The following is a 57,671-nucleotide window of genomic DNA, read 5'->3' as shown; positions in this document are numbered from 1 at the left end:
TTTTCATCACCCGCTTTCGGACTAAAGTACACGACCAAGACCTTTTGGTCTGGCAACCACTCCAGTCGCTGGCTTGTGAAGGCCTTATCTTCGTGGATTTGGCGAATCATGAATCGCGCCAGCGACTCACGCTCTCGTGCGTCGAGCTGGTCAACTTGGCGTTCGGCCTTCGAGGCCCCTTCAACCGCGACTGACAGTGTCTTGGCTTCGGCCAGCTTGGCGAGGATGGCCGCTTCCGTTGCTTCAACGTCCTCGCGGGAAGAAGTTGCCCGGGCAGGTACGGAGAAATTGCTCGAACCTCCCAGGCCGTAACGTGACTGCGGAGCCGGAATGGCTTTAGAAGCGGGTTTCGCTTCTTTCTGGTTAGCAGTCGCTTGTGAGGACTCGGCAGTTACGCGATCTGCTACGGACGGCCGTTCACGATCCGTATTGTCTTCCGACTTCGTTTCGCCGGGGACCTGAGCCCACGCGACGAGCGAGCCGATCGCGATGACCGAACCACAGACCGTGATTAGTAGAGGCTTCCAAATCATTCTTCGACTCCTCGGGGGTGGATGTTGACGTTCCGTGTCGGTTAGTAACGGCTGTCAGGGGCGTTCGGAATTTGGGACGGCGGATCCAACTCGGTGTCGGGCACCGGCACAAGCAGCAGCCAGTTGGGTGTCGGTGAGGCGAAGGGGGCCTGCGTCTGCTCACTCAACTGGTGCGCTTCGTTAAGCAGCACATCGGGCGAATACTGAATGGGGGTGTCCCAAGACAGATACTCTTCCGGAATCACCTCTTGGCTGTCAGGCGAAACCTGTTGTGGCCGCGACGGAACCGAGAAGTTCGCTTGCTGCTTGTTCTGCGAATCGCGTTTAGCAGTGCTCGGCATTGCCGCTTGCTGGCCGTACGGTAGTTGTCGGGTTGCTTGCGGCACGGCCAGCGGCTGGTTAGGTGTCTGGCCAACGGCGGCTTGCGGCTGAGATAAGGGGACAGCCTGTCCGCTTGCGGCCTCGACTTGCTGAATTGTTGGCTGATTCAGGGCTTCGCTGGGTGGCAATGTTAACTGGTAGATCCCCAGCGAAACCAAGCCAAGTACGGCCAGGCCTGCCATCGCCCCGATAGTGCGACGCGAGAGTTTCCAGGTCGAACGCAGTTCGCGGGGCAGGGGAGAGTTCGGCGTCGTGGCGTGGGCCAGGCATTGCTGTAGAAGCTCGGCGACATGATGAGCAGAGCTAAACCGGGCGGCCGAATTCTTCTGTAGTAACCGGTCGATCAGGTTCGCCAGCCAATGCGGCACGTCGGGGTTAATTTCCCGCAACGGGCGCGGTGATTGATCGGTAATCTTACGGAGGACGCCGAATGTGGTCTCGGCTCGGAAAGGTGGTCGACCGGCACAGGCCGTATACAGCACACTACCGAGGCTAAACAAATCGCTGCGATGATCCACATACTCGCCGCGAGCTTGCTCAGGAGACATGAACTGCGGCGTGCCAGCGATGATGTTGGTGCGGGTGATGGAAGCATCGTCCACGGTGCGAGCCAAGCCGAAGTCGGTGATCGTGACGCGTTCGATCCCATCTTCCAACAAGATGTTCGACGGTTTGATGTCGCGATGGACCAGCCCTTGATCGTGGGCGGCGGCGAGTCCTTCCGAGATTTGCAGGCCAATCCGCAGCACATCGACCACTGGCAACGGACCTTCGCCATCGATCCGCTTTTGCAGGGTCGCCCCACGCACGTACGGCATGACGAGGTAGGGGAGGGGCGAGTCGACCGAGACCGCGTGAATGGCGATCACATTAGGATGTAAAACCGCGGCGGCCGCTTTCGCTTCACGCTCGAAGCGGCGGCGGGCCGCAGCGGTGCTGGCCAAATGCGGGGAAAGCACCTTGATGGCAACCGTGCGATCGAGCGAACGATCGACACCTTTCAGCACAACGCCCATCCCACCGCTGCCGATCACACCGGAAATCTCGTAGACACCGATTCGCCCCAGCATCCCGGGATCGTCGGTCGGGGCGAGCAGTTCCAACGTTTGTTGAATTGGGAGCGCGTTCGGCGAGGTCGCATCGGGCGGATCGCCGACGAACGAACTGCGCCATGGATCGTCCTGCAGGAACTCGGTGGCCTCGCTCCACGTGTCGACATCGGCCGCGGCTTGCTCGAGCTTCCGCTGGCAAACCTGGCAGGTATCGAGATGGGTTTCAATCGCCTGTTCTTCCTGAGCCACGAGTGTTCCGCTGACCAAGGCGAGTAGCTTCTCATCGGAGCAGCAGTTGTTTTGCATTGATTTCATGACAACTGCTCCTGAAGCTGGCGAACCACTTCCTTCATCCGGAACATGACCCGGCTGCGAGCCGTGTAGATAGCGCCGACCGATTTGCCCATCCGTCGAGCCGTGTCTTCCGGACTGAGCCCGTCGATGACGGTATATTGAAACGCTTCCCAGGTTTCGCTGCGGAAGTCGGTCTTCACGATTTCAGCCGAGCGGAGGTAGAGCTCGCGGCGGAGCTCGTGGTCGACCAGCGAACAGGTTTCGTCGATCGCTTTCAACTGATTCAGTTGCAGTTCGCCCGCCGAGCCGCCGATCCCTCGGTCGTGAGGCCGGCGGGATAAGGCATTGATGATCGCGTTTTTCGTGACCCGGCTAAGCCAATGACTGAACTTCGAGTTCGCGTCTTTCCGCTGCCAGCGTTCAACTGAGCCAGCCACCGAGATCAAAACCTGCTGAACCAGGTCTAATGCGTCGGCATGCTGCAGGCCGCGGGCGAGGGCTATTCGGAAGATCACCGGCTGATAGACAGCAACAAACCGGTCCCACGCCTCGCGGTTGGCCGGATCTTGCACCTGTAAAAGCAGGCTATCTCGGGTTTCTGGGAAATCGCTGACCATATCTCCTCCTTACCGGGACTAACACAGCCCCCACCCCATTCTGTCAGAAATCTGCCAATTTTTATGCACGTTGCCGGGTGAAGCGGGAAAATGCGGGGCAAAACCATCAGGAGGGCTCGCTTCTTACGTCGAAAACCGTGGCCAGGTTGGCGGAACCAGCGGGAATTCCGTTGCCAATTTCGTCAGACAAACGAATGCCCCTGGTAAGATAGAGGAATACCAGGCAAGCCAAATCGAGGAGATCGAAACATGGGCACCCGAGTCACTACCAAAATGTCGCTGCTCGTCGGCTTGATCGCCGCTCTCTGCTTTGCTCCATCGTCGATGGACTTGCCACCGAGAGAAGCTCATGCGGAAGAGAAACCAGAAGAGAAAGATCGCTGGGTCGGTACCTACCACCAGTTCGACTTTTACCAGCGAAACAAAGTAGAGGCAGGCCAACAGGTACCCACCCGCAAGATCACCAAAGACGAGCGAGGGTATCACCTGGAAGGCTACCCTCATTTCACCTTCATCGAAGTGGAAAAGGGTATCCTGCAAGACGGTAAAGAGGCCAGCCTCGGACGCATCTACCTCGGCGAAACGAAGTACGCCGATGGCCGCACCGCACGCACCTTAGAAGTTTCGTTCTGCTACGAAAGCTACCTCCTCTACGAACCCATCCAACGCGGCACCGCTCACTCGCCGCAGGGCGAGAAGTAGCCCTAGAGACGTTGATCTCGCCTTAGCCGACCGTCAACCGCCTGAGGTGGAAGCCTCGGGAACGATGCGAAACAACTCGTTTGGCATCGAGGTTGCACGCCTATTCTTATCTAATTTGTTGGGTGCAATGAGTTGGATTTGTTTGCTTGCTAACTTGAGAGAGAGAAACGTTGATTCCTACCTGGCTTCATGTTTTGTCGATTGCCATGCTGGTTCTGGGCGTGGTGTGTGCTTTGATTATTGTGGTCGACTTACTGCGCGGGCATGCGCAGCAGATGTGGATCATGAATGTGGTGTGGCCGGTTTGCGCGCTATTTGCCACGGGGTTCGCGCTGTGGGCCTATTTCCAATATGGTCGTCTGGCGACCAAGAAGAAGATGCAAGCCGCGATGGAGAATGACGAAGAGCCCCCCAGTAAGAAGCACACACCGTTTCCGGCAATGGTCATGAAAGGGGCCGCCCACTGTGGTAGTGGATGCACGCTGGGAGACATCTGCGCGGAGTTTCTCGCGATGGCGTTTCCTGTTGTCGCGATTTGGTTCGGCTGGAAGACAATCTTCCCCGACACACACGCCGGCAAGATGTTTGCCGTCTGGATTCTCGACTTCGTCTTCGCGTTTGGGATCGGCGTGGCGTTTCAATATTTTACCATTGTGCCGATGCGGAATCTTTCGCCTGGTCGAGGCATCGTCGAGGCGGTCAAGGCCGACACACTCTCGCTGATCTCGTGGCAGGTGGGGATGTACGGTTTCATGGCGTTTGCTCAATTCGTCATCTTTCGTCACGTATGGGAATACGACTTGGAACCGAGTCAGCCGGTGTTTTGGTTTGTGATGCAACTTGCCATGCTGGCTGGGTTTGTGACTGCTTATCCGGTAAATTGGTGGCTGATTCGGGCTGGCATCAAGGAAGCCATGTGATGCCGGGTGGGCCGGCACGAGCCATTTTTCGAGCAGCAAACACGCCGTTGAACATCCATCAACGGTCTTCAATCTGCGAAATTCTTGGCGACACCGCCTCTGCGGAAGTTGCTCGAATCGGGGTGTGACATACCTTTTAGATGACCCCTGTACGCGGAGTTTCCGCGCGCGGCACGCCCCTTGAACTTCATGACCGGACCACCTGAGATGAGCGACAACCCTGAGAACCTGGTTCTGTTTACAGCGGATAGTCCCGATCGCGAGTTATGGATTGATACGCTGTTCGGGCTGATGACTCCACCCAGCGAATGCATTCCTGACTATGCGAAAGAAGGGATCGTACAGCAGTTCGTATTTAACCGTGACAACTGCGAAGTTGCTTGCGACTTGTACGGTACCAAATTCTCGCCGATGGATGTCTTCACGCAGTGGGACGAACTCTCTTATCCGATTCATCTGAATCAGATCCATCGCATGCGCGACTTTGTCGACTTGATCGACACCAGCGAATTCACAGAGGAAGAACTCCGCGCGCATCAGAAGACGATCGACATCATGCGGCACGTGGTCGACTGCGCCGAGAACGGTCCAGAGAACTGCGAAGAACCACCCTGGCTGAAAGACGAAGACTCGCCGGAATAACGAACACAGCGTGTCTTCATTTCAACCTGGACTTCAATTGAGCACAGCCTACGAGCCCAGCCGACTAGCTGAGTTCGGACTTCTCGGTCGAGCTTGATTGTGGTGGGGGCTCGAACTTGGGAGCCGAGGCTTCCTCGAAGTCGTCGTAGTCGTCGAACTTGGCTGGAGCACTCTTCGAGCTATAGCCGTTGTTGACCGAGCTTTCGACATCGCGAGTTGCGCTGTTGAATTCGCTTTGGATGTCGGACAGGCCCTTCTTGAAGTCGCCGTAGGTCTTGCCCAAGGTCTTGGCGACGCCAGGCAGGTTCTTGCCGAACAGTAAGATGGCAACCACGCCAATCACGGCCAGCTCTTGCATGCCGATTCCGGGCAGGAAGCCAAGGATCAGCGGCGATGTTCCTAGATCATGCAACATGGTGGCGATATTTCACTCCTCGAAGACAGCCCTTACAGATGGGCTGCCTGATTCTGCTTCGTGAATGAGATGAACGCGCGAAACCTACAAGGTTTAGACCTTGGGGGATTCGCTTTCGTGATCGCCGTCGTCCGACGTATCGTTCATGCCACGTTTGAATTCGTTGACGCTTTGCCCCATGCTACGCATCAGGCTCGGAAGCTTCGTCGAACCGAACAGCAGAAGAAGGATGACCAGGAAGATGATCATCTCCTGCATCCCGATACCGCCAATAAAACCAAACAGTGCTAAATCGTTCATACCGATCATGCTATATCCTCACACTCAACGAAGTTGGAGCATTGAAAATACACGCAAACAAGTCGGCGAAAGCGAGTCAGCACCCGGGTGGGTCTAACTAGAACCAAACTCGTGCGGTCCCAAGATAAAAAAACGCGGAAGGTCGTAGATTGAATTCCGACACTTCATTCTATGCAGACCGGCCGATCTGTCAAAGGGTTTCAGAGGGGTGAAGCGGGCTGCTCAGCGGGGAATTGTGATCGAACGTACCGGTTTTTCCGCTACATGAGGCTCTTCCGGCAGCACATCGCGATAAATGGGCAAGTAGCGAAAATAGACTTCCAGCGACAACGTGGCCATCGCCGTCGAGTAGATTCGCCCCCCGTAACCGCCCCAATGGCAGTCAGGATTCCAGCTTCCGGCTAGTTCTCCCCCCTTAATCTGGGCGGAAAGCAGCCGTGGGTGGAGCGTATCGGCCCACTTCTTCCAGGAATCATCCTGCATTTGATACATCGCGAGGGTGCCGTAGTAGGCGTAGTAAAGGTCGACGCAGCCTTCGCTGGGCTGATTGAGCATCAGGAAATCGGTCGCCTCGCCAATTTGCTCCGGCTGGTCTTCAATTCCTAAAAAGAAGCGGCAAGTGAGCGCTTCGGCAGTCATGGTCGGGGTCGCCTTCTCGCCGGGACGGTAAGCCGCGAGTCCCTTGCTTCCGCCAGCAGACGACTCGTCGAGGAAGCGGGTCATCAGCTGACGGGTGTTTTGATCGATCTCGATGCCTGATAACGCCGCGCTATGCAGGGCGAGCACCTGCCAGCCAAACTGGCTCATGTCGCCGCGGTCGCCAGGATGATACCGCCAACCGCCCATCCGTGGATGTTGCGCGGTGACCGTGTAAGCCAGGCCGCGATCGAGAAAGGGTCGAATGCGTTCGTCCTTAGTCATCGCGTACGCTTCGCTGATTGCCAGCAAGGCCATCGCGTGGCAGTACATTCGTGCGTACAAACCCGCTTGCCCACTGAGCGAGCCATCTTGTGCTTGATGATTCACCAGGAATTCAAGCGCCTTCTGCACGGTCACTCGGTGTTTGCCTTCCAGGTGCGTGTGCCCTTTGGCCAGAAAGGCCAGCACAGCCAGGCCGGTGATGCCCATGTCGGCGTTGTTGCCAGCCCCTTGGCGATCGTGACCGGCGACTTTGTTCTCTTGGCCTGCCCCATGCTTCGTAGCGTTCCAGCGACCATCGTCCTCTTGCTGAGTCGCCATCCAATCGAGTGCCGCGTTGACCGCCGGATCAATCTCCGGTGAACCGCCGAGCATCTCAACCCATGCCTTGGAATCGTCCACCACGCGGGCCTGCATGATCAAAGGAAGCGGCTGCGCATCCATGCGGGTCCGGGTTGCCCGCGGCAGGGGCAAGTTGCGGGCGGCCATCCGGCTGGCCCACAGTTCCTGCATGGTGCTTCCTTTGAGGGAAGCCAGCGTCGCGTCGAGCGCCATGTGGGGGCCACCACTGGTCAGCGGAGCGCTGGTGGGCGAAGTCGTTCCAACCCCGCGCGACATGGCTTCCAACTGATTGGTAGAAGCGGTCAGCTGATCGCGTTCGCCTTGCAGAAGATCGGATTGATCGGCACGCGGCAGCGAATCACGCAGCATGTGCAAGTCTTGCGAAGGATCGTTCTGCGCGGCCGTGGCCATGGGGGGCGGCGTAACCTGCGGCATGTCACGCATCATCCGATCAAGCTGCGGCATCGCAGTCGGGGCTGGCTTGTTTTCAACCACACTGGGCTGAGGTGTCGGTCCCGGTGGTGTGATCGTCTTGGCTTCGATCGGTGTCGGTGGCATCTGTAACTCAGGCTGGGGACCGGTCGGCGAGATGCTAGGCTCGGTGTCCAAGGTCGGCAGAGGTGGATCGCTCAGCTGTGGTAAGTTCCAGTTTCGCTGCGAAGGATTCGGAATGGCGGGCTCCGGCATCGTGGCCCCGGGGAGCATCGGTGTCGGCATGTCGAGGCGATCGAGCGGTTTCATCAAGCCGTCGACCGGGGCTGGCGCCATGGCCAGTTGATCCCACGGTTTAACTTCGCGGGGTGAGTGCTTTTGGTTGTCTTCTTCGAATTCAACCTGGCTCAAACGAATGTTGACCGGAGCCGAGTTCTGCGCAATGGGGGGCTGAAACAAACTGGTCACCTGGGCATAGGTCATCAACAGCAGGTGAGCAAAGATCGAGAGGATCACGCACTTGGAAACGGGTCGAGCTTGTCCCCAACGCGTTTGCATGAGGATCAACAGCGAGAGCGTGATCAGCGCGAGGCCACCCCACAAGATGCCCCAGACGATCTTGGACGTCGCCTGGCTCATGTCGGCAATCAGCGTGAGATCTGCCCCAATCACGGCTTACCTCCGCTCGTTCGAGAGACGAACCGAGATGGCCATCTCGGCGATGCCGGCCTGACGCACGGTGGTCAGCACGGTCGCAACCTGCTGAAAGGGAACATCGCTATCGCCACGCACCAGCACCCCTAGATCTTGATACTCTGCCAACGAGGCGGCCAATTCGGCTTGCAGGTCGGTCAGATCGACTTCCCGCGTGCCGAGCATAACGCGTCCATCGCGGAAGATGTTAATCACCTTCTTCTCAGGTGCCGTGGTCAGCGCGCCCATGTCGCTCACTTGCGGCACGTCAAGGTCGACCGACTTTTCGATTTCGGTGAACTTCGAGCCGACCATGAAGAAGATGATCAGCAGGAACAAAATATCGATCATCGGCGTCAAGTTCAGCGCCGGTGCCTCTTCGTGGTGCGTTTTCAGCGGCATGTCACGACCTTTCGCTTGGCGTGGTTAAGCCGCTTTCGCGGTAGAGCGAGACGCACGGCGCGACGGAGACTTCTTCTTTTCCTTCCAACCATCCGAGGCGATCGCATTGACCACTTCCTGGCTATGGGCGTCGATCTCGATGATCAAGCGATCGACACGCCCCGAAAAGAACAAGTAAGCGATCAGTGCCGGCAAGGCGACCGTCAGACCAGCCGCCGTGGTAAGCAGTGCCTGGCTGATACCGCTGGCCAACAGTTCGCGTTGGCTGGCTGCTTCGCCGTTGGCCGCAATCGCATTGAACGCGCTGATCATACCCAGCACCGTACCCAGCAGCCCCAGCAAAGGACTGATCGTGCTGATTCCATTGAACAATCGCAGATACTGACGTAGTCGTGAAGTGACTCGTTCGCCGGAGTCGAGAATCGCTTGCTCGACTTCCACACAGCTTCGTCCCCACTTCTTCACCGCTGCGGCGAAGACTTCCGCTACGGGGCTTTGGTTCTCTTCGCACAGGGCGAGGGCCTGATCCTGATCGATGCGGCCATCTTTGACCTGCTCGATGAAACGCTTCACGAACGGGCGCGGAATGACTCGGCCTCGGCGGAGGCTGATTGCTCGCTCAAAGACGAAGACCAACAAGATGAACGAGCAAAGCCCGATCGGGTACATCAATAGGCCACCATCCCGAAAGACCTGCAACAGGTTCTTGGTGGGGATCGGATCCCCTTCGGCAACCTCTTGCAAGTTCGGCAGCGGTGCGGGCTGAGCCGCGGCGGGCGCGGCCTCCACAATTTGCGGAGCTTGAGCCGCGGTTGTACTGATCAAGGAAAACAACGCCAACGCACAAAACACGCTCGACAGAAGCGAGCGGCAAAAGCGTGAGGGTCGAATCCTTTCTACCCCATTGTCAGTCATCTTATTTCCTCGTCGTTTCCAGTTGAGCCTGCTGGGTTCGTTGACGAACAACACTCAGCCGCGTTTCCGCCTCTGGGGCAAAGGGCGAATCGACATGATCGGCTTTGACCTCGGAATAGTACTGGGTGGCTTTTTCCCAGTCTTCTTGAATCTCGTGACACTTCCCAATCTGCAAGAGGGCCGCGGCCTTCCATTTGGGGAAGTTGTTGGGGGATGTGGCGACCTTGACGTACGAGCGAATCGCTGCGTCGTAGTTCTTCTGATGGAAGTAGGTCTCACCGATCATCCACTGGGCCATCGAAGCCGTTTCGCTGTTGGCGGCCACCGGCGATTGAACCACTTTCATGTAAGCTGCGCGGGCCGCTTGGAATTCGCCCCGACGAGCCAGGCAACGACCAAGCAGGTAATCGAGCTCGTGAGCTTGGGCAAAGTTCGGATACTTGCGACCGATCTCTTGGGCTTGCTCGTACGCTTTATCCCAATCCCCTTGGTGAGCGTAGATCTGAGCAAGACGCATTTCGGCAACCGGCAAGCTCTCTTGCTGACGGCCAAGATTCTCGGTCAGAAGCTGGTCGAATTTGGTCTGGGCGTCCGCAAACTTGTCGCTGCGGAATCGGGCTTCACCGCTCCAGAAGACAGCCATGCTATGCAGTGGTTCCGTCTTTGCTTCCTCCGCTACCTGATCCATCAGCGGAATGGCTTCGTTCCATTTGCCAGCTTGAATCTCGACCTGACCCAGCATGTAGCGACCAAACAGTGCGACCTTCGACTTTACATCGGCCGGCTTGGCGTTGTCTTCCAGTAACTGCTTGAGGTACTCGCGAGCCTTTTCGGTGTTGCCTGCTTTCAGAGCAGCTTCGGCCAGACGATAGGTCGAGTCTTCCCACAGATCGCTCTCGCGGAAGTGGCGATGAATCTGCTCGAACGCGTCGAGTGCTTCGTCGGTCTTTTGCTGGTCTAAGCGAACCCAGGCGAGGCGATACCAGATGTCTTCGGTTGGTAGCACCGAGGTTGGATCGGTGGTCAGCTTCAGCAGAATCGCTTCCGCTTCGGCATCGCGATCGAGACGGTCCAGGATGGTGGCCGTTCGCAAACGGGCATGAGCCGCCAGGCGATCGCTGGGGTGATGTTCGATCAGTTGTCCATAGCGAGCCAACGCCAGGTCGAGGTCGGTCGCTTCCAACTGTTGGGCTTGCTGGTAAAGCGCTCCGACTGCCAGCGGACTGCTGGGGTTCTTGGCCATCAAGTTGTCGAGTGTCGCCGAAGCGGATGCGGCATCAGAAGACGCCAACTGACACCAGGCCAAACCGGCGAGTCCTTGTTCGACGAACTGTGGTGGGTTGCCTTCAGCGGCCATCTGCTGGTACAGCTGACGGGCCCAATCATTGTCGCCGGCACGATACACGCCGTTGGCAATCTGGGCGACTTCGCCCAAGTACTGATCGTTGGGAATCACGTTCCGATCGACCTGGCTCCAAACCTGCTTCGCTTCTTCCAGCTTTTCAGCGTGCACCAAGGCCGTTGTGCGACGGAGTTGAGCAATGTTGCGATGCTCGGTCGATTCCAATTGTTTCAGCGACTTGGCATACGCATCGGCGGCTTCCGCCCACTGTTGTTGTTGACTGTGGATCATCCCCAGCAGCAGCAGCGATAAGCCGGCGTAGCTTCCCTGGCTGTTGGCCGAGATCTGACCGAGCACTTCGCGAGCTTCGTGGGTACGCTGCGTAGCGAAGAGAGAAACGGCCGTCAGATAGTTGTGGCGTTGTTCGTTTTCGGCCCCCGCTTCGACGGTCGGAAACTCGGACGCCAGAACCTGCAATGCCTGATCGTGGCTGCTGTGTCGCTGCAGTGCGGAAGCCAAGGTGAGCTGAGCTCGCACGGTCAGTTCGCTGGCCGTCGGTAACTTGGCCAGTTTCGACCAGGTTTCCACCGCGGCGTTCATGTCGTCTTTTTCAAGCGAAATCGTCAGCAATTGATAAAGGGCTTCGTCGGCCCAGGTCGATTCCGGCCAGGCGGTCAGTTGCTCGTTGAACATCGCGACCGCTTCACTCTTCTTACCTTCTTCCAGGTAGATCTTACCAATGAGATAGTGGATCTCGTCTTGGAATTCCGGCAATGCTTTGTCGGTCTTCAGCTGATTGAGCCGCTCGAGGGCGTTCTTCCAATCGCGAACTTGGTAGTAGGTTTTGGCGATCCAGAAGTTGGCCTGATTGGACAGATCGTTCTGGTTCTTTGCAGCAAGTTCAAACCGGCTGACACCGCGGCGATAGTTGCCGCCACGATATTCGGCGATGCCAGCTTCCAGAGCGATCGAACCGGTGGGGTATTGTTCGGTCTTCTCTTTGAGGTCGACCAGCAATTGTTCGTAAGCGAGGCCGGCTTCCTTCCACATGTGCAACTTCGAGTAAGCTCGCGCCAAGCCAAGCCGCGATTCGATCACGACGTTCGGCGAAGCGGCCGCTTTGACAGCCTTGTTGTACATCAGGATGGCGTCGTCCCAATTCTTTTTGTCGGCGGCGATTTCCGCCAGGTAGGGATACGCATGGGGAGCCAGCTTGCTGGTCGGATACTTACTGAGGAAGAGGTCGAACGCGTTGGCCGCGGCTTCCTTCTGACCACTTAAGTAGTAACACTCGGCGATGCGGAACTCGGAATGCTCGGTGAACGGATGTCCGGCCGCTTTGCTAAGAAACAGCGTGTGGGCCCGCAGTGATTCGTCGTAACGCCCCAACTGCAAAAGACATTCGCCACGGTAAAAGTGGACAGAACCAACTTGTGGATGGTCTGGATTGTCGGCTAAGAACTGATCGAACGCTTCGATGGCCGGTTTCCATTCGCCACGCGAATAGTGGAACGACGACACGCGGTACTGCTCAGACGCACGATCCGCCAGGACGGTGCGGGCTTCCATGCCGCAGACCAACAAAACGATTATCAGCAAGCCATGTTGGATAAGGGGTTTCATTCCTTGAACCCGAGTAGCTTTCTCGATCCTTGAGAAATTTAGAGCGCTTCGTGGCAGATGATAGCCACGATGGCTGGGTCAGGTGAATAGCGGTCCCCCGACAATCGAAGAGACCAACCTGCCTCATTGGTAGAATTCGTCCTGCCTGAACCCCGGAGTTTACCTGAATTGTCCCAGCCCCGGATGATTTGCGAGGAACCCCATAAAAAGGGCATGTCCGCTAGCAGCATTGAGCCCTATTCCGCCCACGAAAGCCCCCCAAACTCCCGCCACGGCGCAAGCGATAGCGGTGCCAGCGAAGACGCGGCAGTAGCGGCGACCGTGGTCACCAGCATCGAAGACGCCACCAACGAGCCCGCCCCCAAGGGGCTAACCAGGTGGAAGGCGAGTCGACGGAGCCAAGTATTAACTCGGCGCAATAAAAAAGCCCTCGCGGGTGTGGAGGGCTTTTGTGATCCATGGTTGTTGATGGCTGACCGTGGTGACGGTGCCGGGGATCCGCTTATTTGGCGGGGAGTTCTTTGATTCGCAGGTTGCGGAATTCGACTTTGGCGCCGTGGCCGAGGAAGCCGATGTGGCCTTTCTTGCTGTTGAGGCCTGGGTGTTCCTGGTGATCGAGGGTTGGTTTGCTGCGAATTTCTTCCAGGTCGGCATCCAAGATCACGGTACCGTTGAGCGTGACTTTAATGTGGTCGCCGTCGGCGATCACTTCCTGGGTGTTCCATTCACCGACTGGCTTTTGGAAACCACGCTTGGCGGCGGCCAGACCGTAGAGCGAACCGTGATACTGGTAAGGAGCCAGCTTGGCGTAAACTTCGGCCGAGTTGTCCAGGATTTGCAGTTCGTAACCGACGTAAGCGGCGTTACCTTCCAGCGGGGCACGAATGCCCAGGCCATTGTTGGCACCGGCTGGCAATTTGAAATCGAAACGCAGGATGAAGTTGTCGTATTCCTTTTCGGTAAACAGGTTACCGCCGGAGTGCGGATCGCAGACGATACAGCCATCTTCGACCTTATAGCCCTTAGTCGCACCGACCCAGCCATCGAGTGTCTTACCATCGAAGATCGGGGTGAACCCTTCTTCGGTTTCCGCAGCCGAAACTACGGCGGTCGAGCAGATCAAAAGCGAGCCAACAAAAAGGGAAGCCAACAACGTTCGCATAGTCACGTTCTCTAATCAGGTGTGAGAAATCAGAAAGGTAGGCAAGCGGGGAAAACCTATTGTGCGCGAGATATCACCCGACGTCAAAGCGGTTCTGGGGGGTATTTTTGAACTAGGAAGCAACGTTTTTGCCTGACACTTGCCGGGCGTTAGCCAACCACCCGGGGATCGAGCCACCCCCACGTTCGAACTGCCATAAGGATTAGCGAACCGATCGCAAATGGATCGCCAGAATGGCAATGGCCAGACCCACCATACAAGTAATCCCGATCGCAGGGGTCCAGCGGTACTCGCCAGGATCGTCCGTCATCGACGCGTGCAGGCTGAGCATTTCGGCATCTGGAAAGTCGATCACCGGCGTATCGTCCACGGTTAAATCGGACGCATCAATTCGACTCGGATCGGCGAACGGCAATCCTTGAAAGCGATCGGCGTTGGTAATGCCAACAACCTTGGTCTTGGGCAAGATCGGCACGAAGAAATCGGAGTCGGCTGCCGGCGAAACCACGTTCGAGGCGGTCCACTCTTGCGCGATCCAAGATGCCGGTCGATCTTGTCCTGGCCGCATGGTATTGGAGGTGAAGTTGATTTTCGTGGCGATCATCAGTTCGCCACACGTGACGAACTCACTGGCTGCCATTTCCGACACCGTGCCCATCCCAACCGCGTAGTTCGCTTCGGAGTTATCAATCCGATCAACCACCGCCGGCGAGAAGTCGGTACGGAAGTGCAAGACCGACGTCATCAACAGATCTGGTCCGGGCTCCCAGGAAAAGACCAACGCAATATGATCTTCGTCGCGAACGACTCGCTTTAGCCGTTTGGAGATGGTTTCCAGGTCATCGCCGATGCCTTTGAACGGATTCATCGCCATCGAAAAGCCATGTGGGATGCCATGAATCATGATCGGCCTCAACGGTGAATCTTCCTCCGAGATTCTTCTGGTCACTATCAACAAGGGGCCCAGCGGTTCTGGTGCGGGTTGGTGGATCATATGAATGATCTCGTTAGCCGATTCGTCTTGCCAAGCGGGCAAGGTAACGTGAACCTCTTCATCGATCTCAATCGTTTCTGGCTCTCCTTCGAGATGCCGACTGAAACGAATCTGGCTGAGCCGGCGAGCAATCGTACCGGTGCACACTTCCTCGTCTGTCGGCGGATTGGCCTGGCTACCGAACTTCCCGGCAAGCCCGGCATCCTTCGAGTCGCATGAACCGTCCCGGAAGTGATATTGCAGACTCGCGTCAATCTGCCGGCTCCACTGCTGCGTCGCCTCATACAAATCCTCCAACGTCTGCCGATCCGCTTGATCGTCGGCAGCGCATACCGTGCCGAGTGGCATGGCACCAAGGAGCAAGCCAAGAATCAGCCATGTGGCTGGCGATTGAAATCGGAATCGTTCGGATTTGCAGTTCATATCCCTTGGATACACCGAAGATGCCAGGCGATCAATCACATGGTGACCAATGCCTGCGAAATTTCATCACCTACGGTGACGTTCAAGGTAGGACCCGCGGAGTCGGCGACGGAACATGTCCCGCTGATCGGCGGCCGGGGCCTGGGTTCTGATCGTCTCCCAGATCGGCGTGTGCCGCGGCGGCGAAAGTCAGCATCCGCTGAACGATCTCCGGGTTCTGCTGGGCGACGTCGGTGGTTTCCTGCAAGTCGGTCACCAAGTTAAAAAGTCGCACCTTCGCAAAAGCCTTTTTGTCGTCTTGCCAACCACCTTTGACCTGATCGAGCGGGAGGTACAACTTCCATGGCCCGCTGCGTACGGCTTGCAGTTGGTCGAACATGTAATAGAAGAACGCATCGTGCGGCGACTTCGCATTCGGCTGACCGGTAAGCAGCGGCGTGATGTCTTTGCCATCGATGGTGCGATCGCCGGGAAGTTTCGCTCCGGCTAATTTGGCAATCGTCGGGTAAAGATCCATCAGCGAGGCCAACTCGTGACACTCGGTACCTGCCGGCACCGTGCCAGGCCACCAGGCGATGGTCGGTACCCGCATGCCACCTTCGGCCGTGGTGTAACCCCAACCTTTCAGCGGCAAGTTAGAACCTTGCACCGGATTGCGGCGTGGGGCTCCGTTGTCGCTTGTCCAGACAACGAGTGTCTGCTGGTCGAGCTTGAGCTGTTTGAGCGTCTTCAAGATCTCGCTCATCGACCAATCAAGTTCTTCGATTGAGTCTCCCCATGGTCCATTCTGGCTTTGCCCACGAAACGCTTCGCTGGCATACGGTGCTCGGGTGCTGCCAGGCATCGCTTGCGGCAGGTAAAGGAAGAAGGGACGCTCGCGGTTGGCAGTAATGAAACGGATTGCTTCTTCCGTGTACAGCTTCGTGGCATCATTCAAATCAACCGGCGCATCGACCACCACCTCGTCTCGCATCAGAGGAAGATCGGGCCATGGTTTGCCAGGGCGGGGCGTCATGTCGTCGCTGTAAGGAATACCGTAGAAGGAGTCGAAGCCTTGCCGCGTCGGCAGCAGCGGAAGTTGATCCCCCAGATGCCACTTGCCAATGATCGTCGTGGCGTATCCCTTCGTCTTCAACAATTCGGCGATGGTGATCTCTTCCGGGGCAAGCCCCTTCGGCGAAACCGGCTGCAGTACCGCTCCGCCGGTATCGCTGACGTGAAGATTTACTCGAGGTGGATAACAACCGGTTAGCAGCGCAGCCCGCGACGGCGTGCAAACACCACTCGCCGCATATAGGTCCGTGAACTTCATTCCCTCCGCCGCCATCTGATCTAAATACGGCGTGCGATGCCGCTTCGAGCCAAAGCATCCAACGTCACCGTAACCCAGGTTATCGCACAGTACGACGATTACATTCGGGGGATGAATGTCCTCGGCGGAAAGTGAGCGACATGCAACGAGCGTAACAAAAACCAATCCAATCGTTCGAGCAAGCAAAAGCATCAGGCCGGCGGGATCCAAGGAGGAGGAGTCGCGACCAGAGCGGTCGCAGGAGGGCATCAACGACTGGGCAATTCACGAATCCGCAGGTCGCGGAACATGACCTTTCCGGTATGCAGTTGTAAGCCGATTCGCGTGCCAGGTCGAGTATTTCGAGGAAGTTTTCCGTCGACGATCTTCTGATCGTTACTCCAGACTTGGAGTTGATCCCCCTGAGCCCGGATGGTCATCCGATGCCATTGTTTGGGTGGCAATCGCAAACCAGGACTGGCTGGCAGTGCTTTCCACAACGCGCCATTGAGATGGGTAGTAGGGTCTTTCGCATACTTGGGCGCGGTATCGTCCAACAGTTGAACCTCATAAAAATCTCCGGTCACCGATAGCGCTGCATCGCGAACCGCCCGTATGAAGACACCGCTGTTTCCGCCAGGTTCCAGTTGATACTCAAACTGCAATTCGAAGTTTTCGTAACTACCGGTGTTCATGAGCCAGCGTTTGAATCGTGGTTGGTTCGGTGGAGGATTGCCGATGAGAATTCCGTTGCGAACGCTCCACCCGTCGCTGCCAAGCTGCGCCCATCCGGAGAGGTCTTTGCCGATGAGCGAGGTGAATTCCGCCTCTGTGGGCACGTTCGATGTCGCAGGCAATGCGCCGAGTGGCTTGATCGCGATCTCGGCGAACGAAACGTTCCCATTGCTGACCGGAGGTATAACAAGCTCGATCGGGCCTGGGTTCTTGTTGCCTTTGACTTCCGCCACCAGCACCTTTTGATTATCCACTACAACACTTAACGTATCGTTGACCAAGGAAATTTGGACATCGAACCACTCACCAGGTCCAAGCGATGGATTGTTAAAGTCTGTCACGACCGAATCCTCTCGCTGCTTCATCGCTATCTTCGACCAAAATTTGACCATAGTCTTCGTCTCTCGATCCGGCCTGAAACTGACTTCAATTGCTTCCTGTTCCTGCCGCCGTAGAACAACGCCGCAGTAGCCCCCCGACGCGATGCGCATTCGCAGCCGCAGTTCGAAGTCGCGAAAGTTGGACTGCGTGGTTTTCATCTGGACCAGCAGATCTTCGGTGAACGAGGGCCAATCGGGATATGCTTTATTTGCTTGCAGCAGTCCATCCTGTACCGACCATAATCCCGACACGCGTCCGTCGTATTGCCAGCCAGAGAGATCTCGATGATTGAATAGGGAAAGGAATCCAGGTTCGGACTCGGTGATAGAAGGCTTACTGGGTCGTGCAGGCGTGGTTGCTCCTAACTTCCGAACCTGGATGTTGCGGAAGCGGACCTCACTGCTCATGAGTTGCAACCCAATTTTCTTTCCGATCGATTTTTCGGAGGGAAGCTTGCCGGCAGTCACTTTCACGTCGTTGCTCCAGATCTGGATTCCATCGCCTTGCACGCGGATGGCAAGGCGATGCCATTGGTTGGGAGGAAGCTTCAGCGATGGACTTGCTGGCCAGACCTTCCAGAGAGCGGCGTTTCGCATATTCGGTCGCACATCGTCATAGCGGAGCGAGGTATCGTCGAGCAACTGAACCTCATTCATGTCGAATTCGTTAATTTCGCTCGGGTTGGGTACGGCCCGGATGTACACACCGCTGTTGCCCCCGGGGGGCAGACGATATTCCAAGCGAAGCTCGAAGTCTTCGAAGTCGCCCCGATTCATGAGCCAGCCGTGAACCTTATTTTGATCATTCGGCGCGGTGCCGACCAACTCTCCGTTCTGCACACTCCAACCGGAATGACCAAATACGTCCCAGCCGTCGAGGTTCTTTCCGTTGAATAACGGATCGAATCCTGGGGCAGGGAACGGAGCAACCACGTCCCCCGTGGGAAATGCCGCCGGCAACATCGGCGAACTCGAAGCATCGGCTGCTGCCGGCGAAGCGGTGGAAGGTGTTTTGGAACTTGATGCGACCTTCGGTTCGTCACTGGGAAGCAGTTGGAGTTTGAGGAGGGTCACTCCATTTCTGGCGACGGTCAGCTTATCGCTGGTTAGCGTTCCTCCCTCGACTTGAACCGAGATGCGTCGCTCTGGTCCGTTGCCGTTGAGCACGAACGCGTTACTTCCGGGAGCCAGGGCCAGCGTTGCTTCGCCTAGCTTGAGTTGCAATTGATGCTCGGTCGCGGAGGTCGAGTTTGGCTCGTTCAGGCGGACGACGTTGCCATCAACGAGAACTTCGAGGTTAGGCAGGTCGCCAATCGTTTCGATTCGTAACGTTCCGTACGGTGTCTTCAGCAGCATGACGGCCGCCAGAATCAGTAATCCACCGCACAAGCTTGCTCCTACGATCCAAGGCCAAATCGGTTTTGCTCTTCGTCCGGAAAAACGTTGCGAGGTTTTCTGGGGAGCAACGTCTAACTGCGCCGCCACGTTGTGAAGCGACGGCTGCTCAGACGGAATAGGCTTAGCTGCGGGAACAGGTTGGGCAACAGGAATCGGTTGCGAGGTTGGAACAGGCGAGGGCATGTCGGCTTGTGTTGCCCGCGACGGCGTTTCATTTTCGATTGCGGTCGCCGAGGACAGATACTGGCGAATTGTCTGAGCGACCTCTTCCATCGATTGATAACGTTCGGCTGCCTCGCGGGCCATCATCTTCTCGACAATTGCTGCGAGCGTTGGATCGACATCGGCTCGCAAGGTCGACAACTTCGGGGGATCGGTCGAGATGATCTTGTAAGCCAGTTCCCCCAGCGAGCTCGCCTGAAACGGTAGCTCCCCGGTTAGCAGTTCGTAGAAGATGACTCCCAACGCATAAATATCGGTCGTGGGTCCGACTTGGCTGTGCTTACCTTGAATCTGTTCCGGTGACATGTAAGCAGGCGAACCGAGCAAGGAACCTTCGTGTGTCATCCGCGACTGCGAATCGGTTTGCAGGGCGAGGCCGAAGTCCATAATGACCGGCTCTTGCTTCTGATCGACCATCACGTTGCCCGGCTTCAAGTCGCGATGTACGACGTTGTGTCGATGGGCTTCCGACAGACCGTTGGCCAATCGCAATACGAGAATACAGCAAGAGCGAATCGCTGATTGTTTTCCCGACGCGATGTAGTCGGCCAGACAGCGGCCGTCGATAAAGGCCATAGAGATGAAGTGACGCCCGTCGATTTCGCCGACATCGTACACCTGGCAGATGTTGCGGTGCTGAAGCTTGGCGGCCGATCGTGCTTCGCGATAGAAACGCGTGATCAGTTCTTCGTTGCGATTGCTACGAAACTGTGGCGTCTTTAAGGCAACCTGGCGATCGAGTTGGGTGTCGTGGGCCAAATAAACTTTGCCCATCGCCCCCGTGCCCAGTTGTTTCAGAATCCGATACCTTCCGAATTCGACCGGCAAGTTCGTGAAATCGTCGGGCTGCTGAGGGTGCGTATCGCTGGCGGCCTGGTTGTTGGTGGCCAACGCGGCCGAGGCCTGTTGACGGTTTTGCTTTACAATGGCGACAAACTGCGGGAAGCAATTCGCGAATCGCTCGCGATACTGGCTCTCCTTTTGTTGATTACCAGTTGCCGAGCGGGCCTCGTATTCGCTGGCCAGCAAATGCGGGGGAATCTGCGGATCAGTAGAAAGATCGGGGAACTGCTGTAAATAGAACTCGACCTGACGCCCTTTGCCAGCTTCCCACGAACGATGCAGATCGATCTGAGCCAGCTCGAATAAGGCCGCCAGACGAGCAGTTGGGCTGAATTGGGCCGAGACCATTTCACCGACCTGCAAGATTTGCTCGGGGGTCCACGTTTCCTCGAAGGTCATCAGCAGCTGTTCCAGCTGGTTTCGCTCGGTGTCGGAAACGGCAGAGAGAAGTTGCGGACTGGTCATCAGAAATCCCGTGGGTGGAGCAATTCATTCGGCCAACGAGAGACTTGCCAAGTATCCCTCTGCCATACTCATCGCAATCGGGTAGGCGAAGTGTCACATCGAATTCAAAGATTTTCCGGATCAGGCTCGATCTCGTACTCCTGGAAGCGGTTCGCGAGGCGTTGTTTCAGCAGATCGCAGAGGCGATGAACCGTCTGGCGTGACACACCTAACTGCTTGGCAATGTCTGACTTAGGGTGTCCCTCCAGCCGCAGGGCCAGGATATCCCAGGCCTTGTCTGGCAGACCGACCAGGGCGACTTCGATCTCTTCCCACAGGGCTAAGGCATCTTCCGGTGTTGGCTGCTGATCGAGAAAATCGAAGCTTTCTGGGAGGGCTTGTTCCGCCGCCGCGTTCCGCTTTTCCGCCGTGTGTCGCCGGGCATGCGTGCGAGTCTTGAGAATGGTGATCGTGACCAACAGCTTCCAAAGCTGCTCGCGATGCTGAACCGCCAACTTGCCTTGTTCGTGGCGGCGAAAGAATGTCCGAAAGACAGACTGCACGACATCCTCGCCATCGAATCGCCGTAACAAGCCAGGGCTGATATTCCGAGCCGCCATGTGCGCGAGACGATCGGAATAAGCGGCGAACAATTGCCCGATCGCATCGTCGTCTCCTTGTTGGAGCCGATCGATCAGCGACCTACCGATCTGGCTGTGGTTGGACCAGACTTCCGTCATCGGGTTCGTAATTACTATTGAAGCGTGCCATGAAGATATTGCCATTCGACTGGCCCTATCATAACCGGCATTCGTACGAAATTCACACGTGAAATGCGGAAAACTGTGCTACGTGAAGACGTTCCGTAGCAATTGCTGGCTAGTCTCGGCATACTGCAAATGAATCAGCGGATAGGGGCGGCCTTGGCCGTCGACTTCGGAGCGGCCAGTGGGTATGAAGCCGAGATGTTGATAGAACGCGGCGGCGGCTTGATTTTGCTCGTTGACGTCGGTGGTGAGGTGTGGATGCTGTTGAAGCGCGGTGGCGACCAGGTGCTTGCCGATGCCTTGCCCGTGATAGCTGGGATCGATGAATAAGGCGTCCATGTTGCCATCTTGCACCAACATGAAGCCGAGCGGTTTGTCTTGAGCGTCGACTGCCAACGTTAGCGGTGCTGTGGCAAAGAAGCTGCGGACTTCCTGTTCGAGTGCGATTCGATCGTCCGGTCGAAGAAAGTCGTGCGTGGCATCGACGGCCAGGCACCAGATTTCAACGACGCGCTCGACATCGCGCGGCAGGGAGGGACGGAGAGTAAACATGCGAAGAAGTCTGCGCCGATTTGAAGGGCGATTTAGTTTCTTAGGCTTGCGAAATGGCTTACCATCGTAACACGGTGATGGTGTTCGTCAGGTCGTGTTGTGGATGGTGATTGATGACCAGCTTAATTCCAATGCTCAGCAACAGTGCCGGTGCTCTGGTGGCGCTCGCGGGATTGGGGGACGCGCTGATCGATTTTGCGCTGACACTGATGTGGCTTGGACTTTACGTACTTTGGCTGATGGTCTTCTTGACGACCATTCTTCAGTCGCGGTTCCTGTTTTTCGTCACGTTCGGCTATCTCATTTTGTACTCAATTTTGTTCAGGCCTTGGAATGCTGTCTCAGTACAGCCCGATATGCAGATGTATTATTCGGAAGAAGTGGAGAGTTTCCAGCTTGTGCGCAGTTGGTGGCTCGGCACGATCGTTCTTTGGTTTCTATCAGGCATTAGCTGTTGGGTGGACTGGCACCGCTGGATTTGGCCGCCGCTGGAAGACAAAGACGATTCGCCCGTCGAACCGCACTCAGAGTTCCTACTGGATGCTGACGGTTACGTCTATCAGCACGTGGGCGATCCAGGAGATTTCTTTCTGAAGATTGCTTTGCGATACGAGCACGCCGACGACATCCTCGTCACGCGACTTGCCCAGGAGCATTTTCGCGAGTTCGCTCCGTTGCCCAGGGAAGCGGTGCGACTGGCCGTGCAGAATGGGGTTACCAAGGCGAACAAGCAATTCGAAACCACCTATCAAGTGGCCCGCATCTGGTATCGCGAAGCAGACACGCCCTTCTTAGCGTTATATCAGCATGCGGCGGAGATGATTATCGAGCAACTGAGTCTGGATACCGATTCATTTCAACGATCGGCGACCGTTTCTTGATATCCTTGCATGGCTAACACACCTCGACAGACGGCGTACACCAGAAGGCCGTAACCTGCCAGGACGCAGTTGAGCAAAACGCCTTGAACGAGTGTCGTAACGAGTGTGGATACAAATTGCAGATTGGATTCCGTGGTTTGAAAGACGAATCCCGTTGCTGAGACAGCGATGATGCCGCAAAACATATCGACAAAGAATCCAATTGGAAACAGCAGCGAAATGGCAATTCTGGTTCCGTAGGTGATCGCCAAAGTTATTTTCACATCACGTCGCTGTCGTAATGGATGATTCCGGGTCCACACATCGAATATTGTGTAGCCGACGATGAACAGGAATACGCCCGTTGCCATCCCTGCAATGGCAGCCGACGTCGCTCCAGCAGCGATATACCAACTCGGGGCGGCGCTAATCGAGCATATCAAGAACCACCGAAGTGCCGCTTTGCCGGTCGCCCAAGCAAGATCGTTCTGCGTGTGCTGGTGCTCGACATCCGCGACATGCGAAACCGTTTCCGGCGACTGGAACGGGTTCTCGGGCTCTTGCGTCAACATAGCAGTTTCGAGTTTCTCTCGATTGGTGCGAATGATTTCCGGGAAGGATCGATGCCCTTCACATTGGTTTGAAGGACTTGCTATGTTGAAAGTCTCGTCGATAACCCGAGAGGTCGCAAGCCAATTTTGGCGAGGCGTTGTTGTTAACGGTCGATACGAACGACAAGGGCTCACCCCACGATGATGGACGAACTCGACAACATTCCCTGGCATCAGCTAACCCATGCGTACGGTTCGGCCGAGGATGTGCCGGAGTTGTTGCGCGAGTTGCGGACCGCTTCACCTGACTTGCAGGGGGAGGATTCGCCGCTGTGGCACTTGTTTGGCAACATCTGGCATCAAGGGACCGTTTACGAGGCGACCTCTTATGCAGTTCCTTTTTTGATTGAAGCGGCCGTCGATCCGACGACGCCTGATCGGGCAGGCATCTTGCAGCTGTTGACCGAGATCGCCAACGGCAGTTCTTATCGCGCCGTTCATGGCAATCTTCAGCAGGAACAGGACTTCACCGAAAAGCGAGCCCAAGAATCCGACTGGGCCGCAAGAGCCCGGCACGCGGTCGTGGCGGGTTACGAAAAGTTTGTGGCAATTACCAGCGAGCCAGGCGATGTCCGTTACGCGGCCGCCAATTTGCTGGCTCGCTTACCGGTGCGCAAGGAAGCGACCAGCCAAATCTTACGAACGATGCTGGCCACCGAAACGCGAGACACCTACCGGGCGGGTTTGCTGTTGCTGCTTGGCGTGACGGGCGATTCGTCGGAAGAAACGCGGGACGTGTTGTTGGCAGCGTTGGATGCCGAAAATGAAAACGAGCGACACGCCGCCGCGTTTGCAATTGGACACTTGAAAGTCACGGCCCTCCCTCCCAAGGCCTTCCAAGTGATGATGGACGCTGTGGTAGAAAACCATTTGGAAGAGTCACTCGAAGGGGAACTACCGTGGCAACTTGACGATGAAATCTTTGTGGAGGACTTGTTTGCCAAGCTGAGCCCTGGCAACCAGAAACAGGTGGTGATGCGATTGATCGCCGCGTTGGAAGCAGGCCGTCGCAAGGAAACCGAGGTCGGGCGACTTGTGATGCTGGCCTTCCCGCTCGTCAGCAATGTTGACAACAAGGTCACAGTTGGCTCGGCGAGCCGTTTGCAGATGCGCGCAATCCGCGCCTTGTACAACGCCATGAAGGGAGGCAAGCGGATCTTCTCGGGTCACTTTCCCAGTTGGGGTCTGCCCGATAGCATGCGTGACTGGCGAGCCCTGGCCAGCGGCCGCGACCCCACGCCACCGGACGAATGTCAACCTGTGATCGCCAGCGAGCACGCGCCTGGCATATCGATTTCGCCAGCCGATCTCTACGTGGGGCAACGCATCCTATCCCGCTACTTCGGCGCCGGCACCGTCCTGCAATTGGAACCGGAAGAGGATTTCATCGAAGTCACGGTGGATTTCGATGAGGAAGGAATCACCCACCTAGGATTGGCCCGCTAAGTCATGACTCGCCTTACTTCGGCGTCATTCGCATCGCCTGGCCTTCATTTGGCGCTAACGTGATCGTTAGCGTTTCCTCGGCGTCGACCGTTTGCTCGTCGATGGCGACTTGCGTGCGAGTCTTCAGCGTTGAGTCGTCGCGGTAGATGCGAGCCTGGTAGCTTTTGCCGGAATCGAGAAAGTTGAGCGGGACGGTGAGCTCTCGCTTTTCGTTGGCGTTGATCGCGCCCACGAACCAGTCGCTGCCGCTGCGGCGGGCGATGACAACGTACTCGCCAATGTCGCCTTGCAGGACGCGGGTTTCATCCCAGACAGTGGGAACCTGAGCGAAGAATTCGAGCTCAGGAGAAGGCAAAATCCGGTTACGCGTCGTCTTGCCATCTTGCAGCGGCGTCAGCGGGGTATCGTACCAATAGATGAACTGCCACGGCGAGTAAGTGCAAACCGCTTTCGCGAGTTGTTGAGCGTGCGACCAGTTCTTCTTCACACGCGGATCGTAGTAGCAGATCGTATGATCGGCCGCCCCAGCCAGGTTGCGGGTGAATAGGGTTGTCACCGCCAAGCTGGTCGATGGGGTCGCTTCGTCACCGCGAACACCTTCCTGGGTCATCAAGTTCGGATAAGTTCGGCTGTAACCGGTAGGGCGATACTCGTCGTGGATGTCGACCATCAGTTCATATTCGGCCGCTTTGCGAACCGCATCGTGCAACCAACTCGTCCACTTCTGCGAACCCGTATTTACAAAGCCATACTTCACACCGGCGATGCCCCACTTCTTGTAAAGGGGCAAGATCTCATCAAGTTGTTTCTCCAACGCGCGACGATTAACATAGACCAGAATGCCAATGTCGCGCTGCTTGCCGTACTGAATGATTTCCTGCAAATCGAGCGGACCAGGCGAACGCTTGGCATCGACCGTGATGGTAGTCGCGTCGGAGGCATCGTCGTATTCGTGCCCATACCAGCCGGCATCGAATTCGACGTATTGGAAGTTGTTCTTCACAGCGAAATCAATCGCCGCTTTGCCGCCGAGAGTGGTCAAGCTGATTTCACGCAGCACCTTGCCAGGCTTGATCCACGAAGTGTCAGCGATCGCGCAAGGATCGTTCAGATTAAGAAACAGGTCGTTGCTTTCCAGCAGTTGCCCAGGCGAGTACGCAATTAAGATAACTCGCCACGGTGTCGTCAGTGGTGCGGTCGCGGTCACCTCGCTTAGAAGTTGGCTGACCACGCCGGGTGCATCTCCCGCTGCCGAACGGAGTCGCATGACGGCGTAGTCGACCAGCTTTGCTTCACCAATAGCCACGTAATGTTGGCCAGCCTCGACGACCAACGGGCGTTCCACGTTTTTGCCGAGTTGATTGAGCGGAACCTTGTCGTACGTTCCTTGGGCGCTCGTCGTTCGCCAGGCAGGGTAATCACTCGTGAAGCGAAATTCGGTTCGCTCTTCCTTCAACTTCAGTTCGGTATTTTCTTTTCCCAGCGTCGTGCAGAATGCTACGCCGGTGTCGTAGCAGCGGAACTGCACCGCAAGTGGACAATTCGCTTGCGTGTCTTCCAGGTGAAACGTTCGCGAACGGTAATGATCGCGAATGCTACTGCGTTCGCCATAAACTGGTTTCCAGGTTTCGTCATGCGTGGTCGTTTCGCTGGTCGAAGCCAGCGTCACATGTTCACCGATCATCGCATCATCGCTACGCAGAAACGAGATCGGCGAATCCTTGATGACCACTTCGCCGGCAACTTTCACCTGATAAACAAGTCGGCTGTGCTGATCGGTCTGGTCGATTTCAACGGAAACCTCGATGCGTCCGTCAGGGGATGTTAACGACTCAGCATTTGCTGCAGCACTCACCATCAGGCAGGCAGTAATCGCCAGCAGACAGATCAGGCCATGTGCGACCGTGGTGAAGGAAGACGAGGAAAACTTACGAGAAAAGCAGAAAGGCATGACAACTTCAGCGGGAAAGGGTGGAGGGATAGGCAGCCCACTGGCCCCGTGGACTGCCCGAATGAACGGAAGGCAGGGGAAGCTTACAGCGGTTATTTTTCGAGGACGATCTGGCCAAGATCATTGCCATCGCTATCCGCTACTTCGACCGTGAGGCCCGACTTCTCAAAGGTACCATATTTCTTAGGGAGGAAGTCCTTTTCCACGGCGCTGCCAGGTTCGCGGATCTCAGTAACGACCTGACCTGCTTTGTCGACGAACAACGTTTTCTTAATCGCAACTTTGTGCGTACCGGCCGTCAGTCCATCCCCAGGCTCGTAGGTTTGCGCCTCGAAGAAACCTTCGGCATCGGTAACCGCCGACCCGCCGCGACCTTCAGGATCGACAGGCTGGAAAGTGACCGTCGCCTTTTCAACCGGCTGACCGTCGAGGATGACTTGCCCTTTCGCCGTGAAGACAGGCGGGCGTCCGTCGTTCCATTGAGTTTTTCCTTTTGAACAACCGACAACCGCAGCAACGAGCAATAACAAGAGCAGTGCGTGAGCACTGTTTCGTAGTGGGACCAGCATGGAGTAAACCTTTCAGAATAGAAGTAGCAAGCACGGGCAAACTGGCTGCATGCCCGTGCCTTTGCGGCAAGTTGTGGGAGAAAGCGGAAACTACAGCGATTGAACTTCGCCACCGCTCTTGGTGCCGATTGCTCCCCAGACGCCAAACGGGCTTTGTCCGGTTGAAACGGCCGAGAGAGAAAGGTTGCCGGTATCAATCGTTTCAGTCACAAAACGAACAGATCCGTCCATGAACATCGAAAGCACACCGCCTGGATGTCGGCTGGCCGACGAGTAGATGCCGTTACTAACCTGCGAACTGCACGTCGCGCTGTTCGGAGGCAGAATCGTGGTGACCGCACAGTAACCAGGTCGACCATCTTGCCAGCGCTGGCCATGGCAACGGAACTGGGCGATAAGCGAACCAGACGTGTACTGGTTGCGAACCATGTAAGCCCGACAAGCGAGCGGATCGGTAGTCGAGTTGCCAACAGCGCGCCCCAGCATATCACCGCTCGGGGCGACGATGATTTCCGACATTCCGACCGTATTGCTGAGCCCGTCGGTGATTTCGTTGAATCGCGTGTAAGTCAGGTAGCCGAAGATACCACGGATGTTTTGATCGGGGCGCGACGAATCGAAGTTGATCGCGTAGTTGTCTCCCATGTTCAACCCGTAATTCAGCGGAGAATACTGCGCGTTACGATCGGGCCCAGTTCCCGAAAACAATCCGTCGGAAGGACAGACGAACGAAGGGATTTCGCCAACGTAGCCTGAGTTCGCGTTGCCATGCCAGGCATGAAAGCCGCCTGCTTGAATCTGGTCGAATCGCGAGCCACCTTCGATGAACGGCAGCAAGCCAACAAAGGCACTCCAGCGGGGATAAGCCGTCGCGCTGCCGCCTGACCAGTTGGTTCCCCCTTGGCGAGCTGGCAATGCCAAGTAGGTGTCGTGGTAGTTATGCACGGCCAGGCCCAGCTGCTTCATGTTATTCGAGCAGCTCATTCGACGGGCCGCCTCACGAGCTTGTTGTACCGCAGGCAGAAGAAGGGCAATCAAGACGCCAATAATGGCGATCACCACCAGTAGCTCAACGAGCGTAAATGCATTTCGTTTCATAGAAGGGGTTCCCGTGCAATGAGGATGGCATGATGAAAATAAAGGGAGTCCGGCGATATCCCGTGATACGAAAAAGGGAAAAACTAGTTCCTACGGGTGCCGGTCGACCGGGAGTATAGAAAGGAAAACAAGCCGACGCAAACAAAGGATTAAAAGAAAGCAGAGAGTTTTAACTGCGCATAGCTATGTAAAAATGACGTCGCTAACGAATATTCTTGACAAACACCCCGCCTTCTTGTGTCCATCGCCGTCGACCTAAAGGGTAGCCAATGATTAGCTTAGGAGCATTACGGGCTGCTTGAGATCCATTGCCACCGATATTGTTTTTCTTTGCTATAGTTGATTAGAAAACCATTGCGAATCACCACGAGGTGACGAAAATGGGAAACTCGATGACGAAAATAGGGAATAACAACAACCCTTTAACCACCCGATTGAAGTGCGATGTGGCGAAACAAACCAACGATTCTGCTGCTGATCGAATCATCGCGCGGATATGGGCGTGGTTGTCTGCGTGGTGTTGCCGATTTCAACCGCATCTATGGCAACTGGCAGTTCATTCATGTCGAGCGCACCATGAACGAGCGACTGCCCCGCGGCATTCGTGATTGGAAGCTCGATGGCATTCTTTCGCGGGCCGAGTTGGCTTCGATTTCCGAGGAGATTGACGCCTTAGAAGTCCCGACGGTCGACCTGCGAGGCTCGTACGTGCCAGCGCATGGGGTCTCGCTGGACACCGATCCGGTGGCTTGTGCGCAGATGGCGATCGAACACTTCCGAGAACGGGGGCTGTCCGATATCGCCTTCTGCGGCTACGACGGCGTCGACTTCTCGGACGCACGCGGTAAAGCGTTTACCGAGATTGCCTCGAAGAAGGGTCTTCGCTCGTACTATTTTGCCAGCGTGGAAGACAACTTCTCGAATGTCCCTCGCGAACTGCTCGCCGAAGGGGACAATCCAGAGTTGCTTTCCTGGCTGAAATCGTTGCCGGTACCTTGTGGGGTATTCGCTTGCAACGACGTTCGGGGTCGCCAGGTTCTGCGGGCATGCAGCGAAGCCGGGATCGCAGTGCCGCAACAGCTGGCCTTGCTGGGGGTGGATAACGACAGCGATATCTGCGACCTGACCATTCCAAGTATGAGCAGCATCGAACCGGATACGCACCAAATTGGTTTCCTCGGCGCGACTTACCTGGCGGAACTGATAGCCGGTGAAAAGATCAGCCGCAAGACGTTTATCCTACCCAAAGGGGTCGTCGTGCGGGCTTCTTCCGATATGGTTCCGATTGCGGATCGCGAGATCGCTGGGATCTTGAACTTTATTGAACGGCGTGCCTGCGATGGTTTGACGGTCGCGATGATCTGCGAAGAGTTTCGCCTCAGCCGTTCGTCACTCGAGCGTCGCCTACAGAAAGCGATTGGACGCAACGCCAAGGCAGAGATCGACCGGGTTCGGATCGAGCGAGCGAAGTTAATGCTGCGCGAGACCGATCGAAAAGTTCTGGCAATTGCCAACCACGTCGCCTATTCATCCGCGGCGAAGTTCTCGGTCGCTTTCAAGCGAATTACTGGGATGACGCCCGGCGAGTTTCGTAGTCATCGTTCGTGACGTCAGCATACGTAGAGCGAACATCGACAGTCCGCTTCAAGGATCATGCGAGGCAGAATCAGATGGCGGGTGCATTCCCTTTAAGACCTTAAACTCAACCGAAGCTTGGCAACGGGTCGAACCGTTCTGGCTTTCTCTTACTTCGGCTGCGATAATCGCGATCGCACACACTTGGCCGAGCCGTCTTAAGTTTCGGCATGTGTTGTCGGTTTGCTCTTCATCCAAGTTAGAAAGCCTGCTCGAACCTGTGAACATTCCTGTCATTTACTACGACGCCGACTACATCCCCAATCCCAACCCCAACGGCGAGACACCTTTTGAAGAGTTCTGGCAGGTGCGTCAGGCAATTCTGGTCGCTTCGTAGCGGCACGGCGAAACAGGCCCAGAGTCGGATACGAAGTCGCCGTGTTATTGGTTAGTCGAAGATCAGTACAACGACGATTTGTATCAGATTATGGAAGTCTACCGGCCAGAAGGCTGGAACGTTCGGTGGCTGACCGATTTGATTGGCGAGCTAGAAAAGTACGATGGCTGGGGAATCAGCATTGGCAACATCGAACAGGGCCATCTCTTGATCTACGCCGATCGCTTAATGGCCTCTGGCCCGACCTTCGCAAATTGCCAAGACCTGGACGCCGTTGTCCAGGCCGCGAAATATGCGGTGCCAGATCGAGAAACCTAGGCGCCCTGACTTGCTCGCGACTTGCTAGAGCACCACACCTCCGGTAACAACGGGCTTCGGAGGTATTTCCTTCTCGCCGAGCATCTCTTTCAAGTTGCCTTCGATGGTGACGCTGATCGAGGTGAGGGGAGTGTCGCTGGGGCGGTTCTCGAAGGGGTCTTCGGTCATCTCGCCGATCTGGTCGAGGCTGAGGAAGATGAAGTTGATCAGCAATGCCAAGGGAATGTTGAACAAGCCCAACTCTTCCACAAATGCGAGTGGAACCAGTGTGCCGTGCAGGTAAACGAAGACCCTTGAGAAAAAGCTGTAAGGGCGAGGGAAGGGCGTGTTCTTAATTCGCTCGCTTTTCCCCTGATGGTTGTTGAACTCGGTGAGCGTTTCCCCCATTTGCACAAAACGAAAATCAGACAGCCAACCACGCTGATACGCCTCTTGCAGCTCTTGCCCTTGGATCAGCAGCAATTGGTTGGGTGGGTTGTGCTTGCTGAGCACTTCGTCCGCTTCTTCCTGAGAAAGAAATGGGCGGATGTCCGCATAGTCGTTCGGTGCTTCGATCAGGTCTTCACCGTTTTCGTTGTAATCGTGGGGATGACGCAGGAACACCCGCAGCGCGTGGACGAAGGCAATGTGTCGATAGATCAGTCGCTCGCGCCAAGCGGTGAGTTCTTCGCTGGGGATGCCGTCCGGCTCTTGACTTAGAGTCAGCACTTCACGACCCCAAGCCCGACTGTAGTTGACCAGCAATCCCCAGATCTTGCGTGCTTCCCACCAACGGTCGTAAGCGCTGTTGTTCTTAAAACCAAGAAAGATGGCCAATGCCGTGCTGAGCAGTGCGATCACGTTGAACGGCACCGTCAACTTCTCCATGTCGAACTCGTGATGCAACGTATAAACGATCACCGAGAGAATGAAGAAGTAGAGCAGGCTCTTCCAGGTATAAAAGAGAATGTGCCGCCAGTTGAGGTTCCTATTGACGATCATGGGGTGCGTTTCACCGACGGGTTCGAGTCAATTCAAATTCCATTTCAAGTAGGAACCTTGCCGCCCCCAAGGGGCGGAGGCTTCGTCCTACACGCAGTTAGGACGCAATTCGCGTACCGTAAGACTTCAGCATAGAACGAATCTTACTTAGGCATAGAAATAATCACAGCCCACGAATTTGCTCTGGCAGTCCTGTCGCTAAACCACGGGAAGCAACTTAAAGTGCGTGGAACCCACATCAATTCGAACGATTTCCCAACTGTTTTGACAGAAAAATCATGGCAGGACCTGCTGCATCCGTGATCGCTTGCTTACCAGAATGCTTGCCGACTTGGCGTGCGTTGATGTCTCCTTACGCATAGCTCTGGGAAGTTCACGACGAATGCGGCATCGCAGATACAAGTTTCTTCGGTGGGTCGTATCAAGGCGATCCGCTAGAGTACCCTGAAGACGCCGCGTTTGCGGAGGCACTGCGTCGTTTCACGCGTCAGGAACAGAGCCACGCGGTGGTAGTCGCCGCGATGTCGAATCAGCCGCAAGATCACCAGATCCAGTGCGAAGTCGTGATCGATTTGGCGGAACGCTTAGATGGATGGATCGACTTCGATTGTCTCGAGGTACCGACTAGCGCTGGCATGCATCGCATTGATTGGCCCAGCGATTCCCCATCGAACTGGACGACCCTTGCCACCGCCGAAGCAGCCCGGCATTGGCTACGGCACCCGCTATTTCGCATGCTGAAGTAAGGAAGATGGAGACATTTAACCACGGATCACACGGAAGTCACGGATCAACGACAACCTCCCTTTACCAAATCGGCATTGATGTCTTATCCATGCCCATTGGTGGAATCCGTGGTTGATCTTATTCTTCGCCGCGAATCGAATTAGAACGACCAGATGTCGACCTCGCTGTCAGGCTCTGGCTGCTCCAGAGAGTACGTTTTATCGTACAGACGCTTGTTGTAGCCAGCCCAAGTCGGGGCAGAGATAAACAGCGGGTTACGTTCCAGCGAGGTTTCCCAGGCCACCATCTTCTCGAGCAGACGCTTGGCGATTTCTGGATGTTGGGCAATCAGGTTGTTAGTTTCGCCGATGTCGTCGGCCAAGTTGTATAACTGAGGCAACTGCGATTCTGGCCGCAACAGTTTCCAGTCTCGTTCACGCACGGCCGCACCGCGGATTGCCATCCGCCAGTACAACGTCTCGTGCGGATCAGACTTCGTTTCACCCAGGAAGAACGGCACCAGGTCGACTCCGTCATAAATGGGTTGGTTATTTTTACGACGACCAGCACGCGGCTCGGTAGCGCCGTCGGCCGGTGGTTTGCCTCCAGCGGCGGTCACTATGGTTGGCATGATATCGAGCGCGATCACAGGCTTCTCGAAAACAACGCCTGGGGGCAGCTTCGCTGGCCAATGATAGATGGTCGGTACACGGATGCCACCTTCCAGGAAGGTTCCTTTCGTCCCTCGTAGCGGTGCATTGACCGCGTGCGATACCTCGACCGAGCCGCCGTTATCTGAGATGAAAACGATCAGTGTGTTATCGAGTTGGCCGGTCGTTTCCAGCTTGTCGAGAATCTTGCCGATGTTCACGTCCATGCAGTGCTGCATCGCGCAGTAGATGCGGCGCGTTTTATCGTGGATGTGAGCGAACTTGGCGATGTCTTCCTCTTTGGCCTGCATCGGCCCGTGGGGCGTATTGTACGAAAGATACAAAAACCACGGCTGTGTCACTTCGTCCGCCGGTACATCTTGCTGGGGCTTAATAAAATCGAGCGCCTCGAGCGTGAACCAATCGGTCAGGTAAGGGGTGCGAATCTCGGTCGGTTTGTCATGATTCCGCAGCAGTTGGTTCTTCTTCACCGTGGGGAAGTACGCATGACTGCCGCCTAGCATGCCGAAGAAGTAGTCGTAGCCACGCTCGCACGGATGATGCCCTGCAACCGCTTCCCCCAGGTGCCACTTGCCGACGATGCCAGTCCGGTAGCCAAGCTCCTTCAGCCGCTGCGGCAACAGGACTTCGTCGAGCGGAATGCCGGCAAACTCGTCTCGCAAGCTTTCGGGATGACTCAGGTTATGTTCGAAACCAAACCGCGAACCGTACCGTCCCGTCATCAGCCCGGCCCGCGAAGGAGCACATACGGGTCCCGACACATACCCATCCGTGCACCGCACGCCACCGGCCGCCAAGCGATCGAGATTGGACGTAGCAACCTGCTTCGATCCATAACAAGACAGGTCGCCATAGCCCATGTCGTCAGCGACAATCAACAACAAATTAGGCTGCGCCGCCGACACCAGCGAAGTTGCCGTGAGCCACAGAATCAGAGGGAAGCCCGCGCGTAGCATGGCAAAGATCTCCCGGGATATCTTATTTAAAACGGTGATTCTAGTTGTTTGCATGGGGGATGGCGATAGTGCTCGTCGCGATCCCGGAGGACTAAGAATGAGGCGGACTGATTCCGACGCATTGCACAAAATCACGCTTTCAACTCAAGCTGTAAAATCCACTATGAGAACCTAGAAACGCAATACGTCTTCCTTACAAGTCAATTGTCTTGATTCAGTTATACTGCAAATTTGAAAACTCGAAATTTGCATTTTAAGTTGCGATGTCTCTTACCGCGAAACAAAAAGAATTCGATAGACTTCAGCAAAGCCTAGTTCATTCGGGCTTGCAAACTGTACGTTCGAACGAACTTATTTGTCCACTCTGTTGGCAGAGTACGCCATTTGATGATTTATCGCTGGAACACATTGTCCCCAGTTCTGTGGGCGGTCGACAAACGACGCTGACATGCCGAACGTGCAATAACGATCATGGGCGCAAACTAGACTCTCATCTCGCGAACTTCCAACAAGTCCATGACGCATTTCGTGGTCACGGACATCTCAGGACCAAATTGAACATCAATGGGAACGAGATGGTTGCCAACCTGCAATGGAAAGAGGGGCAGAAGAGCTTTCACATAGTTGGCAAAGCATCAAACCCTATCGCACTCACTACGTCTGAAGCAGACTTCCACTCGGGCAATGTTGACGAATTTACATTTACGATTTTGTACAACTACGCTCGAAATAACTTCAAGACGTCTTTATTACGCTCCGCTTACCTGGTCCTATTCAAACACTTCGGCTACGAATACGCAAAACACAGCATTGCGAATGAGATACGCAAACGAGTGATGGACCTTTCGCTAGAACAACCAAATATTGATTCGCTTATCGTAGAAGCTCGTGGTTTTCGTCCGCCGTTCGATGATCAACAATATGTCATCCCAGGAAGCATAAATGACGCTGAATTCTGTTTGGTCATACTACGAATTCGGCGAGCGACTACAAAATACATGGGTGTCTATTTACCTTTGCCGTGCGATGATTGCGGTAAGTTCTTCAAGCTCATGAATTCTTTCGCAAAGGAACAAAATGGCTTGAAGATGTCGATTCCTGCGGAAGCGATATTGAAGAGCAAGCAGTCCGAATAAGGGTACTCTCAAAGAATCACCTCTACGTATTCCTATCCTACAGACGCATTGGTTGCGTCCAAGGTCACTCCCGCAGCGAGCCGAATTCCTCTTCCGAGATCGGCACCAGCGTCTTATCTTCCCCTTGCTCGTAATAACGACGACCGAGTGGCGTGTCTTCGAAGACGTAGGCTCCAACGGGAAAGTCGATCGTGAACTTCTCAGCAACTGGCTGATTGACCGTTGCCTTGCTTAGTCGGGCGTTCGTGGTGGACGAGCGGCTTCCGTCCGCTTCGTCGATTTTGTCGTTCCAACCGGCGACGTAGTTTTCGCCTGAATCGGTTTTACGGAAACGAAGGTAGAGATCGCGGATGGGTTTTCCTTGATATTCGACAAGCCAACGCACCGGCAGAAAGTCTTCGTCGGGAAGCAACAGCAGGGTGGTACGGCGATCGGGAAGGCCATCGTCGAGCGTGACGACCAGATAGCGTCTCTTGCCCGATACCCCTTGCCGCTCGATCGTCATGCGTGAAGTTATGTCCCCATCGGGATGAAGAAACGCCGCCGGGGCGTGGCAGAGGTAGAACGGCACGAGCTTGCTGCTGCGTGTCAGGTGGCTGCTGATCTGGCCGCGGGAATCGATCTCGCCCATAGGTTGAGGCTTAGCAATCCCTTCGATCTCACCACTTACGCACTGCCGATACGTTTGCCCGTCGAAGACTGCCTGGAACGCTTGCTGATAGATCCCTTTAAATCCCTGCTTGTCGCCGGAATAGCGATAGGCCCGCTTGGCGCCGTCGAAGCAGTAAGTGAGTTCATTCTGCAGCTTCGCCCCCGTGGCTGGCGGCTCGCCAAAGGGATCGCTCGAATTTCCCCGGCCGACCACGTCCATCGTCGTCTCGAGGGCGTAGGTCGCTTCGAACTGTGTGATCTTCTGACCACTTTGCTTCCAGGCCGCAACGATTTGCTCTGCCGTGTAGGCATCGTCCGCCGACACGCTGCCGGCGCATAAAATCAGGATAACCAACACTCTGATTCGAAAAATGGCCGACATCTGCTTGCTCCTGACGATTGCCCTAGTCATCCATTCGCTTACGTCCCTTTGTAAAAGAGAGACGCAGTGGTGGCAAAGTATTTGTTTACGCATCGATTGGAGTAAGCCGTGGAATCGCCTACGGCCATGGCGCCCACTGAGGAGCACCTACTCGGCCAACGACTGCTCTCGTTTTTCAATCAACGCTCGCAGCGGTTCCAACGGCAAGGCTTCGACCTTGCGGCCGTCGCGGCCTTGCATGGGGGTCGCTTTTAGCAAGGCGTTGTAGACCGCTTCTTCGGTTGTTTCAAGTGCGGCTTGAAACAGGGGAGAGACGGCGTCGTTGGGGAGCGTCGGTTGCGTCTGAATTTTCTCTTCCCCATAAGCGACGCGGAGATCAGGGTTCGTCGAGAAGGCGATCGCGAAGTCACCGCTGCCGTTGGTATAGGAAGAACCCGTTCGCGCAAGGCCAAATAAGGCACGTGCGGCGAGTCGTTTTAAGTTTCTCGGATCGAGCGGAGCATCGGTGGCAACGACGATCATGCACGAACCGTCGCCCGGCTTTAGCGGGGCAGGGGGGCTGACCGGCGGCGTCTCGGCGAAAGTATGCTTGCCTAACACTTTGCCAACGGGAAGGCCGTCGACTTGTAGCACTCCGCCAAAGTTGGCTTGGACCAGCACACCCACGGTGTAGCCGCCATAACGTTGCGGTAGGGTACGGCTCGATGTGCCGATGCCTCCCTTCCAACCGAAGGCAATGCAGCCGGTGCCGGCGCCGACGCAGCCTTCTTCCACGATGCCTGATTGGGCGGCCTCGATCGCCTGGACGACATGCGGCCCGCGAACGTGCTGGCCACGAATATCGTTCAGGCCGCCATCATTGGTTTCGCCGACCAGGGCGTTGACGCTACGGACGTTCTCATTCCCTGGCTGCGTGAGCGACCACTTCACGACCGCCTCGACCGCGGTGCCGACCGAAAGGGTATTGGTCAGAATGATAGGGGTTTCGAGATTGCCTAGCTCCTCGACCTGAGTCGAGCCGGCCAACTTGCCAAACGCGTTGCCAATGAACACGGCGGCCGGGGTCTTCTGTTGAAACAGGTTTCCTTCATGCGGAAGAATCGCGGTCACTCCGGTACGGATGTCTTTCCCGTCAATCAGCGTGACCTGACCGACCTTCACTCCAGCCACATCGGTGATCGCATTAGATTTGCCAGGCTTGAACACGCCAGGAGCAATTCCGAGATCACGCGTCCGCGGCCGAGCATCGGGTTCGTCAGCGGATATGGAGTTAAGCGAACTGACCATCATGGATAACAGGAGAACGAGAACACGCAGATGCATGGGTGACCTATCGTACGGCGTGCAGACGCGAGTGAACTGGGTGCCAGGTGATAATGCAGCCTAGTCGACATCGCCTCGACCTGCCATCTACGAAATGCGCAAATGGCTAGTTACCTTCCATGATCGTCAGCAAACGCTTAGCACGATCAGCGTCGGATAACTTGAGAAGTTCGATCCTCCGTTCTCTTGGCATTTGAACGTGATGGATCAGAAGGTTTAGCAATCCCGCCGTTTGATTCATCGCTTCGATCCGTTCGGCTTCGAAATCGGGATTTTCGATCTTAGCGCGATAGTCGCTGTTTGCTTTGGCGTAAGCCGCGAAGGCATCTTTTAGCTGTTTGACTTGAGACAGATCGACCTCGGCTGGGGCTCTTTCGAGAAACTCGACTTGCCCGTGGGACCATTCCGAGTCGCCCGCTTCCATGGTGTTAACGGTGACTAAACGCTTCACATCGAATGACATCACCCACGGATTGCGACCCTCGCGACTGGCCCCCGACGGCTTCACAATCGCGCCGAGACAGGGAGGCTGATCACTGGTGGCGATCACCAACGAAGTGATCCGATCGGGCAACGCTTGATTGCCCGAGGCCCCAAAAACCGCCTTGTAAAACTCGCTCGATACTTCCAAGTTCACTTGAAACCCCGGCACGGGCACGTTCAGTGGATCGACCAGCATCACGTAACGATCGGCCAGTTCGACTTCTGCCTCGTCGAATGGATCCGCGAAGTCATAACCTTCACTTGGGGGACATTCTCGCGAACACTCAAGCTGCGGCATGAGCGTCGAGGATGGAATGGTCCGTAGATCATCGACCATAGTGAACTGGACTACGTAGTTCGTCAACGCGGATTCGGTGGCATTGCCTTCGTCATCCAAGGCACCCGGCTCGCTGGACCACTCGATCGCATGGACCGTAACCTTGTAGTTGCCGTTGGGCAATTCAATCCACGACTCGGGGTAGTCCTCCCAATCGGCGCGATAGTCGTCACTCGGCACCGAGTAGCCGCCGTCGAAATAGACTCGTCCGTGCAAAACAGCCAAGCGAAAATCCCACGAACCGCACAGCCACTTTCTTTCGCGTTCGGAAAGCGGATCGCTAGTCGCTCGAATCGCATAACCTCCATCGCTACCGGTGCTGAAAGCGACCAATCGCCCGGCGGCGAATTCGCGGCCGCAAGCGAAGTGATAGTTCGGCCAGTCGATGGGGCTTGTTTCGCGATGCTTGAGATCGTTGGGATGATACAAATAGATACTCGCGATATCCGTACCGATCATCATCCGCTGATCGAGTTTGAACTGCGATGCGTCCGCCATCGGTGAATCCTGTTCCTTAGAGACATTTCGAGAATGATGTTCCGACGCGTCCTTCGCCTCCGGCTGCTGCTGGCACCCGGCAATGGTTATGGCAATTACCAAAGCACTGAGAATCGCGGGGTTTGAATTCATTGCCCTCATGGTAAACCGCCGGTTAGTCCGATAGACGCGTCAACTTGTCGAACGGCATGATGATAACGGCTGCACGTGAGAGAAGCACGTCGTTTTAGGGACAAAGAGTGAAGCGTTGCCGCCAGAGATACTAAGGTGAAGCGTACTTCGCACGGGTTGCGGTATTGAACGCTGCGAGATCTTCATCACAAGTATGGCTTTCGAACTCGTAGTTCCAAGGCTCGATGTAACGCATTCCGAGTTCTTGGGCTAGCTTGAAGACGCTTGTGTAGTCGCCGTTGGGGAAACGGTACTCTTGGTCCGAGCGGCCGATGACTTGACCGTAGAGGTCGCCGTCGTACTTCTTGAGCAGCGTGATCAGGTTGCCTTGGTAGTTGGTCTTGCCGGAGATCCACCACATGCCGATGCCAACGCGATTATCGTAGCTTGGCTTTTGAAACTCGGCGATCAGGCGAGCAGGAATTTCGGTGCTCTGAAAGAGTTCGTGCACCTCGAATGCGACCGCTTTGCCAGGAAATGCTTGCAGCACGCTTTGCGTCGCTTGGGCGGATGCTTGGAGCCAGAGATCGCCGAACTTCCTTTCGGCGTTGCGCTCGCGCGGGTTGATGCCGGCGGCTTGCAATAGCGTTTCATGCGGGACTCCGTTGAAATGCCCTTCGGTGCCGTTGCTCGTCATTTGCGGGACATAGATCAGCTTCAAACGATCGTCTTTTCCAAAACGATTACCCACCGCCGTCAGCATGGCTTTCAGGCGTTTCTGCACGAGCGGGTCCCAGTACTTCGGCATCTGAACCGGATTGCCGCGGAAGCTCATCGCGAAGGTTTCGACACGCAGCTTCAAGACCAACCACTCTGGCGAGAGCGATTGACGTCGCCGCCAAGCGGGCGAGTCGTTGGCCGAACTCTCAGTGGAAGTCCAGCCGCCGTGGACGGCGAGCGTCCAGTTCATGTTCGGTTTGAGAAGTTCGACCTGACGCATGATCGGGGCGAAATCGAACTTGCTTGGCTGCGGCTCGATTTCTGCCCAGGTCACACGGACGAGCCCTCCTTGCATGTGCTGATTCTGGACCGCACGCGGCGTGATCTTACTGGCATACGTTCCGGTCGGCTTGTCGACTTCTTGACCGAAGGTCGGGGAAGCGAGCAGCAGGAAACCGATCAACAGCGAGGTGGTGGCTTGAGTTTTCATGCTCATTGAACCGCAGCAGTCGCCGGAAAGTTTCGCTGCGGGATGTTCAAGAGCAGACACTGCCCCGTTTTCGATGTGCATTCGGGCAGGATAGGGGGGAAGCAATCGCCGTGTGATCGCTTTTAGTCCACCTTCGCACGTCGCCAGGCACTGGGCGTCACGTCGCGCATTTTGCGGAAGGCGCGGTAGAAGGTTGAGAGTTCGGCGAAACCACATTCGAAAGCGATCGACGTGATCGGGCGGTCGGTGTTCTCAAGCAGGCGACAAGCATGGTCAACGCGGAGTTCCTGGACGTAGTTCAACCAGGTTTGCCCGGTGATACCGCGGAACAGCTGCGTAAAGCGGCGCCGCGGGATGCCAATGCTGTTGGAAGCTTCGTCAATCGTCGTTGCCTCGAAGAAGTGGGTGTCGAGGTGACGGATGTAGGCCGCCATTTCGTCGACGCCTGGCTCTTGCGACAGATCGGTGATCCCATCCGACTTCGCGACCTGATGACAGGCGATCAGCGAGAGGATCTCTAAACCGTTGGAAACCATCGCCAACGGCGTCAGAGGGTTATTCTGCAGTTGCTGGAACAACAATCGACGGAGGCGACGTTCGATCCGCTGGGCAAAATGAGCCTGACGTGGCAGGAGGCCAAGCGGCAGGGAGGCAACGGCCTCGCTATCGAAGGTCAGTAAGGACCGGTGAATGCACAGGACGTAGCAAGAGATTGGCGAGTTCGGCGAGTCTTCCACCCGGTTACGGCGCCCAGGCAACACCATGACAATGTCGCGCGGTGCGAGCTCGTAAACTTCTTCCCCAACATGCGAACGGCCGTTACCGGCAATCACGTACAAGACTTTGACGAAGTCGTGAACCCGAAATTCCATCTCGAACTCGGGACCATGGTGACTTTCCAGAATCAACACCCCCCATGAAGGCAGGGTTTCATCTAGCGCGCGGTTTGTAAGTGACGGGGACAAATTCACCGTAGGCCCTGTTCGGGTCGAAGGGGAGAAACGCTCCCTAACTGAACTGAAATCGGCCTTACTATAACCCAGATTCGGTGATTAATGAAACATCTGGGTCAAGATTCCGCCAAGAGAAATCGCCTAGAAACGCAAAAAAAGCGTCGTATCCGCGGGGGATACGACGCTTTCGCTGATTTCGCTTTTCGTCCGAGGCGGCTTACAGGGCCGTCGGGGTCGGACCGACTGGGCCTGGCAGGTCTTCCTGGACGTTGCCAGCACGATGCAAGTGGTTATGGTCGATGTAGATCACTTCGCGGCAATCTTCGTCCCGGATGGTGTGCGGGAACGGCCAGCCAACTCGCGTGACCTCGGTGTAGTAGACCGTGCACTTGTAGTGAGCGTGGTGCAGTTGAACTGGGCCAACCAGCGGCATCACGCGAGGAGGATCGACGTAGTCAGCGATCTTTTCCTTGGTGATACGAACGTTGTTGCGTTGGACCTCGTGCAGGAACGGCATGCCGCCTTGAACCGGGTGCGAGCGTTCCAGCGAACGCATGACTTCGTCGTCGCTAGGCGGATCCAAAGCCACGTGCGGAGCACCTGGGGCGAGCGGGCCCAGAACCGGAGCACGATCATAACGCTCGTGGTTGTGGAACTGGTCCTCTTTCATCTGCTGGTAGTACGGGGTAACCGGAATGGGAAACAGCAGCGGGCCAAGGTAAGGTCCCTGGGTCGTACAGCCAGTGCTGCCGAGAGCAGCCAATCCCACACCCAAGATCAAGCTGAGCTTCAGAATGCTTCGTTTCATCGTTTTCCTCAATGCCTTCCAGGGCGTTTATAGGGCTGGGCCCCTATTCGTTCGACCCGCCGGAGATCCACTTCACTCCACGAAGTGGGCACTTATCTGTTGTTTAGTTATCGTGTGAAGCTGTAACAAACTTGCGGCTTTTTCCGCCTGGCACGAAATTTCCAGCAATACCGTCGCTAGCACGACAGCAGTCTCTGCCGGCTGGCCCACAAGTGGCCTGTGACAACGGCGAAACCAGGTAAACGGCACAAAAAAGCCTTCGCCAAAACGGCGAAGGCTTGAGGAAGCTTCCTAGGAGGGTGCCTCGCTCGCAGCTTGTTCGCGAGGCACGTTTCCTCTGCTTAGAAGGCGTTGTGACGACGAGCTTTGAAGTCGAGCGTCCACCAGCCATCTTTCCATTCCATTTCGACCTTACGCCATCCCAGTGGGACTTGTGGGTAAGGGTAGAACGGGCCAATGTATGGCCAAGCCTGCGGCGAGTACTGACGTGGGTACGTCACCGCAGCGTAGTTCGGGTAGGCCGCATAGGCTGGCCAAGCGTAGCCAGGCATGTGCGGGTGATCGTACCGAACTGGGCGGTAGTAGTTGTAGCCGTACTGAGCTGGGTAGTACGCTGGCGGAGCAACGACCTGCTGCTGAGCCATGTTGGCACGAGCATTGGTGTTGGCAGCGACCTGGTAAGCTGGCTGAGCAGCTGGGATCGGGCGAGCCTGTTCGGCAGCCGGAACCGGGCGAAGCTGACGCAGTGGGGCAGCCGGAGTAGGCTGATTGACCAACACGCTTTCGTCAGCGGCAGGACGTTCAGCACTGGCAGGCTTCACTGGCGAGAAGCTGAAATCACCTTGAGGTGCTTCCAACACAACTTCTTCCATCGCTGGCATCGCAGCCGGAACTCGCTGAGGAGCAGCCAATTCCAGTTCCGGAGCTTCTTCGGTCAGATCGGCGGCAGCCAGATCGCGAGGAGCCGAAACAGGTTGAGCTGGCACTTCTTGTTCGGCCGAAGCAACCACGTTGCCTTCGATACGAATGCCGTCCACAACGCGTTGGACGCCAGACACGCGGCGAGCGATATCGACCGCGGCGTCATGCTGAGCCGGATTCGAGACGTGACCTTCCAGCCAAACGACTCCTTCTTCGACTCGCAAACCAATGTTAAAGCCCTTCAAGCTTCCTTCAGACTTCTTTGCTTGAAGTTGTTTCACGATGGACTGGGCAATTTCTGCATCCCCACCCATAGCGATCGCGGGCAGGGCCATCATGGCCGCAATCATCGCGAATTGAAATAGACGTGACATCGTCCCCCCTCCTAGGAATATTCTCTTCACGCGTTACGTACTGCGATCCGATCGGCCCGATTGTTACTGGAAAACAGCCGGGACCAAAATCTGTTTGCAATCTGCTGGATCGTCCAGCAATGGCGCAGATACCGATCACAACGGTCCTGCCTTCCCTTAATTCGGCTAACGATTGGTCCGGAAGGCAGTGTTTTTTCGATTTTGCGACCTAAAAGGGACGAATCGACAACGGCTTAACCAGCAGTCAATAGCAATCAGCGCATAAAAAAAGGCCTCCGCACCAAGTGGGGAGGCCTTTGAATTGGCAGCATTCACCGGTTTAGTGATGCTTTGGCTTACGGGCCGACTTGAAGTCGAGGTACCAGTAACCGTCGTCCCATTCCAGGGCAACCTTTTTCCATCCCGGTGGGATCTGCGGATAAGGATGGAACGGACCCGAGTAGGGCCAAGCGGCCGGAGCGTGTGTCTTGGGGTAATCCATCGCACCGAAGTTGGGGTGCGGAGCGTACGCTGGGTAAGCGTAGCCAGGCAAGTTGGATTGGTGGTGGTGCTGGAACATGCCATGGTGGCCTTGCGGTGGGCAGTAAGCACCGCCGTAGGCTTGAGCTGGCATCGCAGCGTTGTAATTCACCAGAACGGACTGGGAAGGAACGCCTTGCGGCATGCCTTCTTGCGACAGCCCCGTCGCTGGCACAGCGAAGGAGCATAGCACCAACGCGAAATAAAGGACTGACAAACGCATCGCATTCTCCCGAAATTGCGCGGCAAAGTATTGCGCTGTTCCGAGCACTTCCAGGCAGACGCTTGCCAACTGAGGCACGCGCGATCCACCATCGCTCGGGTCATGGATATAAGTTGACCTAGCATGGTGTTTCGGCAGATCGCCCCGTCCGACCAAAGCAAATTTTCCAATTCTGCCAGTCGTAACACAAATTCGGGCCAGCCAGTTAGCAGGGCAACTGCCGCACGCCCATCAAGAATCGGCAAAAAGCGGGCACAAACTCGCCATCTTCACATTTGTGAGTAAAGCCGGGGAGTAGATCGAAGTCTTGGGCTATGCCAGCATGAAGTTGACAGGTGGATCTTTTCGCGTGCCCAATTGGGGCTGAGGACGACCGGCCTGGCCAACTTCCCGAGACTTTGCTGGAAAAACAACCGCCCCTACGAGAACATAGTGGCCCAACCCACTCCTCGTTTCATTCTTCCTGGAGCCCTCAATGGCAATTTCTTTCCCGCCACGTGTCTCACTCAGGGCACTCATCGTCGCGATCACCCTGGTATCGGCCTTCGCTGCCTATTGTGTTTGGCAGGCGCCCAAGTTGTACTCTCGTTACGCGGCCCCCCATTACGTTCTTGAGATGATGGAAGAGGTTAGAGTTGAATGGGACCTCGACACCCCAGGGCTCTGTGCGGGAAGAATGATCATTGACTACCCGCGCGATCCAGACCACAACTATTTTGAGGTGCTGTCCTTCAAGTCTCCCCGTCACAAACTCTTAACATCCGCAGGTCCTTTGCAACCATTCGGATATCCACATAAAGGGATCGGGCAAGCCATCACGGGAATTTCGCAAACTAAGTTCGATCAATACGACTTCAACAAAGACCGCACGACGATCTGAGGCGAGATCATCATCGAAGACCAATACGGCAAAGTCATCTTCCACGGTGTCAAAGAATCAATCCCCTACGAAGAAGCCCTGGCAGAACGAATGCGAAACGGAGGCCCAAAGAAACCATCCTCTCAATAGGCTCCATCCGCGAGGGAAAAAAAACTAGGGGAAAGGTGCCAGAACTCATTGTTCCTTTGGCAGCTTTGCCTTCCGCACGGTTTGAGGATGGAATGCAAATTCAGGCGGCGGGCTGCTTAGAAGAGAGAAAGATTCCTTAGACTTATACTCAGTTAATACTACTTCCGCTCAGTGTCTTTATTCATTCCAATCGATTTCACGACAACGGGAATATCATCCGCACACTTTGCACCTGTGTGATTGTCGGTTACCTCGACTCGAAGTGCGAAGTTGCCGGGGCGGTTCGGACTAAAGATCTGCCGAAAGCTTGCTGTTGTTGAGAGCTCGCCGTATCTCGACTGTTTCATTTCATACTTGGATGAAAGCACCAATTCCGATAACTCCTCTCCCGTTGCACTAACGCCCCGGACGCTCAGTCCCAGGCTGACGGCTCGCTCTTTCCAAGAGAATCCGACTATCTTTCCGTGCAAATAATAGATTCGTCCAGCGTCTAATACTGGTCCAGCTGGCACAAGACCTTCTTCGTCAAGTGTTATTGAGTGTGCGGTGGTATGAAGCGCCGCGTCGGGATTGAATTCAATCGGCAATTTAGCCGTACGACTGGTCCCTGATACGAGATCGGTAGCGTTCAGGCTAAGCTCTAGCTCATGTGGCATCCCGCCCACGAAATTTGTCTCTAGCAGAAACGGAAATTCTCGCGAGTCTCCACCGAAGAACTCCTCGAATTCTACGGGCCCAACTTCTTTTTCGTAGAGAACAGTACCATCGGTTTTGGCGAGCCGAACACGACCGGCCATCTTCCTGGCACCTTTTTCGCTCTTCTTCAATCCAGAGACGCGTGCTGCAAAAAAGACTGTTTCATTCTCAAAGTACATGTTGTCGCGTCGAACAGGGCCATGAGATCCCTGTGATAGAGCAAGATCGACTCTCAATTCTCCGCTGTTTTTCGCCAGGTCTGTTGCCTTGGCGGAATCAAACAGGCTGGTCACGGTTATTGGGAAGTTACGCCTAGTCGTTTTGCCGTTCGTCAGGTCCTCAACCGTCACGCCTAATTCAAAAACACCGGCACGCGGAATTTGAAACGGGCAATTGATAAACGTGCTTAGACTTTGTTCTGTACCGTCACCTACATCGATCTCGGCGTCCTTGGAATTCATCACTCCTGGAAATGGTTTCCCCGATTCATCGCACCCTAACACGGTGACTCGACATCGAACTTTTCCGTCGGTGATCGCCAAGTTTCGGACTTCGAGGTAGAGCGAATAGTCCCTGCCTGCTCGCAACAGAGTTCCGACATCATACCGACTATCAGAAGAGTTGCGGATTCGGTACTTCGTGATAGTTAGCGTGTCCGCCGATTTCCAGCGAATGGTACGTGATGCCTTAAATCTTTGACCTGTCTCTAGGCATCTAGCTTCAACCTCCAAAGTGATGGGGCCACCTGCGGCTTTCCGGCCAGGGATCACGGACCTCATTCTCATCGCGAGTGAACCTGGCCCTAAGAGCTCTCGAAATGGAATGTTTACAAACCCTAAATCCGAAATGATCGCTCCATCTTGCTCACGCAAACGAATAGCACCGGTAAGATGACCAACACCGCTATCTTCAGCTCTTGCCCGAAGTCCATTGATCCATAGCAGATAATCTGGATCTTCATTGAAGAAGAACTTATCTCCATGAAGATCGCCAGACTTTCCATCGGTAAACAAGATTCTCGCTTCGATATCCCGAGCTTCGTCCTGGCCATAGCTTGTGTCAAATGACAACAAGAGAAGGATTGCCATCGCAACCCATTTCAAACAACGGAAATCCGTTAAGAAGCTCATTTACATACTCCGTTCGATGTTTTTCGGGATTCGACCTGGGAGGAAACGTTGGGAGGACTCATTATTCACTTAGGAGCTTGCCTTATTAGGCCTAACGAGTGGGCGAAGCGCTCAACCCACATTCAGGCGCCGGACTGCTTAGAAGAGGGAAAGAATCCTAACAGCTTTACTTCCCTCTGGGAGTTTCGGCTGGGAACGATGGAATTGGGATACAAGCAGTTGTCGGAAAAAGTGGCCTAGACTGGAAAACAACCGTCAAATACACAGTACCAAACAGCCTTTTCTGCTCAGGGTTCGTTACGGCACATTTGGAAGGTACGAATGGGAAACTCAAAGACGGTCACGTCTCAGGAAGCACTCGATATGTCTTAGATAACAAAGTGCCCTTTCTAGCTTCGCCGTTTGGATCTCATGGAGACTTGATGTTGACGGCAGCTTGTTTGGACAAGTTTCTAATGTTTCAGTAACGATTTCAGGTGACCATAGTCTTACCGACAAGAAGTACCAATTGGGCGCCCAAGCCCTTATACACGTCGGGGACAAGGTCCGAGTGTTTGACGTAGGCATGATAGCGAATACCAGTCCAACTGGTAGTGATGCCGCAGTCGCAATGCAAATAAAACTTGCCAAGCACGTGAAGGCTGCAATGACTGCAAGTGCCACTGAAGGATTAAAGATTTACGGAGAAGTGACATGGTAAGATGTGCTGCAGTGCTTGCAGTCTTTGTGATTCTGCTGGCGGACACATCCACCGGAAAGTTCCACGCGCTCGGCCAAGAGCTTTCAGGCGAAAACGTTCAGGATGCACCGACCGCATTCCAAAAGGAATATTATAACGCGTTTCTATCGGTCGATATTCCTAAGCAACGAGAGATAATTGGCAAACTCCGTGCATTCATGGAACGAAACGAGTCGGCAAGAATCGCTCTCTCAAGCAATGAGATCTCGTTTCTACTTGAAGATTTGGACAGGGCAATTTCGGGTTCGAACGAGATTCAGAATCGCGCCAAGCTTCAACAACAACAGGTAGTGGAAGGAACCAGACAAGAGCTTCTTGGCAACTTGCCAAAAGCACTCCAACACTACAGAGACTCTTTAACCCAAGCAACTTTGCTGTACGGCGAAGACTCGTTTCACGCCATAGCAGTGCGAATTAACATCGCAGATGCTTACTATGAAAGCGGTCGCAATTTGGATGATGCGATCGCGATATACAAGGAAGTTCAGACCTCGCTCGAAACGAAAGAGCTGACTTCAAGTGATTTATATTGTCAGGCGATCACGGGGCTTTTCGGTTGCTACTATGAAAAAGAAGACAGACCGAATGCCATAGCGTTCGGACGACTAGTTTTCGAGACGCATCAACAACGACGATCAACAGACTCAAATCAATTCTTTAATGCTGCCTCCGTTCTCATTAGGGAATTGAACACGGCAAAAAAACATCAAGAAGCCGTGCAACTAGCCAAACAGATTCTGGACGGGCCTCACCCAATGACGGGCTTAGAAGCGTTCTATTCGCTTAATATCTACCAAGATTATGCCGTCGCGCAGATGCGATTGGGCAATGGCCAGGGAGTCTCCACCGCATTTGATCAAGCACTATTGCTTGCAAACCAGCTCCCAAACTATCCAGATGACTCCAAGCTGATTCTGCTGAAACAGTACCAGGAATTTGCAGAGAATTCGCATGACAAGGAACTGTCGAAAATCCTTTCAAGCAAGATCGCGGAAATTGAACGGCGTCACGCGCAGCCACGAAGTCGCTATACGTCGTCGAATTAGAAAGTACTGTACAATTTCGCGTGCATGCTGCACTGGATGGTTTGGCGTGTTCCACAAGTCTTGGGCATCCATTTGGCAGACGGCAATTTCGCTTGCTTTAGGACTGGAAACGTTGTCAGGACTCATTATTCACTTAGGAGCTTGCCTTATTGGGCCTTCCATGTGGTCGGAGGGTTGAGCTCAAATGCAGGCGGCGGGCTGCTTAGAAGTGGGAAAGAATCTTGACAGCTTTGCTTGCCCCAATGCAGCGTAATGCGTAGCCGACGACTTTCGGACTGTGCTCACGGCGGTATAATTCGGTTTGAGGCTTTGCGTTTTACATAGGCAACACAAGCGTGTTATATATCACGCAGGAGACACATGCATATGTCACGTAACAGCGGAGGCAGTTGTGCGTAACCCAGCAAGGTCACTCATGGCGGCCGTAGCCGTGCTTGCATTGGCCGCGATCTCCTGTGAGCATCAAGCGGCTCACACAGGAATGGTTTCAATCGAACACAAGGGAAGCACCCACCAAGTTCCCTCCATTATTTCGTTTGACGGTGATGAATGGACTTTCTCCCGCGTTACGCCAAACACACTATCGGATGGAATGACTTGTACATACGAGAGTAGTACGTACAGCAATGAATCACTTACGCTGTCTGTGGGAGGAGTCAATTCCATGAGCAAATGGAGTATTCGTAAGTATCGTTGTGACGATCGTCATTCGGACGAAAGAACACTGCTAAAGACATTGCGCCGTTCAAACGCCGGCTTTGGACACTTGGTTGATTGCGAAAACGGCACACTGGACGGTCCAACAAAACGTTTCTATGCGAATGGCAGTGTGAAATTCATTGGCTATATGGCAGATTACGCTATGGATGGTGACTGCCGTGGCTTCTACCCAAATGGTAACGTGTGGTGGATAGGTGAATACAGGATGAGGACTCCGTTGATTGACAAGGCTGTGTTCTATAATGAAGACGGTAGTGTTAACACAGAGATTGATACGATTGACGAGAGGCTAAAGGAACACACTCGGTGGCATCAATTTCAAACCAGCGATTCCTGTGACTCCATTCAGGAATTCATCCAAAGGGTGGAATCTGGGCTTTAAGTTGCCATTCGTGTCAGGACTCTTTGTTTGTGGACAAGAACAAGTTTCGAGGCACCTTTTCCTACCTTTTCACAACAAGCCGTCGGCCTGTTTCGAAGCCTTGTTATGAAGCTGCTCGACTTCGTCCACGATTTCTAACAAGCGTTGGCCAAAGGTAGTTAGGCGATATTCCACACGCGGCGGGATTTCGGGAAAGGCTGTTTTCTCGACGATTCGATATTCGACCAACCGCTTGAGTCGCTCGGAAAGGACCTTTGCGGAAATGTCTTCCAGGGCCCGCTCTAACTGGCCAGGCCGCGCAGTACCTTCTCCGATACGGCGCATCAGCGCGACCATATAACGGCAGCCAAGGCATTTTTCAAATAGGTCGGTGGTTTCCATTGCCTTATGTTCGCACAGTCGGCCCTGAAAGTAAGTACCCCACAAATTTGTTCCCGCTTGTTCGACCACGACCAGCGGCGGAGTATGGAAGCAGACGATTGAGGTCTGCGTCACGAATCGGCCCGTTTCCATGGTGGATTACGGGAGCAGGCATCAACCAACACTCACGCTGGAGGTTCACCGATGCAACTATTGCACATTGATTCAAGCCCACGCCGAGCCCGATCTCACACGCGGCAACTTTCATCCTCGTTCGTCAATGAGTGGCAGATACGTAACCCGCATGACACGATCGCCCGTCGAGATCTAGGAGCCGATCCGCTGCCGCATGTCACCGAAGAGTGGATCGCAGCCGCGTTCACACCTCCGAACGAGAGGACAGAAACGATGCAAACGGCATTACGAATAAGCGATGAATTGATCGACGAACTCCTGAAAGCAGACCTGATTGTGGCCGGAATCCCCTTTTACAATTTCGGCATGCCTAGCGGCTTTAAAGCCTACGTTGACCAAATCGTTAGGATTGGCCGCACGTTTGCCTTTGATCCGAACTTGCCTGAGTCTCCCTACACGCCCCTTGTAAAGGGCAAGCGAATGATTGCTTTGATCTCAAGAGGAGACGGCGGCTACGAAGCAGGCGGGCCGAACGAATCAATGAACCATCTCGATCCTCATTTACGCACCGTCTTCGGTTTCATCGGCATTACCGACATCGAGATCATCGCGGCTGAAAATGACGAATGGGGCGGACAGGCACTACAAGACTCCCTGCAAAACGCCTTGCAGAGAGCCCAGCAAATCGCTGTCCAAGAAACCTCGACTTGCTAGGTGCGAGGGAAAGAAAAAAAGGGCAGGGGGTGGTGCGTCCAGCCGGCAAACTCCGGAACGACAATCGACGCATAAGGAGTAAGCCCAAAGGGGCAATCATTTCTGGCTGCCTAAGGCGGAGAAAAAAGAGCCCTGACACGAATGGCACCTTTTCTTCCTCCCATTCAGTCCTGCCCCCTTTTCTTTCCCATTCGGGCCTGAGGTCATCAAGCGTCGCTTGGTTTTGTCTGCAGCTCGAGATCAGGCTTTCGCTCCAGCAGCGTTTGAAAGAAGGCTTTGAGGTCTTCTTCCTGGAAGTAGGCCAGTGCGCCGATCCAGTGGATCTGTTTGCCATCCTGTTTGGTCAGGGTCAGGCTGCAGTCTCGTAGTTTTTGTCTGCCAGCTTGGGCCCCTTTGATTTTATGCGAGGCCGTTATCGGGTTTGCAGCGATGACGGCCGCCTTCTCTAGGGTCGAAAAGTTGCGTTCCATGAAACCTTGAAACTGTCCCGTTGAAATACTCTTTAAATCGGTCAGTCTGACGCTGGAGCTACCAAAACAAACCTCCTCTTGATCTATCGACAGTCGCTTGCCGCGGTGTCGCTTACTCAAGTACCACTCTAAAAGAATCGGCGGTCCCAAGGTCATCAAGGGGGCCATCACCCACCAAACCGGATCTTTGAACAAGGGGGCTGGGCGGCCCAGCACCACCGCGCAGAGGACTACCGACAAAATCAGCCCGCCGAAGAGCAGGCCAACCATCAAGAAGCCTGCGAACGTCGCCCCGGCCGATGCAAGTCGAGGACATTGGCTGCGCGGGAGCGGTTCCCACATGGTTTTGTTACGGTCGCCGTGAAAATCCGATTCTGTCAACATACGGCGTTCCTCTGGATGGGGTATCGGGAATAAAACGGGACGGGGAGGCTCTGGAGAAAACTCAAGCCCACCAGAGAATCATAACATTGCCGGAAAAGAAAGCGTGCCACGGGAAAGAAAGCGTGTCAGGACTGAATGGCACGAGTTTAATCTCTAACTCATTGTAGCCTCCCGGGTTTTGATTGACTTTCGGGCTGACTGCAGGAGCTTGTACGGTTTCGGGCGGCCTTTGATCTGGCGGGGTTCTTTGCGATTGGGGCGGTTGCCTACCGTTAACTTGGCGATCGTTCGCAGCACGCATTCCCACTGTTCAAGTTAGCGGCCAGTGTATCGGCGGAGAAAAAAAGAGTCCTGACACCTTTTCTTGCTCGGCCCTGCCTTTATCTCATTAACTATCTCAAGCCACCGTCGTCGACATAGAAGAAGTTTACGACCTCCTTTTGCGTCAAGGTACGAGCTAATCGTTCCAATTCAGGAGCAATTTTCCGCATTTTTGCAGCTCCAGCAACGCCATATCGAACCTCAAGTGCGTCCTTGCTATTGAGCATTTTGATAACTTCTAACCGGTCCAGAACAATTAGATGTTTTAAGCATGTTTTGTGAGTACCTTTCGTGGACTCCGGAAACTGGTCAAAGTCGAGCGCCATGCGAATCATATTCACATTCGCTAGGCAGGTATACCCAATTGCACGCGATCGGATAAATAAGTCTTGATCCTCTAACATGCATGCCAGATAACCGAAGTATTCCGGCCGATCCTGAGAGGCACACCGAAACATGACGTCCGATGCATATAACCTTGTCCAAGGGGATGCATCACGCATAAGAGTCATTGCTTCCTTCACGAAGCTGCAAGATTGCCCCGACCTGGAAAGTATCAGAGCGCCTGCCGTTCGGACATTTCGATCTGGATCAGATAACAGTGGACGCAGTTTCTCTATTGAATTGCCATAGCAAATCGATTTTAGGAGATTGGCTTTGGTGCCAACATCATCATCTTTTATCGGCAATGCCTTGAGCATGTTTAGGAGCAGCTCTTCCAACTCTTGCTTCATAGCAAACCTAAATCACGTAACAGTTTCTTAATTGTTTCAGCCAACTGTTGCTCTTTGAGCGGAGGAAAAAGAGTCCTGACACTTTTTCTTCATCTGACACTTTTTCTTCATCCTGCAGGGATTGATGTCGCGCGTTGGTTTGACCCCTTCTTTGAGGATGCTTTTGAAGCGGTCAGGTATCTTCGTGATCATCCGAAAGAGGTTTTGGCAGAGGGCCAGAAGGAAAGGGATGAAGCTGAAAAGGGGATGGATGAACAAAACCGTAATTCGATTATAGAAGAACTAAAGAAGCAAGGTGATTGGCCGGAAGGCGTCCGTTAGATAAGACAAAAGAGCCTGAATATTCAATGAACCGACTCCGCATAAATCGATTGAAGACGTACTTGATTCAAATAGCCCTGAAAGGTAATTCGGCAAAGTAATGAAGGATATTCAATTATCGGCGGTGGGCCCTCCCATTGATCAGCAAGCTCTTGCCGATCTGGAAAGCTATGTGGGTGGCCCCATTTGCAGCGAGTATAAGGAGTTTCTGCTCGCTCAAAACGGTGGCGCCTGCATGCCTGAAGTCTACTCGACGCTACTTACCTATCCCTTGTTGTTGTTTCTCCAGCTACGAGACGAAGGCGGCCTGAAAGAATTCTTTGATGATGTGAATGAATATCGGAAGGATGATCATCTCTTGCCTATTGCCATGACCTCAGGCGAAGAATTCGTCTGTCTCGAAATCGGGAAGACTCCCAGGCTGATTCTGGTCTCCACGTGCGAACCTGATCGGGTTTGCGCGGATAGCTGGGCATCGTTTGAACAAAGCTTGTCACAGCCTCCGGAGCCGCCACCTCCCTTCTTGGAAGCCATCGCGCAACAGCCCTGGGAGTCGGTTCGGCAATACATCGAATCTGGCGGCGAGGTGGTTCCGTCCGAGGAGCTGTCGTTATTTAGCCAAGCCATCCGCGTCGACAACTTCGAACTATTTAAGAAGCTGATGGACGTGAAGGCAACATGGGGCGATCTGGATCTCGCGATGGAAGTGGCAATCCTCAGTCGACGTCTAGAGTACGTAAAAAAGTTGCTGGAAATGGGAGGCAACCGGGCGCTGGCAATTGAACTTGCCAACGGCCCCGATCTTAAAGAGATTCGCGAATACCTAGAAAGCGTAGCCCCCCAAAAAAAGAGGAACTCCCACGATGAAGAATGAAATTGCTGTAGGCGGTTGGGCAAGTAAAGCGGGACGGGGGCATGGTACTGTGCTCACAGCTTTTTAACGGTATGTTCGGGGACGAATCGTTTGAATGTAACCGTCCGGCCAGCCTTTCAATTACCCACAACTTCTATTTCACTCTGGGGAATTTGTCGGTACGGTTGGCGTCTTGTGCGTTTAGAGAAGAAAAGGTGTCGGAGAAGAAAAGGTGTCAGGACTCTTTTTTCGTCTAATGAGAGGAAAGCAGACAAAAGCCTGGAACCAGTGGGCGATTCGAAATCAAAACCGCTTCGGCACGGGCCAGATGCCCGGTGGCACACCGTGGGCTTAAGAAAGTCGTGTGCCATTTATTCCGTTGATTCGGCGAACTTAGATATGCCGAGTTGGGCGGGTTGTTTTCGGTTCGAAGACGCACAGGACGGCTAGCACCACGAAGACGATCGCTCCGGCGAGCCAGAAGCCTGAGCCGCTGGTGATTTCGTGCACCAGGTGGACCGTCATCACGACAAAGCAGACGACCGAACTGACCTGAGCAAGCTGCTGGCTATGCACGTCGCGGGCAAAACGGACCCATGCGACGCTGGCAATCGCACACAGGTATACAAGGGCGGCGAACCACCATACCTGCAGTGGTACGTAAAACGGAAACATCTGCATTCCAATCTTTGGAAGTATTCTTCGAATTCCTTTCGAGGAGGCCAAGTTTTACTAAAGTCGGCCTCATCTCACCAGAGGAATTCGGCATTTCATTCAACGAAAAAGGGCACATCTCGAACCACGAGAAGTGCCCCTTAAGTTATTATCGACATCCATCGACCAAAACTATTTGATCAACTTGCCGAGTTCGGAATCGAGCTGCGAAATATGCAAGCCGCGGCTAATGACCGTACCGTCGGGACCGATCAAAATCATGGTCGGCAACGTCAGCACACCCATCTCCAAGGCGTATGGGCTATCGAGACCGCCATCTTGATACAACTGCGGCCAAGGCAGGCGGTTGGCCGTCAGGAACTGACGAACTTCTGCTTCGCCTGAATCAAGGCTGACCCCGATCGGCTGAAAACCGCGAGCACCATACTTGGCCTGAAGTTCGCGAATCACCTTCATGTCCTCGACGCAAGGTTCACACCAGGTCGCCCAGTACTGAATTAGCACGGCCTTACCCTTGAAGGCCGACGAATCGAGCTTCTTGCCGTCCAGCGTGGTTCCGCGAATGACGTACGGCTTGCCCACGGCATCCAGGCGGCGGATCGCACCGTTGGCCTTGTCGCCGAGCGTGCTTCCCTCGAAGTCGCTGCGAATGCGGGCATACCACTTCTTAGCGTCGTCTTCCTCACCGGCAAATTCGTGCGCGATTGCCAACTGCATCATCGCTTCGGCCGAGTCAGCACTTTTCGGGTAGGCATCAATGAAGCCTTCCAGCTTGGCGAGCCAGGCATCTTGAATCTTGGCGTAGTCCGCTTTCGGATCGTTGAATTGCTGCGTGTAAGCTGCACTCATCTCGCGGAAGCGAACATACGCGGCGAGATCGGTCTTGGGGGCCTGCTTTTCAACCTGATCAGCCAACGATTGAAGTTGATCCAATCCTTTGGTGAGTTCGCCGGTTTGAATGCCACCACTCAGGGCATCGGCGAGTTGCTTGATCCAGTTCTCACGCATTTCCGGATCGTTGGCAGCACCAATCACCTTCTTAATGACTTCCAATCGCTGCATGGCGATTTGTTCGCGCTGCTGTGGCGAAGTAGCTTGCGCCATCTGCTGATCGAGCTTTTCGAGTTGATCTAGCAATTCTTGCATTTCGGCGCCGATGCCCATGTTGCCCGAAGCAGCAGCGGGACCACCGTTATAGCTGACCGAAAAGAACGAACCTTGCGGATTGGCAGCGACTTCCGAAGCCCCAGCACCACCACTTGGAACACCAATCAAACGCCAGGCGTCGTTGATACGAACCAACGTTCCGAGTTCGATCTGGCCGTGTTGACCGCCCGTCTCGAGCATGGCGATTGCATTTTCGTAAACCACCAGGTCTTTCGTTACGCCGTCCGTCCCTGCTGGCACAACGCCAGGGCGGGTCGCACCAAAGTGCACCCATTTGGTGCTGTTATCAATGGCCTTCTGCGTACGCGCCCAAGCCGTGAACGCCTGCTCGCTTTTAGCAACCTTGTCGGCGATATCTTTGGCCCGTTGCCCTGTCAAACCGAGCGATTTCAGTTCATCTTGCGTAGGAATCAAGGAGATAAAGCGATCGACATCGCCCGTTTTGGCGGCTTCGACCAGTTCCGACGAGACCTCTTCGGCGGAAATCATCTTCCAGCCGTCGACCTTGCCATCTTCGTCGACATCCACGCCCCAGCGGGTTCCGGCCATACCGAGCCAACGATACTGATCGGCTTTACCATTGAAGTCGCTATCGACGTCGCGGTAGACCTCGACGCCATCTTTAAAGTACGACCACTGATCGACCTTCTTGTCGTCGTTGGTATCGAGAAAGACTCGTAAACGCTCGCCGTTGGGGCCGCTGACGACCCAGCCAGTCGCGTTTCCGATCTTTTCAGCGCCGATTTTGCACTGAGCAATTTCCCCTGCGGCGGGGCGTTGATAGTCAACATCTGCTTGGATGGGTTGTAATTGCAGGGCTTGTTCGGCGGTCGGCCCGGCTGCAAGTGCCGCACTTCCGCTGAAAGCCGCCAACCCCAGGGCCATCGCCCATCGAGCCGTAGGACTCTTCATTCCACACATCCTTGTCTTCTAATAGTGTCGCAAAAGCTTGTGACAGCAACTGGTTCATTGCTTGCGATAGCTACGACGGATTATCCACAAAACAGCAAATGAATTCACCATCAGTTTTTTGAGGTCGATTTGCCGTGAATCCCCCGAACCTTCCGTGCGATTTGGGGTCCTAAATCCTGGAATTCCTTCGATACGTAGTCGATAATCGGAGGGTTCCTTCACTTTTCGGCAAACCCCCGTTTGACAGATTGTGAAGCGTCGATAGAATTTGCTACTTCCCGTTGAGGCAATGGCTTCAACAGGGGGCACATAGCTCAGTTGGTTAGAGCGCGTCGCTGATAACGACGAGGTCCCAAGTTCGAATCTTGGTGTGCCCACTAGACGACTTCAGAAACGTATTCTAAAGTAGTCGATCCCATGAAAGGGGCTGTAGCTCAGTTGGGAGAGCATCTGCTTTGCAAGCAGAGGGTCGCAGGTTCGATCCCTGTCAGCTCCACTTTCGAGGCCACCAGATCCACGTCAGATCGGCCTCGAAAAAATCTCTCGAAAGTTTTTCGAGGGGCCCTTTACAAAGCAAACTTGCCGAGTAAACTTTGACGCTTCCCAGTTGGGAAACACTTCGCTGGTCGCAATGAAACGGAGTTCATTGAACTCTCTTTCATTCCGCTCAGCGGAATAAGACAACGCCTTCTAGGCCGCGTCGAAATGATCTTTGACAATTTGGTTGGTAGATGGCATTTTGTGTGACGAAGTGCTGTTTGATTGAGTTGCTTGTCGCTTGACGAGCAATGCAACGAACAAAGCTTTGTCGCCTAAAAACGATGCAATTTCATAGAGTTAAGGTTATTACAATTATGTGTTGCCTTTGAGTTCAGTTTCGACTGAATTACTTTGGCAGTGCCGATAAGAGTAATGACCGTTCTCAAAGAGAATCTAAACGTCTGCCGGTTGTGACTCAAGTCTTCTCCTGAGAGGGTGAAGCAACGAGTTGCGATACAGCAGCGTATTAGAATCGTTACAAGATACGGATCTCAGTGACCAGCTCTTAGACAAGTTGGTCACATTAAAGTAGTCCGAAATG

50 protein-coding genes, 2 tRNA genes and 1 pseudogene (1 of these 53 running past the window's edge) are annotated in these 57,671 nt (G+C 54.8%); 18 read left to right on the top strand and 35 right to left on the bottom strand.

The genetic code is table 11. The features are described from left to right. The 3 genes in view from C5Y83_RS04320 to C5Y83_RS04310 are tightly spaced (at most 41 nt apart) and all read right to left on the bottom strand, a layout consistent with a single transcriptional unit that may run on beyond the window. On the bottom strand, positions 1-533 hold the 5' portion of the coding sequence (locus tag C5Y83_RS04320; RefSeq protein WP_105328436.1) for a PspA/IM30 family protein. It extends 2,965 nt beyond the left edge of the window; the window shows 533 of its 3,498 coding nt (coding positions 1-533); its start codon is at positions 531-533; the stop codon falls past the left edge of the window. Positions 534-574: 41 nt separating this feature from the next. Further along, positions 575-2,281: a serine/threonine-protein kinase gene (locus C5Y83_RS04315; protein ID WP_199194983.1), complete on the bottom strand. Its 1,707-nt coding sequence runs from the start codon at positions 2,279-2,281 to the stop codon at positions 575-577. Continuing rightward, the gene (locus tag C5Y83_RS04310; protein ID WP_105328435.1) at positions 2,278-2,877 is read right to left on the bottom strand and encodes a sigma-70 family RNA polymerase sigma factor; all 600 of its coding nucleotides are present in this window, start codon (positions 2,875-2,877) and stop codon (positions 2,278-2,280) included. Before C5Y83_RS04310 ends, C5Y83_RS04315 begins: the two co-directional genes overlap by 4 nt. A gap of 249 nt (positions 2,878-3,126) precedes the next feature. On the opposite strand from C5Y83_RS04310, the gene C5Y83_RS04305 reads away from it, so the two are divergent. The 3 genes from C5Y83_RS04305 to C5Y83_RS04295 all read left to right on the top strand — a co-directional run bounded on the left by C5Y83_RS04305 (position 3,127) and on the right by C5Y83_RS04295 (position 5,141). Next, on the top strand, positions 3,127-3,579 hold the full coding sequence (locus tag C5Y83_RS04305; protein WP_105328434.1) for a hypothetical protein: 453 nt from the start codon (positions 3,127-3,129) through the stop codon (positions 3,577-3,579). A gap of 170 nt (positions 3,580-3,749) precedes the next feature. Next, on the top strand, positions 3,750-4,499 hold the full coding sequence (locus C5Y83_RS04300; protein WP_199194982.1) for a DUF4396 domain-containing protein: 750 nt from the start codon (positions 3,750-3,752) through the stop codon (positions 4,497-4,499). A gap of 189 nt (positions 4,500-4,688) precedes the next feature. Next, on the top strand, positions 4,689-5,141 hold the full coding sequence (locus C5Y83_RS04295) for a hypothetical protein (protein ID WP_105328433.1): 453 nt from the start codon (positions 4,689-4,691) through the stop codon (positions 5,139-5,141). A 64-nt stretch (positions 5,142-5,205) separates the two neighbouring features. On the opposite strand, the gene C5Y83_RS04290 is transcribed toward C5Y83_RS04295, so the two are convergent. The 12 genes from C5Y83_RS04290 to C5Y83_RS04230 all read right to left on the bottom strand — a co-directional run bounded on the left by C5Y83_RS04290 (position 5,206) and on the right by C5Y83_RS04230 (position 21,734). Then, a complete protein-coding gene (locus C5Y83_RS04290) occupies positions 5,206-5,556 on the bottom strand; it encodes a twin-arginine translocase TatA/TatE family subunit (RefSeq protein ID WP_105328432.1) in 351 nt (116 codons plus the stop codon). Between the two features lie 93 nt (positions 5,557-5,649). Beyond that, positions 5,650-5,865, bottom strand: coding sequence for a twin-arginine translocase TatA/TatE family subunit (tatA, locus tag C5Y83_RS04285; protein ID WP_233207093.1), 216 nt, complete (start codon positions 5,863-5,865; stop codon positions 5,650-5,652). A gap of 213 nt (positions 5,866-6,078) precedes the next feature. Further along, entirely contained in the window at positions 6,079-8,220 is a 2,142-nt protein-coding gene (locus tag C5Y83_RS04280; protein ID WP_105328431.1) for a hypothetical protein, read from the bottom strand. 3 nt (positions 8,221-8,223) lie between these two features. After that, positions 8,224-8,643, bottom strand: coding sequence for an ExbD/TolR family protein (locus C5Y83_RS04275; RefSeq protein ID WP_105328430.1), 420 nt, complete (start codon positions 8,641-8,643; stop codon positions 8,224-8,226). 24 nt (positions 8,644-8,667) lie between these two features. After that, positions 8,668-9,558, bottom strand: coding sequence for a MotA/TolQ/ExbB proton channel family protein (locus tag C5Y83_RS04270; protein WP_233207091.1), 891 nt, complete (start codon positions 9,556-9,558; stop codon positions 8,668-8,670). Between the two features lies 1 nt (position 9,559). Further along, positions 9,560-12,523, bottom strand: a complete 2,964-nt coding sequence (locus C5Y83_RS04265) for a tetratricopeptide repeat protein (RefSeq protein WP_105328429.1) — start codon at positions 12,521-12,523, stop codon at positions 9,560-9,562. 502 nt (positions 12,524-13,025) lie between these two features. Further along, positions 13,026-13,685, bottom strand: a complete 660-nt coding sequence (locus C5Y83_RS04255; protein WP_105328427.1) for a DUF1080 domain-containing protein — start codon at positions 13,683-13,685, stop codon at positions 13,026-13,028. A gap of 202 nt (positions 13,686-13,887) precedes the next feature. Next, positions 13,888-15,102 carry a hypothetical protein gene (locus tag C5Y83_RS04250; RefSeq protein WP_105328426.1) on the bottom strand — a complete coding sequence of 405 codons (1,215 nt, stop codon included), beginning with the start codon at positions 15,100-15,102 and terminating at the stop codon, positions 13,888-13,890. An 82-nt stretch (positions 15,103-15,184) separates the two neighbouring features. Further along, positions 15,185-16,606: a sulfatase gene (locus C5Y83_RS04245; protein WP_105328425.1), complete on the bottom strand. Its 1,422-nt coding sequence runs from the start codon at positions 16,604-16,606 to the stop codon at positions 15,185-15,187. A gap of 56 nt (positions 16,607-16,662) precedes the next feature. Then, positions 16,663-20,436, bottom strand: a complete 3,774-nt coding sequence (locus C5Y83_RS04240; RefSeq protein WP_105328424.1) for a family 16 glycoside hydrolase — start codon at positions 20,434-20,436, stop codon at positions 16,663-16,665. Between the two features lie 104 nt (positions 20,437-20,540). Then, positions 20,541-21,155 carry an RNA polymerase sigma factor gene (locus C5Y83_RS04235; protein WP_158262229.1) on the bottom strand — a complete coding sequence of 205 codons (615 nt, stop codon included), beginning with the start codon at positions 21,153-21,155 and terminating at the stop codon, positions 20,541-20,543. A gap of 108 nt (positions 21,156-21,263) precedes the next feature. Continuing rightward, complete coding sequence (locus C5Y83_RS04230; RefSeq protein ID WP_105328422.1) at positions 21,264-21,734, bottom strand: acetyltransferase; 471 nt, start codon at positions 21,732-21,734, stop codon at positions 21,264-21,266. A gap of 113 nt (positions 21,735-21,847) precedes the next feature. Between C5Y83_RS04230 and C5Y83_RS04225 the strand changes: the two genes are divergently transcribed. Then, positions 21,848-22,615, top strand: a complete 768-nt coding sequence (locus C5Y83_RS04225) for a hypothetical protein (RefSeq protein WP_105328421.1) — start codon at positions 21,848-21,850, stop codon at positions 22,613-22,615. Here C5Y83_RS04225 and C5Y83_RS04220 read toward each other — a convergent pair. Then, complete coding sequence (locus C5Y83_RS04220) at positions 22,591-23,166, bottom strand: hypothetical protein (RefSeq protein WP_105328420.1); 576 nt, start codon at positions 23,164-23,166, stop codon at positions 22,591-22,593. The genes C5Y83_RS04225 and C5Y83_RS04220 overlap by 25 nt on opposite strands. 180 nt (positions 23,167-23,346) lie before the next feature. Here C5Y83_RS04220 and C5Y83_RS04215 point away from each other — a divergent pair, with 180 nt between their 5' ends. Then, entirely contained in the window at positions 23,347-24,651 is a 1,305-nt protein-coding gene (locus tag C5Y83_RS04215; protein WP_105328419.1) for a hypothetical protein, read from the top strand. 13 nt (positions 24,652-24,664) lie between these two features. Here C5Y83_RS04215 and C5Y83_RS04210 read toward each other — a convergent pair whose 3' ends face one another. The 3 genes from C5Y83_RS04210 to C5Y83_RS04200 all read right to left on the bottom strand — a co-directional run bounded on the left by C5Y83_RS04210 (position 24,665) and on the right by C5Y83_RS04200 (position 28,269). Further along, complete coding sequence (locus tag C5Y83_RS04210) at positions 24,665-26,602, bottom strand: glycoside hydrolase family 97 protein (RefSeq protein WP_105328418.1); 1,938 nt, start codon at positions 26,600-26,602, stop codon at positions 24,665-24,667. Between the two features lie 92 nt (positions 26,603-26,694). Beyond that, entirely contained in the window at positions 26,695-27,171 is a 477-nt protein-coding gene (locus tag C5Y83_RS04205; RefSeq protein WP_105328417.1) for a carboxypeptidase-like regulatory domain-containing protein, read from the bottom strand. A gap of 90 nt (positions 27,172-27,261) precedes the next feature. Then, positions 27,262-28,269, bottom strand: a complete 1,008-nt coding sequence (locus tag C5Y83_RS04200) for a DUF1559 domain-containing protein (RefSeq protein ID WP_105328416.1) — start codon at positions 28,267-28,269, stop codon at positions 27,262-27,264. A 444-nt stretch (positions 28,270-28,713) separates the two neighbouring features. Here C5Y83_RS04200 and C5Y83_RS04195 point away from each other — a divergent pair, with 444 nt between their 5' ends. Together C5Y83_RS04195 and C5Y83_RS04190 are read left to right on the top strand one after the other, a co-directional pair. Then, complete coding sequence (locus C5Y83_RS04195) at positions 28,714-29,877, top strand: XylR family transcriptional regulator (RefSeq protein ID WP_105328415.1); 1,164 nt, start codon at positions 28,714-28,716, stop codon at positions 29,875-29,877. 442 nt (positions 29,878-30,319) lie between these two features. Next, a complete protein-coding gene (locus C5Y83_RS04190) occupies positions 30,320-30,559 on the top strand; it encodes a hypothetical protein (RefSeq protein WP_146117623.1) in 240 nt (79 codons plus the stop codon). 24 nt (positions 30,560-30,583) lie between these two features. Here C5Y83_RS04190 and C5Y83_RS04185 read toward each other — a convergent pair whose 3' ends face one another. Beyond that, the gene (locus C5Y83_RS04185; RefSeq protein WP_105328413.1) at positions 30,584-31,540 is read right to left on the bottom strand and encodes a bestrophin family protein; all 957 of its coding nucleotides are present in this window, start codon (positions 31,538-31,540) and stop codon (positions 30,584-30,586) included. 389 nt (positions 31,541-31,929) lie between these two features. On the opposite strand from C5Y83_RS04185, the gene C5Y83_RS04180 reads away from it, so the two are divergent. After that, positions 31,930-32,286, top strand: coding sequence for a DUF6368 family protein (locus C5Y83_RS04180; RefSeq protein WP_315850486.1), 357 nt, complete (start codon positions 31,930-31,932; stop codon positions 32,284-32,286). Positions 32,287-32,426: 140 nt separating this feature from the next. On the opposite strand, the gene C5Y83_RS04175 is transcribed toward C5Y83_RS04180, so the two are convergent. Then, on the bottom strand, positions 32,427-33,893 hold the full coding sequence (locus tag C5Y83_RS04175; protein WP_158262228.1) for a sulfatase: 1,467 nt from the start codon (positions 33,891-33,893) through the stop codon (positions 32,427-32,429). Between the two features lie 263 nt (positions 33,894-34,156). Here C5Y83_RS04175 and C5Y83_RS30120 point away from each other — a divergent pair. Together C5Y83_RS30120 and C5Y83_RS29750 are read left to right on the top strand one after the other, a co-directional pair. Then, a pseudogene (locus tag C5Y83_RS30120) lies at positions 34,157-34,381 on the top strand (HNH endonuclease); the annotation flags it as partial. 87 nt (positions 34,382-34,468) lie between these two features. Next, positions 34,469-35,029, top strand: coding sequence for a hypothetical protein (locus C5Y83_RS29750; RefSeq protein ID WP_233207089.1), 561 nt, complete (start codon positions 34,469-34,471; stop codon positions 35,027-35,029). Between the two features lie 64 nt (positions 35,030-35,093). Here C5Y83_RS29750 and C5Y83_RS04165 read toward each other — a convergent pair whose 3' ends face one another. The 8 genes from C5Y83_RS04165 to C5Y83_RS04130 form a co-directional block, all read right to left on the bottom strand. After that, positions 35,094-36,062 carry a hypothetical protein gene (locus tag C5Y83_RS04165; protein WP_105328409.1) on the bottom strand — a complete coding sequence of 323 codons (969 nt, stop codon included), beginning with the start codon at positions 36,060-36,062 and terminating at the stop codon, positions 35,094-35,096. Between the two features lie 147 nt (positions 36,063-36,209). Further along, positions 36,210-37,385, bottom strand: a complete 1,176-nt coding sequence (locus tag C5Y83_RS04160) for a P1 family peptidase (protein WP_105328408.1) — start codon at positions 37,383-37,385, stop codon at positions 36,210-36,212. A gap of 106 nt (positions 37,386-37,491) precedes the next feature. Then, positions 37,492-38,703 carry a DUF6386 family protein gene (locus C5Y83_RS04155; protein WP_105328407.1) on the bottom strand — a complete coding sequence of 404 codons (1,212 nt, stop codon included), beginning with the start codon at positions 38,701-38,703 and terminating at the stop codon, positions 37,492-37,494. A 262-nt stretch (positions 38,704-38,965) separates the two neighbouring features. Further along, a complete protein-coding gene (locus C5Y83_RS04150; protein ID WP_146117622.1) occupies positions 38,966-40,024 on the bottom strand; it encodes a hypothetical protein in 1,059 nt (352 codons plus the stop codon). 122 nt (positions 40,025-40,146) lie between these two features. Further along, positions 40,147-40,935, bottom strand: a complete 789-nt coding sequence (locus C5Y83_RS04145; protein ID WP_105328405.1) for an AraC family transcriptional regulator — start codon at positions 40,933-40,935, stop codon at positions 40,147-40,149. A 259-nt stretch (positions 40,936-41,194) separates the two neighbouring features. Next, positions 41,195-41,785 carry a hypothetical protein gene (locus tag C5Y83_RS04140; protein WP_105328404.1) on the bottom strand — a complete coding sequence of 197 codons (591 nt, stop codon included), beginning with the start codon at positions 41,783-41,785 and terminating at the stop codon, positions 41,195-41,197. A gap of 341 nt (positions 41,786-42,126) precedes the next feature. Then, complete coding sequence (locus tag C5Y83_RS04135; RefSeq protein ID WP_105328403.1) at positions 42,127-43,080, bottom strand: BON domain-containing protein; 954 nt, start codon at positions 43,078-43,080, stop codon at positions 42,127-42,129. 319 nt (positions 43,081-43,399) lie between these two features. Then, the gene (locus C5Y83_RS04130) at positions 43,400-43,900 is read right to left on the bottom strand and encodes a hypothetical protein (protein WP_105328402.1); all 501 of its coding nucleotides are present in this window, start codon (positions 43,898-43,900) and stop codon (positions 43,400-43,402) included. 397 nt (positions 43,901-44,297) lie between these two features. Here C5Y83_RS04130 and C5Y83_RS04125 point away from each other — a divergent pair, with 397 nt between their 5' ends. Further along, positions 44,298-44,702 (top strand): hypothetical protein, encoded by a 405-nt coding sequence (locus C5Y83_RS04125; protein WP_105328401.1) that lies wholly within the window; start codon positions 44,298-44,300, stop codon positions 44,700-44,702. Positions 44,703-44,989: 287 nt separating this feature from the next. Here the strand turns inward: C5Y83_RS04125 and C5Y83_RS29070 are convergent, their stop codons facing one another. Further along, positions 44,990-46,069 (bottom strand): hypothetical protein, encoded by a 1,080-nt coding sequence (locus C5Y83_RS29070; protein WP_146117620.1) that lies wholly within the window; start codon positions 46,067-46,069, stop codon positions 44,990-44,992. A 1,299-nt stretch (positions 46,070-47,368) separates the two neighbouring features. On the opposite strand from C5Y83_RS29070, the gene C5Y83_RS04110 reads away from it, so the two are divergent. Together C5Y83_RS04110 and C5Y83_RS29065 are read left to right on the top strand one after the other, a co-directional pair. Next, positions 47,369-48,442 carry a tetratricopeptide repeat protein gene (locus C5Y83_RS04110; RefSeq protein WP_158262227.1) on the top strand — a complete coding sequence of 358 codons (1,074 nt, stop codon included), beginning with the start codon at positions 47,369-47,371 and terminating at the stop codon, positions 48,440-48,442. A 415-nt stretch (positions 48,443-48,857) separates the two neighbouring features. Then, a complete protein-coding gene (locus C5Y83_RS29065; protein WP_146117619.1) occupies positions 48,858-49,544 on the top strand; it encodes a toxin-antitoxin system YwqK family antitoxin in 687 nt (228 codons plus the stop codon). 69 nt (positions 49,545-49,613) lie between these two features. Here C5Y83_RS29065 and C5Y83_RS04100 read toward each other — a convergent pair whose 3' ends face one another. After that, a complete protein-coding gene (locus C5Y83_RS04100; protein ID WP_233207087.1) occupies positions 49,614-50,039 on the bottom strand; it encodes a winged helix-turn-helix transcriptional regulator in 426 nt (141 codons plus the stop codon). Positions 50,040-50,108: 69 nt separating this feature from the next. Between C5Y83_RS04100 and C5Y83_RS04095 the strand changes: the two genes are divergently transcribed. Continuing rightward, positions 50,109-50,753, top strand: a complete 645-nt coding sequence (locus C5Y83_RS04095) for an FMN-dependent NADH-azoreductase (protein ID WP_105328396.1) — start codon at positions 50,109-50,111, stop codon at positions 50,751-50,753. Between the two features lie 206 nt (positions 50,754-50,959). Here C5Y83_RS04095 and C5Y83_RS04090 read toward each other — a convergent pair whose 3' ends face one another. Both C5Y83_RS04090 and C5Y83_RS04085 read right to left on the bottom strand, forming a co-directional pair. Beyond that, entirely contained in the window at positions 50,960-51,607 is a 648-nt protein-coding gene (locus C5Y83_RS04090; RefSeq protein ID WP_105328395.1) for a hypothetical protein, read from the bottom strand. 392 nt (positions 51,608-51,999) lie between these two features. After that, positions 52,000-52,662: a HEAT repeat domain-containing protein gene (locus C5Y83_RS04085; protein WP_105328394.1), complete on the bottom strand. Its 663-nt coding sequence runs from the start codon at positions 52,660-52,662 to the stop codon at positions 52,000-52,002. On the opposite strand from C5Y83_RS04085, the gene C5Y83_RS04080 reads away from it, so the two are divergent. Both C5Y83_RS04080 and C5Y83_RS04075 read left to right on the top strand, forming a co-directional pair. Next, positions 52,654-52,983, top strand: coding sequence for a hypothetical protein (locus tag C5Y83_RS04080; protein WP_146117618.1), 330 nt, complete (start codon positions 52,654-52,656; stop codon positions 52,981-52,983). The two genes, C5Y83_RS04085 and C5Y83_RS04080, sit on opposite strands and share 9 nt — an antisense overlap. Positions 52,984-53,083: 100 nt before the next feature. Continuing rightward, entirely contained in the window at positions 53,084-53,857 is a 774-nt protein-coding gene (locus C5Y83_RS04075) for an SMI1/KNR4 family protein (RefSeq protein ID WP_105328392.1), read from the top strand. Positions 53,858-54,229: 372 nt separating this feature from the next. Here the strand turns inward: C5Y83_RS04075 and C5Y83_RS04070 are convergent, their stop codons facing one another. Together C5Y83_RS04070 and C5Y83_RS04065 are read right to left on the bottom strand one after the other, a co-directional pair. After that, the gene (locus C5Y83_RS04070; RefSeq protein WP_146117617.1) at positions 54,230-54,511 is read right to left on the bottom strand and encodes a hypothetical protein; all 282 of its coding nucleotides are present in this window, start codon (positions 54,509-54,511) and stop codon (positions 54,230-54,232) included. Positions 54,512-54,682: 171 nt separating this feature from the next. Continuing rightward, positions 54,683-56,590, bottom strand: a complete 1,908-nt coding sequence (locus C5Y83_RS04065) for a TlpA disulfide reductase family protein (RefSeq protein ID WP_233207086.1) — start codon at positions 56,588-56,590, stop codon at positions 54,683-54,685. Between the two features lie 303 nt (positions 56,591-56,893). Here C5Y83_RS04065 and C5Y83_RS04060 point away from each other — a divergent pair. Together C5Y83_RS04060 and C5Y83_RS04055 are read left to right on the top strand one after the other, a co-directional pair. Continuing rightward, positions 56,894-56,967 (top strand) — tRNA-Ile (locus C5Y83_RS04060). Between the two features lie 46 nt (positions 56,968-57,013). Next, a tRNA-Ala gene (locus C5Y83_RS04055) sits at positions 57,014-57,086 on the top strand. Positions 57,087-57,671: the final 585 nt, after the last annotated feature.

It is taken from the genome of Blastopirellula marina (genome assembly GCF_002967765.1).
Lineage (GTDB): Bacteria > Planctomycetota > Planctomycetia > Pirellulales > Pirellulaceae > Bremerella > Bremerella marina_A.
This window is presented reverse-complemented; position numbering and strand designations above follow the sequence as displayed.

Excerpts from the sequence above, each read along its gene's own strand:
- C5Y83_RS04095 (WP_105328396.1), top strand. The coding sequence starts at position 50,109 with ATGCAACTATTGCACATTGATTCAAGCCCACGCCGAGCCCGATCTCAC.
- C5Y83_RS04255 (WP_105328427.1), bottom strand. The coding sequence starts at position 13,685 with ATGCGAACGTTGTTGGCTTCCCTTTTTGTTGGCTCGCTTTTGATCTGC.
- C5Y83_RS04210 (WP_105328418.1), bottom strand. The coding sequence starts at position 26,602 with ATGCCTTTCTGCTTTTCTCGTAAGTTTTCCTCGTCTTCCTTCACCACG.
- C5Y83_RS04175 (WP_158262228.1), bottom strand. The coding sequence starts at position 33,893 with ATGCTACGCGCGGGCTTCCCTCTGATTCTGTGGCTCACGGCAACTTCG.
- C5Y83_RS04165 (WP_105328409.1), bottom strand. The coding sequence starts at position 36,062 with ATGTCGGCCATTTTTCGAATCAGAGTGTTGGTTATCCTGATTTTATGC.
- C5Y83_RS04295 (WP_105328433.1), top strand. The coding sequence starts at position 4,689 with ATGACCGGACCACCTGAGATGAGCGACAACCCTGAGAACCTGGTTCTG.
- C5Y83_RS04155 (WP_105328407.1), bottom strand. The coding sequence starts at position 38,703 with ATGGCGGACGCATCGCAGTTCAAACTCGATCAGCGGATGATGATCGGT.
- C5Y83_RS04150 (WP_146117622.1), bottom strand. The coding sequence starts at position 40,024 with ATGAAAACTCAAGCCACCACCTCGCTGTTGATCGGTTTCCTGCTGCTC.
- C5Y83_RS04125 (WP_105328401.1), top strand. The coding sequence starts at position 44,298 with ATGGCAATTTCTTTCCCGCCACGTGTCTCACTCAGGGCACTCATCGTC.
- C5Y83_RS04265 (WP_105328429.1), bottom strand. The coding sequence starts at position 12,523 with ATGAAACCCCTTATCCAACATGGCTTGCTGATAATCGTTTTGTTGGTC.
- C5Y83_RS04140 (WP_105328404.1), bottom strand. The coding sequence starts at position 41,785 with ATGAAACGAAGCATTCTGAAGCTCAGCTTGATCTTGGGTGTGGGATTG.
- C5Y83_RS04305 (WP_105328434.1), top strand. The coding sequence starts at position 3,127 with ATGGGCACCCGAGTCACTACCAAAATGTCGCTGCTCGTCGGCTTGATC.
- C5Y83_RS04160 (WP_105328408.1), bottom strand. The coding sequence starts at position 37,385 with ATGCATCTGCGTGTTCTCGTTCTCCTGTTATCCATGATGGTCAGTTCG.
- C5Y83_RS04185 (WP_105328413.1), bottom strand. The coding sequence starts at position 31,540 with ATGATCGTCAATAGGAACCTCAACTGGCGGCACATTCTCTTTTATACC.
- C5Y83_RS04205 (WP_105328417.1), bottom strand. The coding sequence starts at position 27,171 with ATGCTGGTCCCACTACGAAACAGTGCTCACGCACTGCTCTTGTTATTG.
- C5Y83_RS04135 (WP_105328403.1), bottom strand. The coding sequence starts at position 43,080 with ATGTCACGTCTATTTCAATTCGCGATGATTGCGGCCATGATGGCCCTG.
- C5Y83_RS04270 (WP_233207091.1), bottom strand. The coding sequence starts at position 9,558 with ATGACTGACAATGGGGTAGAAAGGATTCGACCCTCACGCTTTTGCCGC.
- C5Y83_RS04290 (WP_105328432.1), bottom strand. The coding sequence starts at position 5,556 with ATGTTGCATGATCTAGGAACATCGCCGCTGATCCTTGGCTTCCTGCCC.
- C5Y83_RS04235 (WP_158262229.1), bottom strand. The coding sequence starts at position 21,155 with ATGACGGAAGTCTGGTCCAACCACAGCCAGATCGGTAGGTCGCTGATC.
- C5Y83_RS04240 (WP_105328424.1), bottom strand. The coding sequence starts at position 20,436 with ATGACCAGTCCGCAACTTCTCTCTGCCGTTTCCGACACCGAGCGAAAC.
- C5Y83_RS04085 (WP_105328394.1), bottom strand. The coding sequence starts at position 52,662 with ATGAAGCAAGAGTTGGAAGAGCTGCTCCTAAACATGCTCAAGGCATTG.
- C5Y83_RS04225 (WP_105328421.1), top strand. The coding sequence starts at position 21,848 with ATGACCAGCTTAATTCCAATGCTCAGCAACAGTGCCGGTGCTCTGGTG.
- C5Y83_RS04075 (WP_105328392.1), top strand. The coding sequence starts at position 53,084 with ATGAAGGATATTCAATTATCGGCGGTGGGCCCTCCCATTGATCAGCAA.
- C5Y83_RS04200 (WP_105328416.1), bottom strand. The coding sequence starts at position 28,269 with ATGAAACGAAATGCATTTACGCTCGTTGAGCTACTGGTGGTGATCGCC.
- C5Y83_RS04220 (WP_105328420.1), bottom strand. The coding sequence starts at position 23,166 with ATGTTGACGCAAGAGCCCGAGAACCCGTTCCAGTCGCCGGAAACGGTT.
- C5Y83_RS04310 (WP_105328435.1), bottom strand. The coding sequence starts at position 2,877 with ATGGTCAGCGATTTCCCAGAAACCCGAGATAGCCTGCTTTTACAGGTG.
- C5Y83_RS04230 (WP_105328422.1), bottom strand. The coding sequence starts at position 21,734 with ATGTTTACTCTCCGTCCCTCCCTGCCGCGCGATGTCGAGCGCGTCGTT.
- C5Y83_RS04275 (WP_105328430.1), bottom strand. The coding sequence starts at position 8,643 with ATGCCGCTGAAAACGCACCACGAAGAGGCACCGGCGCTGAACTTGACG.
- C5Y83_RS04245 (WP_105328425.1), bottom strand. The coding sequence starts at position 16,606 with ATGCTTTTGCTTGCTCGAACGATTGGATTGGTTTTTGTTACGCTCGTT.
- C5Y83_RS04065 (WP_233207086.1), bottom strand. The coding sequence starts at position 56,590 with ATGAAGAGTCCTACGGCTCGATGGGCGATGGCCCTGGGGTTGGCGGCT.
- C5Y83_RS29065 (WP_146117619.1), top strand. The coding sequence starts at position 48,858 with ATGGCGGCCGTAGCCGTGCTTGCATTGGCCGCGATCTCCTGTGAGCAT.
- C5Y83_RS04195 (WP_105328415.1), top strand. The coding sequence starts at position 28,714 with ATGTGGCGAAACAAACCAACGATTCTGCTGCTGATCGAATCATCGCGC.
- C5Y83_RS04315 (WP_199194983.1), bottom strand. The coding sequence starts at position 2,281 with ATGAAATCAATGCAAAACAACTGCTGCTCCGATGAGAAGCTACTCGCC.
- C5Y83_RS04250 (WP_105328426.1), bottom strand. The coding sequence starts at position 15,102 with ATGAACTGCAAATCCGAACGATTCCGATTTCAATCGCCAGCCACATGG.
- C5Y83_RS04070 (WP_146117617.1), bottom strand. The coding sequence starts at position 54,511 with ATGTTTCCGTTTTACGTACCACTGCAGGTATGGTGGTTCGCCGCCCTT.
- C5Y83_RS29750 (WP_233207089.1), top strand. The coding sequence starts at position 34,469 with ATGGTTGCCAACCTGCAATGGAAAGAGGGGCAGAAGAGCTTTCACATA.
- C5Y83_RS04090 (WP_105328395.1), bottom strand. The coding sequence starts at position 51,607 with ATGTTGACAGAATCGGATTTTCACGGCGACCGTAACAAAACCATGTGG.
- C5Y83_RS04215 (WP_105328419.1), top strand. The coding sequence starts at position 23,347 with ATGATGGACGAACTCGACAACATTCCCTGGCATCAGCTAACCCATGCG.
- tatA (WP_233207093.1), bottom strand. The coding sequence starts at position 5,865 with ATGATCGGTATGAACGATTTAGCACTGTTTGGTTTTATTGGCGGTATC.